This is a genomic window from Natrinema sp. LJW11 (assembly GCF_056135975.1).
Map to the genome: position 1 here is coordinate 115,344 of NZ_JBWBDM010000005.1, position 57,338 is coordinate 172,681.

Consider the following 57,338-nt stretch of genomic DNA (forward strand, 5'->3'; position numbering starts at 1 on the left):
AGAAGCGAACGCAGGAACGAGTGTGACGAGTGGAAATCGACGTTCGGGCCCTGATTTCCGCCGTTAGCGCACGAACGGGTCACTCGAAACCGAGCAGGGCGGTAGGGGCTCGATCGCTCGAGAGCCGGTCGACCCAACCGTTTCGGACGCTCACGTCCCGTACCGATACTTGATCGAGATCGAATCGATCGTCTCCTGTAACTTCTGGAGGAGCGTCCGCTGGTAGCGATCGTTCCTGATCCGCCCCGTCGGACTGACGATGCCGACGGCCCCGTCCAGTCGGTCCTCGACGAGAACGGGTGCGGCGATGACCCCCATTCCGGTGACCTGCTGGTTCCAGTCCACGGCGTACCCTCGCTTTCGAATCTCGTCCAGCTCCGACCGCAACGCCTCCTCGTCGGTGATCGTCTCGTCGGTCACCCGCGCCAACCCCCGCGTTTCGATGATCTCGTCGGTTCGCTCGTCCGGGAGGTACGCGAGAAGTACCTTCCCCGTTGCGTTCGTGTGCAGCGGCGTCGTCATTCCCGAGTAAATGCCTAACTCGAGCGAGCGGTCGCCGAACGTTTTGTGCAGAATCACCGCCTGTCCCGATTGCTCGACCACCAGCGACACGAGCTCGCCGGTCTGGTCGGCGAGATCCTTCAGGGACCCCTCGGCTGCTTGAAAGAGGCCGTTTCGATGCTTGAGCCGGGAACCGGTCGTGAGGAACCGATAGCTGAGTCGATACTCGCCACCGTCATTGATGACGTACCCCGTCTCCGCGAGCGTGCGGAGGTACACGTGGGCGGTGCTCTTCGGAATGTCCAGCCGACCGGCGATCTCGGACGGTCCCGCGCTGTCGACATCCCACAGCGTCTCGAGGACGGTGAACGCCTTGAGGACTGACGACATCGTGGACGTTCCCTCGGTCATACGCGTACGTTCGGCCGCTCGTCGATAAATCGTTCGGTTATATTGGACAGCGGTGCCTCGTCGGCACCCCCGCTCGATCAGAAGCGCGATTCGGAACGGGCATACGGAGGAATCGTCTCGGGCTCCGTCCATCGATGATGGACGATATTGTCGAAATACCGGCAGCTGCGTCAGGGTTGTTACAGATCTATGGTCGTAAATTTGATCTCCTCGAACGACGCTCCGTGGTCGTTTCGACTCGAGGAATGGGGAGACAAAGCCGCTCGTCCATAATAATTGGATAACCCAAGAAAGGGGGTCTTCGAGGCGGCATCGGCGAACGAGTGCGAATCGGAAAGCGCATCGAGAAACGTACGGCAGACGAAAGGCGGTCAAAATCGGACTCGCGCGCTACTCTTCGAGGGGCAACGAGCCGTACTCGTCGGTGAATTCGTCGCGCAGGACCTTCTTGTCGAACTTCCCGGTCGTCGTCTTTGGGATCGACTCGCAGAAGAAGATCTCGTTGGGGAGCCACCACTTCGGGAAGCGCTCGAGGAGGTGCTCGCGGAGCTCGTCGGCGGAGACCTCGTCCGCCGAGGACACGACGTAGGCGACCGGGCGCTCCTCCCACGTGGGATGTTCGACGCTGATCACCGTCGCCTCCGTGACGGCGTCGTGGGCCATGAGTTCGTTCTCGAGTTCGAGCGAGGAGATCCACTCCCCGCCGCTTTTGATGACGTCGTCGAGGCGGTCGACGACCTCGAGGTAGCCGTACTCGTCGATGGTTCCGACGTCGCCGGACTTGAACCAGCCGTCCTCCGTGAACGACGCCTCGGTCTCATCGGGGCGGGCGTAGTACTCGTCGATGAGCCACGGCGACCGGGCCTGAATCTCGCCGGTCGACTCCCCGTCGTGGGGAACCGGGTCCCCGTCGGGGTCTCGCAGCCGAATCCGGACGCCGGGGGCCGGGATCCCGGGTTTCATCTGTTGTTGGTAGCGCTCGCTCTCCGGCAGGTCCTGCACCTCGGTGGTCGTCATCGTGTTGACGAGGTGGGGCGCCGCCTCGGTCATGCCGTAGCCCTGGTGGATCGGCGCGCCGATCTCTTTGTCGAACTTCTCCATGAGCCACTCGGGCGGCGACGTACCGCCGATGAGGACGCGGGCGAGGCTCTCGAGTTCGACGTCATCGCGCTCGTCGTAGAACTCCGCCATCTCGAGCCAGACGGTCGTCACCGCCGCCGTGACAGTCACCTCCTCGCGGTCGATAAGTTCGGCGATCGACTCGGCGTCGGTTTTGGGGCCCGGCAGGATCAGCTCCGAACCGGACATCGTCGCGGAGTAGGGAAGCCCCCAGCCGTTGACGTGGTACATCGGGACCACGGGCATCACAGCGTCGTTCTCACTGATCTCGAAGACGTCGACGTGGCCGTGCGTGAGCGTGTGGAGGTAGAGGTCCCGGTGGGAGTAAGCCGCCCCCTTCGGCAGCCCCGTCGTCCCGGAGGTGTAGCAGATCCCCGCCTCGTCGTCCTCGTCGAGGTCGGGCCAGTCGTAGTCGGTGTCCTGGTCCGCCAACAGGTCCTCGTAGGCCCAGACCGGCTCGAGATCCGTTTCGGGCACCTCGTCGTCGAGGACCACGTAGTGTTCGACGGTCTCGAGGTCGTCGGCGACGGCCTCGACCGTCTCGACGAACTGCGGATCGACGAAGACGACCTCGTCTTCGGCCTCGTTGACGATCTCGATCAGGTGCTCCTCGGGGAGCATGTGGTTGGTCATGTGGATGCTTCGCCCGCTGCAGGATGGGCCGAAGTACAGCTCGTAGTGGCGGTAGTGGTTGATCGCCATCACCGACACGCGCGCGTCGGCGCCGACGCCGAGGTCGTCGAGGGCGTTGGCCAGCTGCCCGATCCGATCGTAGGCGTCGTCGTACGTGTACCGGTGGGTCGTCCCGTCGGGCAGCTCCGAGACGATCGCCTTGTGGCCGAACAGGTCGGTGGCCCGCTCGAGCATGACCCGTAGCGTGAGCTCGTAGTTCTTCACTGCGTCTCACCGTCGTTGACAGCGGTCGGCTCGAACCGATAAAAGACCCGTTCCTCGTCGGTCGGCCCGTCGATGTCGACGATTTTCAGTTCGACCGGATCGCCGATCTCGAGGTCGTCGTAGGCCGCGCCGTCGACCCTGGCCGACAGCCGCACCGGCCCGAGGTCGACGACGGCAACGACGTACGGAACGTCGTGCTCGGCCAGCCCGATCGGCAGGCCGCCGCGGACCTCCGAGAAGGCGAACAGTTCGCCCTCGTGAGGGAGGTCGACGTACTCGAGGTCGTCGCCCGTACACTCGGGACAAACGATCCGGGGCGGGTAGTGGATCGCGTCGCAGTCGGTACACCGCGTCGTCGTCAGTTGCCCGTCCCGGAGGTTGTCGTAGAACTCGTGGATCTTCGTGTGGTCGTCGGTCTGGAGCTCGTAGAAGTCGAGCAGTCGGGGGAGCTCGATCTCCGTGGGCACCGAGACGCGGTCGCGCGCTCCCTCTCCGCCGTTCGAATCGGTCTGATCGGTCATTGTGGATCCCTCGCGAGCGTCATCACGCTGTGGACCGACCCGCTGCCGCTGAGGTTGTGGATCAGGCCGGTCTCCGGGTCATCTACCTGTCTTTCGCTCGATACCGTCCCCCGGAACTGTTGGGTGACCTCGAGCGCCTGCGAGACGCCGGTCGCGCCCAGCGGGTGACCACAGCCCAGCAGGCCGCCGCGGGGGTTGACCGCGACGTCGCCGTCGAGGCGGCTGCGGCCGTCCTCGATGAACTGGCCGCCCTCGCCGCGCTCGCAGAAGCCGAGTTCCTCGTACTCGATGATCTCGCTGATCGAAAAGCAGTCGTGGATCTCCGCGATGTCGATCTCCTCGAGCGGATCTTCGATGCCGGCCTGTTCGTAGGCGTTCTGCGACGCTTTCCGAGCCTGCGGCCAGCCGGAAAACGAAGGCAGGTTGTTGATCGAGTTGCCCGCCATCGACGACTGGCCGCTGCCGGTGATCCAGGCCGCGGTGTCGGTGACTTCGCGAGCTCTCTCCTCGCTCATCAGGATCACGCCCGCGGCGCCGTCGGTAATCCCGCTGCAGTCGAAGAGATGGAGCGGCGGCGCGATCTCGGGCGATTCTTCGACGTCCTCGGGGTCGATCTCCGTTCGGTACTGGGCGAAGTCGGTCTTGGCGGCGTTGCTCTTGTTCTTCGCCGCGACAAGCGAGAGTTGCTCGCGGGTCGTTCCGTGTTCGTGCATGTGTCGCTGGGCGTACCACGCGAAAAAGGGCGGCGCGGCCAGCCCGTTGACGCCGTCGAACTCCCGGTCGAGGACGTTCGCCATCGACCCCTGCATCTCGGGCATGTACTCCCGCCCGAGGTTCATCTTCTCGACGCCGAGCACGAGCGCGGTATCGAGTTGGCCCGCGGCGATCGCCAGCCACGCGTAGCGCAAGGCGGCCTGACCGCTCGCACACGCCAGTTCCGTCCGGGCGGTCATTTCCGTGACCTCGATACCCAGCAGTTCGGCCACCATCGGGGCGACGTGGGACTGGTAGGCGAACCGTTCCGGTTGTACGGTGCCGACGAACAGCCCCTCGATATCCTCGGGGCCGACGTCGGGGACGGCGTCGAACGTCGCCTTCCCCGCCTCCTGGGCGAGATCCTTCCAGGTCGCGTCCCGTTCGCCCCAGGTCGTGGTTCCGCCGCCGACGATCGCGGCGTTTCGCGTCATCTCACTCACCCTCGAACTCCGGCGCGCGGTTCTGCCTGAACGCCGTCACGCCCTCGAGCATGTCGTCGGTCGTCGACAGCACGGCGAACGCCTGCTTCTCCATGGCGAGGGCCGCCTCGAGGCTGGCCTCGGGGCCGTCGTTGATGACCCGCTTGGCCGCCTTGAGCGCGACCGGCGGCCCCGAGACGAGGTCGTCGACGATCTCGCCGACCTGGTCCTCGAGTTCGTCGGCGTCGGAGACGGCGTAGTTGACGATACCCCACTCTTCGGCCTGGGCGGCGTCGAACTGCATCCCGCGGAACACCATCTCCTTCGTCCTGGCCTCGCCGACGAGGCGGACGAGCCGCTGGGTCGCGCCGCCGCCGGGGATCACCCCGAGGTTCGTCTCGGGCGTCCCGATCGTCGACGCCTCGGTGGCGACGCGGATGTCGCAGGCCAGCGCGAGTTCGATGCCGGCACCGAGACAGAAGCCGTCGATCTTCGCGACCGTCGGCCGGGGGAACTCGTAGACGGTCTGGAACATCTCGTCGACGTCCATGATCTCGGCGGGGTCGTCGGCGGTGAAGCCGGTGATGTCCGCACCCGAACTGAACGCGCGGTCGCCGGCGCCGGAGAAGACGACGCAGGCGACCGTATCGACGTCGATATCGTCTAAGAGCCGGTCGATCTCCATGAACATGTCGTCGGACATCGAGTTCATCCGCTCCTGACGGTCGAGTTCGACCTCGAGGACGCCGTCGTCGTCGAGTTCCCAGTTGATGTAATGGTACGGCGGGTCGACCCGGTAGTCGTAGAACCCCTTCCCGGCGTCCTCGCCCGTCCATCCGTCGTCGACGAGTTCGACGAGGTAGTCGACGGGCTCGTACCGCTGCTCGCCGTACTCCTCGTACAGGGACTCGAGTTTCTCGAGGACGACGTCCAGACCGACGCGGTCGCCGCGGCGGCACATTCCCTCGGGGAAGTTCCCACCGAGGCGACAGCCGACGTCGATCTCCTCGGGCGTCGCCACGTCGTTGCCGACGAGCCACGCCGCCTTGTTGATCATGACGGCCTCGGTCCGGAGGGCGTCGTAGCCGCCGGCGTCCGTCGGTTCGTAGTCGACACCGTCCGCTTGAGAGGACTCTCCGCCCTCGTATTCGTAGAACCCCGCGCCGCTCTTCCGGCCGAGGTTACCCTCGTCGACCAGTTCCTCGACGACCGGCGGGACCGGCTGGTCGGACTCGGCGCGGAAGTGGTAGCCGATGTCGATGCCGCCGAAGTCGTTGAGTTCGAACGGTCCCATCGGAAAGCCGCGGTCGTATACCATCGTGGCGTCAGCCTCCCGGATCGTCGTCTCGTCGTTCGACAACATCCACGCCGCTTCCTCCATGTACGGGACGAGGACGGTGTTCACGACGAAGCCGTGGACGTCCTTGCGGACGTAGATCGGCGTCTTGTCGATCGACTCGGCCCACTCGTAGGCGGTCTCGGCCGTCTCGTCGCTCGTCTCGTCTCCGTAGGTGACCTCTACGAGATCCATCTTCACCGGCGGGTTGAAGAAGTGGAGACCGACGACTTGATCGGGACGATCCGTCGCCTCGGCGATCTCCGAGATGGAGAGGCTCGAGGTGTTCGTCGCCAAGATCGCGTGCTCCGGCGCGTGCTCGTCGACCGACGAGAACGTGTCGTGCTTAATATTCATTTGCTCGGGGACCGCCTCGATTACGAGGTCGGCGTCGTCGACGGCCTCGGCGAGATCGGTCGTCGTGTCGACGCGCGAGAGCACGGCGTCGCTCGACTCGTCGAGTCGTCCCTTCTCCTCGAGTTTCTCGAGACTCCACTCGATGTTCTCGTAACCCTCGGTCACGATCTCCTCGTCGATGTCCCTGATGGTCACGTCGTACCCACCGAGCGCGGCGAGTTCCGCGATACCGTGTCCCATGCTACCGGCACCCAGCACTGCTACGCGCTCTACAGTGTCATTTGCCATCACAAATCCGTGCGTGATTGAATACTATATATCTTTGGAGAACCGGCGATTTCGCCCTCGCCGTCGGATCGCGACTCGAGGCGCGATTGCGGGTCGACTCGAGGGTCGATGACGGGTTCCCCGGGGATCAGTAGAGGAGATCGAACAGGCCGAACTGGAGGGGGAGCAACAGGAGGATCGTCGCGACGGAGCAGGCGACCGTCGTCCGGATCACTTCCCGGGTCTCGACCTCGCCCTCCGCGAGGATGACGATGAGCACCGCCGACTGGTACGGGAAGAAGTACGAACTCAGGGCCATCGCCTCGGCCATCAGGACCGGCGTGAACGGGAGGCCCGCCGCCTCCGCGTAGGGAATCAGGATCGGCGTGAGGACGCTCGCGACGGCCAGCCCCTCCATCAGGAACGCCAGCGCGAACGTGACGAAGAAGACGCACGCGAGGATCACCGCGAGCGACGCGTCGGTCGGGATGAGGTCGAGGAGGTACGTGGCCGCCTCGTCCGTGAACCCGGTCTCGGTGAGCCCGTCGCCGATCGCGAACACGGCCGCGATGAAAAAGAGGATGGAGAAGTCCACCTCGCCCCCGATCTCGTCGAAGTCGACGACGCCGATTCCAGGCAGGAACGCGAGGACGACGACGGCGACGGCGCCGATCACCGGATGGAAACCGTGGGCGAAGTCGGTCGCCCAGATCAACGCTCCGACGAGCAGGAATCCCAGCATTCGTCGCTCGACGCTGCCGATCCCGGCGCCGTCCGTCTCGGGCAGGTCGACGCTCGAGTCAGGCGACGGCCGAAAGAGGAGAGAGACGACGGCCACGACGAGCAGGACGCGAGTGATGCCCATGATCGGGTACATGTGGACCCACCAGTCGGACCACGAGATGGTGTGCCCGGCCAGCGACTCCCCGAATCCGGTGATGATGATGTTCGGGAGATCGGCGGTCAGGATGCCCGCGGAGCCGTAGAAGGTCGCGAACAGCGGTCCAAGGTAGATCCCGGTGCGGGCGTCCCGGGAGTCGAAAAGCGATCCGGTCTCCCGGAGGATCGGTGCCACCACGAGGATGCGCACGAGCGCGGAGGGGACGAACAACGCGAGGGCGTGGGCGCCGAGCGAGAGCGCGAGGAGCAACCGACGGTACGTCCGGACGGGATCGGAACGAACCGACTCCGAGACGCTCCTGACCGCGATCCACCGACCCGCCGCGGTCGCGAGTCCGCTGCGTCGGGTCGCCTCGCCCATCAGCAACCCGAAGCCGATGAGCCACGTCGCCGGCTTTTGGAAGCCCGAGAGCGCCAGGTCCGTCGAGGTCGAGATGGCGATCAGCCCGATGGCGATCAGCCCCGTATACGAGGGCGGGACGGGCGTCAGAATCCAGAGGACGACACAGAAAAGCGTGATAGCGAGGATGGGCGCCGCCGCGGTCGATCCCGAGCCCAGCGCCCACGTCGCGAGGCCGACGATCGCCGCCAAAGAGAACGCCAACGGCGGCGATCTGAGTGTCTCGATCGCGTCCGAACGAGTCATTGCCGTACGCCTCTCAGTACAGCGGTAAAACTGTCTAGGTGTCGGGCCCGCGGCGGCTACTCCACCCCAGAGATCGGGACAGTCGTTCGCCGCGGTTTTTATAATCCTCGGCCGGGTCCCTACGGGACGAAGCATGAGCTTCACGCACGTATGGACCGTCCGCTTTTCGGACACGGACCCGTTCGGCATCGCTCACTACCCCCGAATGATCGACGCGGTCCACGAGACGTCGGACGTGTTCATGGAAGATATCGGCGTCCCCTACTGGGAGTTGACCGAGGAACACGGCCTGGGTCTGCCACTCGTTTCGATGGACTTCGACTTCGCGGGACAGGTTCGCGGCGGCGACCAGGTCGCGATCGAACTGAATCCGGAGGTCGGAGAGTCGAGCGTCCGGTTCGGCTACGTCGCGACCCACGACGGGGAAGTCGTCTTCGAGGGGACGGAGTACCGAGTCTGCGTCCCCGTCGACGGCGACGGTAGCGTTCCCGTTCCCGACGACCTCAGAACGGCCCTCGAGAGCACCGCCGAGTAAGGGAAGTCGCGGCGCGTGGCGAACCGGGCCGGTGACGGGGGCGCGAGTCCGTCAGTCGCCCGCGGCGGCCCCGGTCGCGTCGTGATCCCGATCGGCTGACGTCCCGAGGTACGCCTCGATAACGCGCTGATCGTTCTGGATCACCTCGGGCGTCCCCCGCGCGATGAGCTGCCCGTTGTCGAGCACGAACACCCGATCGCTCACGGACATCAGCGCTCGCATCACGTGGTCGATGAGGAAGATCGTCTTGCCGCTCTCCTTGATGTCGCCGATGAGGTCGACGATCGCCTCCGTCTCGTCGGTGTCCAGACCGCCCGCAACCTCGTCGAACAGCAGCACGTCCGGATCCGTCGCGAGCACGCGCGCGATCTCGAGTCGTTTGAGCGCGCCGACGCTCAGTTCGTCGGGTTTCGTGTTCGCCAGGTGGTCGAGGCCGACGAACTCGAGGGATTCGTAGGCTTTCTCTCGCGGATCGTCGACGTCTCGGCCGCCGAACTCTGCGCCGACGGTCGCGTTCTCGAGCAGGGTCATGTGTTCGAACGGACGGACGATCTGGTGGGTCTTGACGAGCCCCCGGTGACAGATATCGTGCGAATCAGTGCCCGTGATCTCGTCGCCGTCGAGGAAGACGTGCCCCTCCGTGGGTTCGTGGACGCCGGTGATCAGGCGAAACAGCGTGGACTTGCCGGCTCCGTTCGGACCGATCAGCCCGACCGCCTCTCCGCGGTCGATCGAGAACGAGACGTCGTCGACGGCGAGGACTCCCCCGAAACTCTTCGTCAAATTCTCTCCTTCGAGTAGCGCCATTGCGGCAGGTGTTGACTACCCACTCGCATAAACCTACCCCTCGTCCGTCGGTCGTCCGAACTCGGATTCGGCTGCGGCGGTCGACCCGCCGAGATCGGTGCGCCACGGGAACGTGAGTTCCGAGCCAGAACGAAGCGATTCGCGGCCGGTCGACGCCGTCGCCGGAACAGTCGTCTCAGCGCGCTCGTGTCATGATACATCCATATGATTTAATATGCTCGTGTTTGATTGGCAAACCACGCCATGGGGAATCCTAGCAGCAATAGAACTAGGCGTTCGTATTTAAAAACGACCGGTGCGATCGCAGGAGCAGCCACGTTGGCCGGCTGTACACTGTTGGGTAGCGACGAAAGCAGCGCTGACATCACGATCGCGACGACGATCCCGCAGGACGGCGCGTTCTCGTCGATGGCCGAGGAGATCGAACAGGGGTACGAGCTCGGCGTCGCACACATCGAAGAGACGCTCGACCAGGAGGTGGAGCTACTGGTCGAGAACGACGAGAGCGACCCGAGCGTCGTCATCGAGAGCCTCCGGAAGATGGCCGGTGACGCCGACGTGATCTGGGGGAGCTTCTCGAGCGAACTCGTGACCGCGGGCAGTAGCGTCGCGGAGAGCGAAGGGGTCCCGTTCGTCGCCGCCTATTTCGCACAGGAGGCGCCACACCGAAACGAGGAGTACGAGTGGACCTACGCAGCGTTCCCGAAGTCGAGGGACGTCGCGCGGTCGACGCAGGGCCTGTTAGAGACCATCCCCGAGGGCGAGCGGCCGACCAACGTCGGCATCTGGGAGCCCAACTCCGACTGGGGCGAAGAGCAGTCGGACTCCTGGGAGGAGACCCTCAGCGATGCGGGCTACGACATCGTCCTCAGGGAGCCATACGAGTACGGCGCGAGCGATTTCTCGACGATGATCTCCCGGTCGGACAACCAGAACGTCGAGGTTCTCCTGTCGGTGCCGACACCGCCGGACGGAATCACGATGATCGAGCAGATAGAGGAACGCAACTTCTCGCCGACCCTCACCAAGTTCGTCCGCGCCGCCGACCCGCAGGACTGGTGGAACGCGCTCGGCGAGAGCGGCCAGTACGTCTGCATGTGTCCGGGCTGGGTGCCCGGCATGACGGGGAACGGGAACGAGGAGATGTGGAACGCGTACGTGGACGAGTACGGACTCGAGGAGGGCGAGTTTATCCGCACGGCGGTCGGCGGCGGCTACAACGTCGCGCAGGTAACCGCCCAGGCGATCGACGCCGCGGGCTCGACCGATCCGTCGGACGTCCAGGGGACGCTTCAGTCGGAGACCTTCGAGACGGTCATCGGCTCGTTCAGCTTCGAGGAGAACGGCCTGCCGACCGAAGGCGAGTTGACGGCCCCGACTGGCCAGTGGCTGGACGGCAACCAGCACACCGTCTACCCGGAGGTCGACGACGAGCGAGCCGCCGAACTCGAGTATCCGATTCCGTCTTGGAGCGAGCGATAACACTCGATCTGCAACCCACGCTCACCACTATTCATGGTTTCACCAGAACTCGCGTTTGAATCGCTGTTAAACGGACTCCTCATCGGAGGGATCTACGCCGTCGCCGCGCTCGGCCTCTCGCTCGTGTTCGGTATCATGGACGTCGTCAACCTCGCCCACGGGCACATGCTCATGGTCGGCGCGTACGTCGGCATCCTCCTGTTTGCCGCCACCGGGATCACCCCGCTCATAGGCATGCTGCTCGCGGCCGTCCTGCTGTTCGGGTTCGGCGTGTTCCTCCAACGCGTGCTGTTAGAGCGCGTCGTCGACGAGGGGATGGAACAGCCGATCATCGTCCTCTTCGGGCTCGCGCTCGTCCTCGAGAGCGTCGGCCGAATCGTTCTCGGCAGCGAGCCACAGCGAGCCAGCATCGGCATTCCAGGCTCGAGCATCCCCGTCGGACCCGCCGTCCTGTCGTTCCCGCGGGTCGTCACGTTCGTCGTCTCGGTCGCCCTGATCGTCGCGGTCTGGGCGTTCCTCAAGTACACGACGACGGGCCTCGCGATCCGGGCGACCGCACAGAACACCGACGCGGCCCAGTACATGGGCATCGACACCGGGAAGATCTACATCATCACGCTCGGCCTCGGGACGGCGCTGGCGGGCGCGGCCGGCGCGTTGCTGTCGATCCTCTTTCCCTTCACGCCGTACGCGGGCTGGTCGTACCTGCTGAAGGCGTTCGCCGTGGTCGTCCTCGGCGGCGTGGGGAGCGTCATCGGGACGCTGGTCGGCGGGTTACTCCTCGGCGTCTCGGAGAACGTCGGCGTGCTCGTCATCGGCGGCGGCTACCGGGACTTGATCAGCTATAGCATCTTCCTCCTCGTCCTCCTGGTGCGACCTCAGGGGCTGTTCGGTAGCTCGGGAGGTGAGGAGTGATGGTGGGCTCCGAACGCGAACGCGGAAGCTTCATCCGGGAACTGCTCGGTAACCGCCGTCGAGTAGCGATCGCGGTCTTCGTCGTGCTGGCGTTCGCGACGATACCGTTCGTCACCGAGCGGTGGCTCACTCAGGTCTTCTTCACCGTGCTCGTCTTCGTCATCCTCGGCGTCTCCTGGGACATCATCGGCGGCTACGCCGGCCAGATCTCCTTGGGGCACGTCGCCTTCTTCGGATTCGGCGCGTACGTCTCCGCCTGGCTGACGACGCCGACTCGAGCCGGCTTCCCCGAGTCGATCCAGTCACCGGTGATCGTCGCCGTCCTCGGCGGCGCGCTCCTCGCGGGCCTCCTCGCACTCGTCATCGGACCGGTCATCTTCCGCCTGAGCGGGCACTACTTCGCGATCGGAACGCTCGCGCTCGCCGCGATCATCGAGTTGATCCTGTCGAACGAGCGCAGCATCTCCGGGGGCTCGAGCGGCTACTTCGTCGACTCGGGCGGCGCCGAGTACCAACAGCTGTTCCTCCTGACGCTGGTCATGGCGGTGGGTACAGTGATCGTCTCCTACTACGTGGTCACGAGTCGGTGGGGCCTGGCGATGCGAGCGATCCACGACGACGAGACGGCGGCCAGCAGTCTCGGGATCAACCCGCTCAAGTACAAGCTGCTCGCGTTCGGCATCGCGTCGGGGATGGCCGGGATGGCGGGCGGACTCTACGCCCAGTACACGGGATACCTCAATCCCGCGGACGTGCTCGGCCTCCACTGGATGGTCGAAGCGCTCGTGGTCGTCGTCCTCGGTGGAATGGGGACCATCACCGGGCCGATCCTCGGAGCCGGGCTGTTCGTCGGGCTCGATTGGGTCCTCGGCGAGGTGGCGAGTGGCTACTCGACGGCGATCGAGGGCCTTCTCATCATCCTCTTCATGCTCTACATGCCGAAGGGGATCTACGGGCTCATCACTAGCCGAACCGGCGATACGTCGGAGGGGGATCCGCCGAGCGAGACCGTCCCGACCCCCGACGAATCGGCGACCGACTGACGCCCGCCCCGTCGAACCGTTCACCCGTTTCTTCTCCGGTCGATCCACCTCGAGACGCGCCCCGAACGACGAGCGAGACGCTGTCGGAGCGGCGCTCGAGATCGGTGTGAGGGAGCGAAAAAGAGCCGACGCCGGCGATTACCCGCCGAGGTACGTCGCCGTGACCTCGTCGTTCGACGCGAGTTCCTCGCTGTCGCCCGACATCGAGATCCGGCCCGACTCGAGAACGTACCCCCTGTCAGCGACCCGAAGCGCGTTGTTGACGTCCTGCTCGACGATGAGGACGGTCGTTCCCTGGTTCGTGATCTCCTCGATCGCCTCGAACACGTCGTCGACGAGCACCGGCGCGAGGCCGAGACTCGCCTCGTCGAGCAAGATCAGGTCCGGGTCGCTCATCAGACCCCGACCGATCGCCAGCATCTGCTGCTCGCCGCCCGAGAGGGTCCCCGCTCGCTGGTCCTTTCGCTCCTCGAGTCGGGGGAAGATGTCGTAGACGAACGAGAACCGCTCGTCCTTCCCGTCGGGGTTCGTGTACGCGCCAAGGCGGAGATTCTCCTCGACGGAGCTCGTCGTGAAGATCTCGCGGCCCTCGGGAACGTTGACGATCCCTTTCGGAACGACCTCGTCCTGATCCAGGTCGCCGATCGACTCGCCGTCGTAGCGTACCTCGCCCGACCGGGGCGTCAGCGGACCGCAGATCGTCTTCAGAATCGTGGTCTTTCCCGCACCGTTCGCGCCGAGTAGCGCGACCGTTTCCCCCTTCGCCACGTCGAAGCTCACGTCCCAGATCACCTGAACGTTGCCGTACGCGACGTCGATCGAGTCGATTTCGAGCAGCGTCATTGTGTGCCGTGATTCTCTCAGTACAGGGATAAAAAGGTGCCCCCGGCCCGCAGCGTCGGGTTCCCGGAGGCGGACGCCGAACGTCGACCCGGTAGCCGCCGGATCGATCGCGCGACTGCAACCGGTGAACGAACGAATCCGGACGAAATCGGCCTCCAGCGGATGATAACTTCTATGAGAACTACTGCATTGTCACGGCCATGAGCGGAGAAACGACGGAGTCACCGGTACTGATAGCCGGCATCGGTCGGAATGACGGCAGCACTCGCACTGAACGCCCGCGGGGTAGAGACCACCATCCTCGAAGCCGAACCTGCGGACCGCGACCGGTCGGGGAGTCGCGCCATCTACGTCCACGGCTCGACGCTGCGGACGCTCGAGCGACTCCACCCGGGCCTGGGGACCGACCTCGTCGACGAGGGGCTCATCTGGCCGACGCGACGCACCTCTTTCGCGGGAAGGAGGTCTTCAACCGGACGTACGACTCGCCCGGCGGCAGGGGCGACATCCCCCACTTCACGAACGTTCCGCAGGTCGTTACGGAGCGATACATGCTCGAGGCGCTCGAGGAGGCCGGGATCGAGATCCACTGGGAGTCGGCGGTCGAAACCGTCGACTCCTCGTCGGAGGGCGTCCGCGTCGAGACCGCGGACGGCCGCGAGCGGACGTGCGAGTACCTCGTCGGCGCCGACGGCGGCGGGTCGACTGTCCGCAGCGAGATCGGCGTCGACTTCGAGGGTGACCAGTCGGCGAACCACTTCATCATCGCCGACGTCGAGGACGAGGAGATCGACGACGACCACCCCGACCTCGAGCGGGTGTTCCACTACGACGCGCCCGAAGCCGACGGACGGAACGTGTTGCTCGTTCCGTTCACCGGCGGCTGGCGCCTCGACATCCAGTGTTGCGAGGACGACGACCCCGACGAACTCCTCGGCGACGATCGGATGCGCGAGTTCGTCCGCGACGTCATGGGCGAGCGCTACGAGGACAACGTGACGTGGGCGTCGTCCTACCGGTTCCTCCAGGTGAAGGCCGTCGTCTCGGCGACGAACTCGTCCCACTCGCCGTGGGGAATCGTCTCGAGGTCGGCGGCGGAATCGGCCTTGCTGGGGCTTGCCGCGACCATCTCGTCGAACGAGTCGAACTCGGTGTGTTCGCGCACGAAGGCGTCGTCGAACAGTAGAATCGCCGCCCCCGTCGGCTCGAGCATCGATGCGAGGATCCCGGGGCTATCGCGGAACGGAAGTTGCACGTTCGCGAGTCCCCGCTTCTGGCTCGCAAGCATCGTCTCGACTGCAGTCGTTCCCGTGAGGGCGAGCGTCGCGATGCGTCGGTCCGGGACGCGTTCGTTCAGCGCGTTCGCGAGCCGGGTCGTTCGGTCGTCTAGTTCGCCGTACGTCATCGACCGCCCGTCGTCGGTTACGAGCGCCGTCTTCGACGAGTGACACCTGACGGTTCGCTCGAACGTATCAATGTACTTAATCGGTTTGGTCGCGTATGTGTTGCACCACTGATCCGACGGCGACTCGCGTTCGAACCGCGGGCTACCCGTACACCAGGCGGAGTTCGATGTCGTCGACCGCCTCGAGCAGCGGTTCGGAGAGCTCCGCTTCGATGCGCTCCTCCGTGAGCCGGTTCGCGGCGCCGGCGATCGCGACCGCCGCGATCGGCCGCCCGTCGCGGATCACCGGCGCCGCCAGGGCGTGCAGTCCGCGCAGGTCCTCTTGGTAGTTTACCGCGTACCCGCGCTCGCGGACGCGCTCGATCTCCTCGAACAGCGCGTCCCGGTCGGTGATCGTGTTCTCGGTCCGGGAGGGCAGCCCGTGTCGATCGATGGTCTCCAGAACCTCGCGTTCCGGCAGGTGTGCCAGAATCGCTTTGCCCGCCGAGTTAGCGTGGAGCGGAACCCATTTCCCGATCGTCGAATCGAACGAGAACGACTCGCTCCGCGGGGCCCCGTAGAGGAACATTCCCATGCCGTTCTCCGGAACGATGAGCCACACCGTCTCGTCGACATCGAAGGCCAACTGATCGATTCGCTCCTTCGCCGCGTGGTAGACCTCGAACTGGTTCCGAACGGAGACGCCGACGTTGAAAAATTGCAGGCCGAGGCGGTAGCGGCCGTCCTCGTTGACGACGTACCCGTGGCGCTCGAGGCCAACGAGATGTTTGTGCACCGTGCTCTTGGCCAGATCGAGCTTATCTGCCAGTTCGGTCACTCCGGCGGTCTCGTTCTCTCGAAGCGATTCGACAATAGCGAACAGGGTTTCGTTCGATTTAATTGATCGTCCATCGTTTTCGTCCCCTTTCATACGCATCTACTACGGACACCGGATATATAACCCGTCCCCTATGATTCGGTGGCGGTCCGCGAGGAAGAAGAGGTAGTGTTCGCTGATATGAAACAGTCTGTCGGACGACGGAGCTGTATCCGGTGCAACCGTTTGACCCAAAATAGACATTCGTATGTCTGTAAACCACCGCTTACAGATGCGATTCTTTCCCGCGTTGCTATCAGCCGTTGTGAACGATAGTGTTTCTTAACAGCGAACAGATTGTGCGAACGAATCCCAAGCTCATTTCGGTTCGTCTCGTCGCGAACACGAATGCCCGAAGACGTTCGCGCGCATCGATCCAACGGCAGGTCGCCGTCCCGGATCGTACCATGTTCCCCACGTTAGTCATTCCCATGTATGGTATCTACTTCTCCCGCGTCGAATGCGTAATCATCTCTCCGAGCCCCCGATGCTCGGCTTGATCGCTGTAATTCACGGGCAGGTTGAGATGCTTGTTCAGAGACGGTCTGAAAACCGAGGTGGTCAACGTTCTCGTTGTCCGGACCCGAATTCGGCTACCTCATCGGTCCTCTAGTAGCGTCTTTCAATTGAATTGTCTCGATCTCGAAGTGTCACCGTGCACGCTGATACGATGGAATAGCTAGTTCTAGCTCTCCGTATCATCATTTTTAAATATTGTATCTGTATCAGACATAATCAGTGTCGAACAGGTATATTGTAGGACTCTCTCGAAGCGAACAATCGGGCGTGGAAACGAACGGCGAACGTCCTGACGGGCGTCATCGTCCGTTCCCGCTCCCGACATTAATCAAATTCCGTCTCGTCGCTCTCGCTGAGCAGTTCCGTCAACAGTATCCCCAGACGGCTTTACGAACGGCTCACTTATCGCATTGACCTCACTGGACGGTGATTATGATTGGTCGGTGTCTTTTTTATTATCCTGTCAATTCGACATATATCTTCCGGTCAGATAGTCAGAGGTCAGAAATACGGTTCCATCAACTGCGTCTACCGCGTGGAAACCACTTTCATTCGGGACGGAGATTAGACCGTTAGCTATTGCTGTCGTTCCAGCTGTCGATCCCGGTATTTCAGTGGACCATAGCTCGGTCCCATCGGCGGCATCTAACGCACGAAGACCGTATTCGTCCGCTACGAAGACAGTTTCATCGGTTACTATTGGAGGGTGAATCCTTCGGTCGGATAGTTTTGTAGACCGTTGTTCAGTTCCGTCCTCGGCACGTATGGCGTCGAAGTATCCGCTTCGATCGTCACCGCAAACTGTACGCTCAAAAGATTCGATGCGACACGCTCAGCCTTGGGGAATTAGTTCGAACCTGTAATCGATCATAATGGTGGCCGAAACCATCACTACCAATACCTCACCCGACAAACACTCGGTCTACTGATGGTTCCTGGCGTCCTTCTCACGGTAGGCTTTCTCGTCTGTGGAACGTTCACTGTCGTACTGGGTCTCGTTCACTTCGCGATGCCGTGGTTGCTAGATTTCGACGGCGCCATACCGATCGACGGGGACCCGTTGCGGCCGCTCGATCTGCTCGTCGTCACGTACCAGACGAAGCGGTCCGATCTCCGCGGCATCGCCCAGATCATGAACCACGCTGTCAGCTACACGCTGGTCACGATCGGTGTGATCGATCTGCTTGCATCGCGATGGCTCTCAGCGTGGTTCGCGCCGTCCCTGCTGACGTGGATCGCCGGCTGGTGGTTTCTCCGCGCGGCAACCCAGCGGCATATGGGGTCCCGAACGGGCGACCGACTGGTCGCGGCAGGGTTTACACTCCTCGGACTGTTCCACCTCGCGGTCGCCTTGGCTTAGGACAACAACCGACAAAAGCCCAGTCGTGACGTTTTGGAGGAACGATCCTGATCCGATGGAACACGTCGCAACACCGTGTGGCTGTCGAGTAGCCTCACCGAGACTCCGAGAGAAACTCGGTTCTCTACGCGAGTGAGCCATCGACGCCGTATTTTTCGAACCGTGTTCCGTCCGGCGGGGAGTCGGGTCGGGGTAGTTCACACGAGGAGTTGAATGTCGGATTCGGCCATGTGTTGCAACGCGGTGGCCGCGCCGACGCCCGTGGTGACGCCGTCGTAGAAGTCGTCCTCGTCGTAGTCCATGAGCTCGATCGTCATCTGGCAGGCCTGCAGATCGACGCCGCTCTCGAGCGAGAGGTCGATCAGTTCCTCGATGGTGGCGGTCCCGTTCTCGTCGATTTTCTTCTGCATCATCTTCGTGGCCATCGCGTCCATGCCGGGGAGCGCAGCGACGGCGTTCGGGACGGGCATGTTGGGATTGCCGACGGCGCTCAGCTTGAGGTTCGTCGACTTCTCCTCGTGGAGAATGTCGAGTCCCCAGAACGTGTGGAAGACGACGACCTCCCAGCCGAAGGCGGCCGCGGTGCTCGCGAGGATCAGCGGCGGATACGCCATGTCGAAGCTCCCCTGGGTCGCGACGATGGTCATCTTCTTCTGATCGTCGCCCGCGTCCACCTCCGCGAGTGATTCCTCTAACTCCTCGACGCGCTCGCGCAGCGCCTGCAGTTCGGCGGCGTCGAACTCGGATTCGGCGTCCGGTTCGTCGACCGATGTCGGTTGGTTGTCCGTGCTCATTATTCCGTCTTCTTCACGTAGTGGGTGTAGAGATCGCCGTCCTCGACCTGCTCGAGGAGGTCGACGCCGTCGGTGCCGTCGGCCCACCCCTGAATGTCGCTCATGCTGCCCGAGTCAGTCGCGATCACTTCGAGGACGTCGCCGGCCTCGAGGTCGTCGATCGCTTGCTTGGTCTTCACGATGGGCATCGGGCAGGACTGTCCTTTCACGTCGAGCGTCTCCGCGGTCTGGTATTCCGAACTCATTGTTTTCTGTGCCCCGTATTGGAGCTATTGCACAATATTGACTGCTCCCTCATAAGGGCATCGGTTATTGTACAATACACAAACACCCCACTCGACGACCGAAACGTGGCGCGAACCGTTGCAGTTGCGCTTTATCGCCCATACGCGCCTAAACAACATATTCAACTTCGGTCTCCCTCGCCATCCTTCGCTTATTGTATTGCAGGTATTGTGAAATACTATGCAAACCCTTAAGTGCCAGTAGCCGATACTGGAACCTGTACAACATGGACGACATGGACTTTCCAACGCCGGACGTCGAGATCGAATCGGTCAGCCCCAAGCAGCTGAAGGGGCGAATCGACGCGGGAGAGGACGTTACGCTCCTCGACACCCGCATGGAGTCGGACTTCGAAGAGTGGAGCATCGACGGCGAGAACGTCGAGTCGATCAACGTCCCCTACTTCGAGTTCCTCGACGAGGAGATCGACGACGACGTGCTTGCACGGATCCCCGATGATCGTGAAATAACGGTCCTCTGTGCGAAGGGAGGCTCGAGCGAGTACGTCGCCGGGACGCTGAAAGAGCGCGGCTACGACGTCGACCACCTCGAGGACGGGATGAACGGCTGGGCGCGCATCTACGAGCGCGTCGAGGTCGAGCGCTACGACGGCGCGGGGACGCTCTACCAGTACCAGCGTCCCTCGAGCGGCTGTCTCGGCTACCTCCTCGTCGACGGCGACGAGGCGGCCGTGATCGATCCGCTGCGCGCGTTCACGGATCGGTACCTCGAGGATGCGGACGAGCTGGGGGTCGATCTGCAGTACGCGATCGACACGCACATCCACGCGGACCACATCTCGGGCGTCCGCTCACTCGACGCGGTCGGCGTCGAAGGCGTCATCCCCGAGGCGGCGGTCGACCGCGGCGTCACCTACGTCGACGAGATGACGCTGGCCGCGGACGGCGACGAGTTCGAGGTCGGTTCGGCGACGATCGAGACGGTCTACACGCCCGGTCACACCTCCGGGATGACCTCGTACCTGATCGACGACTCGCTGCTCGCGACCGGCGACGGGCTGTTCGTCGAGAGCGTCGCCCGCCCCGACCTCGAGGAGGGCGACGAAGGTGCGGAAGACGCTGCCAAGCAGCTCTACGAGTCGCTGCAGGAGCGCGTGCTGCCCCTGCCCGACGACACGCTGATCGGCGGCGCGCACTTCAGCGACGCGGCCGAGCCCGCCGACGACGGCACCTACACGGCACCGGTCGGCCAGCTCACGGAAGAGATGGACGCCCTGACGATGGACGAAGACGCGTTCGTCGAGCTGATCCTCTCGGACATGCCGCCCCGTCCGGCCAACTACGAGGACATCATCCCCACCAATCTCGGACAGCAGGAGGCCGACGACGAGGAGGCGTTCGAGCTCGAGCTCGGCCCGAACAACTGCGCGGCCAGCCAGGAATCGCTGGCGGGTGACTGATCACCGTGCTCGAGATCGCACTGCTCGCCGAACTCGCCGCCCCGGGTCAGGTCGTGCCCGCCGAGCCGTTTCCCAACGGCGTCTCCCGGTACGCGATCGGGGGTCTGCTCGTCGGCCTCGGCGCGGTCGTCATCTACCTCGGGACGGGGATCGCCGCGGGCGCGAGCACGTTCCTCGAGTCGACGCTGTCGTACGTCTCGGATCGGTCGCGGTTCCAGCGGTACCGCACCTCCCGGGACTGGCGCGTCGTGTTCACCCTCGGGATCGTCCTGGGGGCGGCGGTCTACGCCGTCTTCTGGCAGGGCGGGGCGTGGACGACCGACGTCGAGCCCTGGCGGCTGCTGGTCGGCGGCGTCCTCGTCGGGATCGGCACGCGCATCGGCAAGGGCTGTACGTCGGGCCACGGCGTCTGCGGCGTCGGCTCGGCCTCGAGGACATCGATCGTCGGCGTGATCACGTTCCTGACGGTCGCGATCGTGACGGCCCAGCTCGTGCAGGCCATGGGGGTGAGTCCGTAAGATGAGTTGCGAGACGCTCGCGTCTCGAGACGACGAACGGGGAGGTGACGACCCGTGAGTAGAAATCGTCATCCCCTGTTCATGCCGCTGATCCTCGTCGGCGGCCTGATCTTCGGGTTCGGACTGGCGTACAGCCACATGGCCCGCCCGGAAGTCGTACTGGACTTCCTCCAGTTCGACGACTTCGGACTACTGTTCGTCATGTTCGGCGCAGCGATCGTCTCCGGGATCGCCTTCGCGGTCGTGCCCCGAATACGCGATACCGCACCGCTGACGGGCGACGTGTACGGTCGGCGACTGAAGTCGTTCGACCGAAACGTCCTCATCGGCGGCGGGATCTTCGGCGTCGGCTGGGGGCTCTCGGGGATCTGCCCCGGCGCGGCCTACGCCAGCCTCGGGATCGGAAACCTGACGATCCTGTGGGCGCTCGCCGGCATGTTCGCCGGCGCCTACCTGCAGGGCGTCTGGCGCAGCAAGCGTGCCGCGGCCGAGGCCGCCCCGGCGGGTGCCGACTAACGCCGTTCGAATTTCGTGTTTAAAAAACTGAGACGGTGGGGTTTCGCACACTAATGGATCCAGGAACGATACTACTGTTCGTCACCGCGGCCGTCGCGAGCCTGTTCATGGCCTGGGTGATCGGCGCCGGTTCGAGCGGCGCGACGCCCTTCGCACCGGCCGTCGGCGCGAACGCGATTCCGACGATGCGCGCGGCGTTTCTCGTCGGTATCCTCGGGTTCGCCGGCGCGGTGACGCAGGGAGGGAGCGTTTCCGAAGCCGTCGGAACCGGCCTCGTCGAGGGGGTCAGCCTCCCGGTCAGCGGCGTCATCGTCGTCTTGCTGATCGGCGCCGGACTGATGGCGATCGGTATCTACACCGGGTATCCGATCGCGACTGCGTTCACCGTGACCGGGTCGGTCATCGGCGTCGGCTTCGCGCTCGGCGGCGATCCGGCCTGGGGAAAGTACGCCGAAATCGGCGCGGTCTGGGTCCTCACGCCGTTCGTGGGCGGGGGCATCGCCTACGGTATCGCGAGCGTTCTTCCGCGCCCGGACGTTCCCGAGGACGTTAGCGTTCCGCTCCTCGCCGGACTCGTCGGGACGGTCGTCGCGAACCTCGAGTTCGCGTTCCTCGCGTCGGCCGGCGGGACGCTCGCCGCCGCCGGCGCCACGCTGGTTCCCGTCGACGGCCCTGCCACCACGGTCGCAATCTCGCTCGGCCTCGGAGCTATCGCCGCGGTCGTCGTCCGCTGGGACGTCGGGCGCGACCAGGCCGGGGGTCTGCGCCGGTTCCTGCTCTCGCTGGGCGCGCTCGTGGCGTTCTCGGCGGGCGCGAGTCAGGTCGGGCTCGCCGTCGGACCGCTGTTCCCGCTGCTCGAGGAGCTGCCAACCGTGTCGCCGATCGCGGTGTTGCTCGGCGGCGGCGTCGGGATCCTGGTCGGCTCCTGGACGAGTGCGCCCCGGATGATCAAGTCGATCTCGCAGGAGTACGCGTCGCTGGGCCCGCGCCGGTCGATCGCGACGCTCGTCCCCTCGTTTCTCATCGCACAGAGCGCGGTCCTGCTCGGGGTGCCGGTCTCGTTCAACGAGATCATCGTGAGCGCGATCGTCGGCAGCGGACTCGCGGTCGCCGGTGGAGACGGCGTCAGCCCCCGAAAGCTGGGACTCACCGTCGCCGCCTGGGTCGGGTCGTTCGTGCTCGCGTTCGGGCTCGGCTACGGATCGATGCGGTTCCTGGGACTCTGAGGCTACAGGCGGAGGCGTTCGGCCCCTCGAGTCACCGTCCGATTTCGATCGGATCCCGATCGGAGTGACAGGTTGCCGACGTGCTCGTGTGGAGCTACGGAAGCAGTCGCCCGATCACCGGTCGATCGCCGCGCAGCGGTCCGCGAACAGCGCCGCGCGAGTATAGACCCTGCAGTGGTCGTCGGAGATGACCGCCGGCGGGGTCGGCTCCCCAGAAAGTGGTGTGTAACGTCCCCATCCGGCCACCCAAGACAGGATTGTGGATTGGATTCAACGGGTGTGGTTCCTCCGGCGTAGTCCGACCGGCTTCCTCCTGATCGTGAACGCATTTTCCTGGCGATCGTCGGCGTTCTGCCAGCGACTCTCGAGAGCGTCTCTCAGCAATTGAACCGGTACTTCTTCCGCTCGTTTTCGTCGGATGAGGGGAGATGTCGTGCGGTATCGGGATCCGTCTAGATCTCAGACATCTGAACCGCGTTCGCCAGCGGCAGCCGGGCTCTCTCGACGAGTCTCAGTCGACAGGCAAGAGTACGGAATAACGCAGCCCGCAGACTGTAAACGGCTTTGAACGCAGTACCCCGAGGTGTGTACGACGCTTTTCCGTCGAGTCCGGAAGTCACACTCGAGGTGACGATGTCTGCGTCCGGACTGACCACCACTATTCGACGATCTGCAGCAGATAGTACCCCCAGAGTGCGAGGAGGATTGTGAATCCCGAGCCGTGCAGTAGCGCCGACCACGACTGGTCCTGATAGAAGAAGCCGATCCCGGCGGCGAGGACCGCGAGGTTCCAGGCGAGGACGGACTTCGGTCCGACGGCCGATGGGAGACGCTTCGCGGGGACGAGTCCGTCGGTACGGCCTTCGACACCGTCGTCGAGTGCGGTTCCGGGGGACCACTCGAGGGAGCGGGCGACGAGCAGCGAGCCCGCGAGCGCGATCGGAAGCGCCCAGCCGAGGAAGAAGAAGTGCAAGGCCCCGGTCTCGATCCACGGGTCGGGGATGCCGAGTGGCACGCCGAACAGGATGAACGGCGCGAAGCCGGCCGGACCGAGGATCCACAGCTGCGCGACGAGCACCGAGAGCGCCGTCCCGCTCGGCGTACCGGCCCGGTAGGTTCGAGCGAGCGTGTAGATATAGAGGACGTAGCCGGCGGCGTACAGCACCAGTCCGATCGCGGTCACCGTCTTCCCCATGCCGAGCACCGGTCCGACGACGAGCGGGACGATACCGAGTGCGAAGAGCGGAAGTGAGCGGCGTTTCAGGCGTTCGCTGTACAAGTCTGCGTCCACGAGCCGCGGAAAGAGATCGTACAGCGTGCCGATCGCCGCGAGGCCCAGAAACCCCCACGCGTTGGCGTGGACGTGTGCCTCCCGGAGTCCGTACCAGCCGCCGGGGACGTCCCAGCCGTGGCTGTACAGTCCGAAGGCGAACGCGAGCCCGATCAGGTAGACGAACGGCGAGAGGAGGTAGAAGCCGATGGTCGGGTCGCGCGCTCGCTCGCCGTCGCTTCTGCGTACCATCAGGAGAACGACGGCGAACAGCCAACCCGTAAGCAGCCAGATCGTCCCGAGACCGACGTCGAACCACAGCGGCTCGCTAAAGGCACGACCGTACCAGGCGAGTAGTATGGCGCCGTTCAATCCGAGGAAGGCGGCTTTGATAGCCGTTGCTGACGGCCCCGGTTGCTCGAGTTTCCGCGCCGTCAGCTGTGGCAACGTGCCGAAGAGTAACTGCGTGAACGCGCCGATCGTAACGAAGTGGATGTGCGTCCACGTGATCCACGACACCTGCGAAACGAGTTCGAACGCTTGAAGGCCCTGATAGCAAGCGAGCGCGAAACCGGCAAACAGGAAAGCGATGCCAGCAACGTGAAACGGTGTCAGAGTGAGTGGCGGTCCATCAGCCGCCCACCGAGTGGATCGGTGTTCGGAGTCGCTTGGACGTGGGGCGCACGGATCCGTATTAGCCATACACGTTCGTTTGGTCGGCCGTTGTGTATCCGTTGTCGCGAATATTGCAGGGTGCTTCGAACATGTTCGAAGCGTATGCTACGGTGTTCGACTGCCGACCATCAATACTGATGCCACGGGCGAAACTCACCGTCCAACTCCCCGAATCGCTCTGGATTCACGAGATTTCGACGGCCTATCCCGACACGACGTTTCGAGTCAGTTCAGTGCTGCCGGGATCGGACGTCGCGATCGGTGTCATCGAACTGGCGGCGTCGAATCCGGTCCCGATACTCGCCGCGATCGCCGAGCGGAGCGATATCCGGGACCTCGAGTTGCTCTGGAAGCACGACGAGACCGCACTTCTGCAGGTCGAGACGTCAAATCCGTCACTGCTCGTTCCCATGCAGCAGGCCGGCGTTCCAATGGAGACGCCGTTTGCGGTCGAAGACGGCGTGGTGACTTGGGAACTGACGACGAGTGCGGACCGGTTATCGATGCTCGGCGACGCGTTCGATGAGAGTGGCATCGAATACCACATCGAGTACGTACACGCCGTCGCCGCGAGCGACGCAGAGAATCTGTTGACGGATCGGCAGCTCGAGGTCTTCCGCACCGCTCTCGAGGCGGGGTACTACGAGGTTCCCCGCGAGGCGACGCTGACGGATGTCTCGTCGGCGCTCGGCGTGACCAAGTCGACCTGTAGCGATATCCTGCATCGCGCGGAGAGCGCGATCGCACACTGGTTTGCCGACGAACGCGTCGACTCCATCTCTCACGACCGGTGAACCGGTTCACGCTCGAGTGAGCACGGTTCGCCCTCGTGTTACGCCGTTCGATCCGGCGGAACGAGCATAACGTTGCTATCCGCCCGCGCGACGATATCTTCGGAGACGCTCCCGAGCAAGAGCCTGCGGAGCCTGCTGTGACCGCGCGAGCCGACGAGGATCGTCGTCGGTTCGGACTCGTCCTCAGCGGCGAGGATCTCGTCGGCGGGATCGCCTTGCCGAACTTCGGTTCGCGTCTCGATTCCCCACTCCTCGAGTTGCGTCGCCAGTTCCGCCAGTCGGGCTTCGGGGTCGGCGTCCTTCGGAAGTTCCGGATCCTTCGGCGTTTCGACGTGGACCAGCGTGGCCTCCCGCGTCGCGTGACGGAGGTACGAGAACGCCTCGAACGCCCGCTCGGCGTTCTCCGAGAAGTCGGTCGCGTACAGCGTCCGCCGGAACAGGTGTTCGCGGACGACGGCCGGCTCATCCGCCCCGCGTTCGATTCGGTTGACCAGCAGCGGCACGACTGTCGTCCGCGCGAGATTGCGCGCGGTCGATCCGATGACGCGGTTCTCGAGCGGGCTCTTTCCCCGCGAGCCGACGACCGTGAGGCTGGCGCCGACCGCCTCTGCGATCCCGTTGATGCGTCGATGGGGCGTCCCGCGAACGACGTGTGCCTCGACGTCGAACCCCGCGTCTTCGATGACGCTGCGATAGCGTTCGAGCGCTCGCTCGCGTCGCGCTGCAAAGTCGATACCGGGCATCCCCGTGTGGACGTTCGACGGGATCACGGTCACGAGGTGGATCTCCTCGACGCCGATTCGTCCGAGACACTCGAGGCAGGTCTCGCTCTCGATCGTCGCCTCGCTAGCGGCAGAGAGGTCGGTCGCACAGATCGCTATCATATCGGTCGTAGGCTTCGGACGCATAATATTGTTTGTGGACATCAACACCAAATTCGGGCTATCGGCTGCGGCCGCTGTAGACGGTGGTCCGGTCATCGGCAACTATCAGTCAGTAACACTCTGCTGATCTGAACGGTGGAACCGCTCGACGCAGTCGATTCGACTGCGCCCGAACTGTAGAGGCCGGTCGCCGAACGACCTGTATGTCTGCATAAGTTATCTGAATATATCCGTAGGTTAGCCGTGAGATTGATCGAGATAATATTGTGCACAAATCCCAAAAGCGTTATACTCCTCCTCCGGGTAGTCGATACCGAGTAGAAAACCATGATACGTACACAACCGAACGGTGGTGGTCGATCCCAATGATCGACCTCGCCGCGTATTCGCCAGCAGTACAGGCAGGCGCGCTCGTCGGTGCCGTCCTCCTCGAAGCGTTCGTCCTCTATGTGGGATATGGCGCGCTCGAGCGAGTCGCAATGCCAGTCGTCGAGCGGATCAAACACGCATAATGGAGCTATTCGGAATCGCACTGGCGACGCTCGCACTGTTCGTCAGTTTCGGCTTCATGGTCGGCGTGTTGTTCGGCTTCTTCGGTATGGGTGGGTCGTTCCTCGTCACGCCCGCGTTACTCGTGATGGGGTACCCCGCTCGAGTCGCCGTCGGAAGCGGGATGGCGTTCGTCTTCGGGACGGCCGTAATCGCGACGCTGAAACATCACGACCTCGGACAAGTCGATTACAAACTCGGCGGGTTGATGATCGTCGGCACGTCGATCGGCATCGAGATCGGCCGAATCGGGGTGTTCTACCTCGAGGGACTCGGCCTCGCAAGCGGCGTCATCGGTGTCACGTACGTCGTCCTACTGGGCGCGATCGGCGCGTTCGTTACGCGTAACGCGCTCACAAACGACGGCGAGGACGATAGTGGCGGCCACCACGAGGCCGCGGACGGGGAGATCGATCCGGACGCGATCCCCGACATCGCGAAGCGAATTCAGTCGTACCACGTCCCGCCGATGATGACCATCGCGGGCGGCATCCAGGTCTCGCTGTGGATGGTCCTCGGCGTCGCGTTCGCGACGGGACTGCTCTCGGGCTTTCTGGGGGTCGGCGGCGGGTTCATCCGCATGCCCGCGATGTTCTACCTCATCGGGGTGCCCGTTCCCGTCGCGGTCGGGACCGACCTGTTCGAGATCGTCTTCTCGGGCGGGATCGGGTCGTTCCTCTACGGGATGGAAGGCGGCGTCGACCTCTCGATCGTTGCGCCGCTACTCGCGGGGAGCGCGCTGGGCGCCAGAATCGGGTCGGCCGCGACTGGCATCGTCGACGAAGGCGACATCAAGATCTACTTTGGGCTGATGCTTCTGGGTGGATCGATCGCCGTGGCCTTCCAGCAGGCCGGCGACTACCTCGGGATCGAGGTCTTCAACACGGTCGGCTTCGCCCTGATCCTGCTCTCGGCGTTCACGGTCAGCGGGGCCGTAGTCTACAGCACGATCACGACGATGCGCGGTCAGACGACTGCGTCCGTAACGTCCGCGGACTGACGACTGACTTCTCCCCGCCCTGGACTGGGGTTTCGCGTCGTGGCCTCGACAAACGCCGTTTACCCCGTTCTGTTCCCGGCTCATTGAGATTGCACAATATTCACAAAGCCCTTTTACCGACGCGTTCCCTACCGGGTAGTACAATGGCTAATTCGATGGCGGAACAACTGCAACAGGACATGGAGTGCGAAGGGCTACTCGAGTGCATCCACGGGCTCAAGCAACTCGACAAGGACTGCTTCCGCGCGCTCGTCGAGAGCGAGGAAGCGCTGACGATCGACGAGGTCGCCGACCGGGTCGACCGCGAGCGCTCCACTGCGTACCGATCGATTCAGCGACTGCTCCAGAGCGGGTTCATCCAGAAAGAGCAGATCAACTACGAGCAGGGCGGCTACTACCACGTCTACTACCCGACGGACCCGACCCAGATCGCAAACGACATGCAGCGGATGCTGAACGACTGGTACGCGAAGATGGGGCAGCTCATCCAGGAGTTCGAGGACAAGTACGAACACGCAGAGGCTGACACCGAGATCCCCGCCCAGAGCTAATCGTCAAACGACTACTACTCGCTTTCATTCTCACTCTCCTCAAGCGCTCTCACGTCGTTTTGCTGATGGCGTCTCCCGACGAGCCTACCGCTTCACAGAAGGGAGGAAAATCGAGCTGTCTCGTATTTTCCCGACGAAGACATTCGATCTCTCGAGTCTACCGTGGCCGTGTTCTTACTCACAACGGGACGTATCGTTTCCAGCCAAGACACCGATTCCAATCTTACTCGAGCGGTGCGATTAACATGAACGTCTCCGGTCGGACGGCCTCGTGTTCGATGCTGAACCCGGCCTCGCGGAGCGCATCCGCCGCCTCATCGGCGCTGTAACGCTCGTCGACCGGCGGCCCGTTCTCGCCGGTTCCGGTGGCCGTCCAGTCCACGACGACGAGCCGACCGGCGGGCGCAAGGACCCGCCGGATCTCGGCCAGCGACTCCTCGCTTGCGAACTCGTGATAGGTCATCGTCGAGAACGCGGCGTCGACGCCGCCGTCGTCGAACGGCAGGTCGCTCACGTCGCTAGTCACGAGGTCGACGTTCTCCGGGACGCCCTTGGACCGGTAGTACTCGTGCATCTCCTCCTGGACGTCGACCGCGTAGACCTCGCCGGCGGACGGAGCGACGTCGTCGGTGAAGAAACCGGTACCGCTTCCGAGGTCGGCGACGGTGTCGTCCGGTGAAAGCGAGAGCGCCCACAGCAGTTCCTCGGCGGAGAGGAAGCGATATCGCTTCCCGGCCGCCTCTAACTTGTCAGCCCGCGACGCATCGAACGTGTGGTATCCCATGGCTACAGGTTCTCGAACGCAGTGTCGACCAGTTCGCCCGTCTCAGCCACGATGTCCGCCATCTCGTCGTCGGCCGGTGCCATTCCGACGAGTCGCGCGATCCGCATGATCGAAACGTGGTAGACGCGCTGTCGACCGGGTTCTTCCTCCCAGACGACGACGTTACACGGGAAGAGCGCGCCGAGTTTTCCGTCGGTCGCCTCGAGCGCTCGGTCGGCGACCGCCGGGTTACACGCGCCGAGGACGTAGTAGGGGTCGCGATCGGCATCGACCTTCTCGTTGAGCAGTTCCGACGGGGAGAATTCGACGGGGACGCCGAACCCCGCGTCGGAGAACACCTCGCGGACGTGTTCGATGGCGTCTTCGTGGTCCATCTCGAGGGTCGTCTGTTTCGCACCGATGTCGTCCGGATCGATTTGAGTGGGGTCGATTGGTAGCGTCATTCGTGTATAGTATTGGGCCCACCACAAAAATCAGTTCTGGATTCCGCCGGCGACCGAGACGGGACTGGCACCGTCGCGTCAACCACCGATTCTGCAGAAGTGGAATTGAATTACGGCACAAACGCCGGTTGCGACGGATTTTATCCGCGCTCTGTGAGTCGAGAGACCAGACGGTCATCGGAGAGCACGTTAGCCGGTTGCGGTTCGACGCGGCGACGGTCGATACCGCTGACGACAAGCGATGCCGAATCCGCGACTGCGGACGGTCGTCGTGGACACGAGGGCGGTGGTCAGTCTGGCCGTGCCCCGCACCGACGCAGCGTGCGATACTGAAACCGTCCCGGCTCCCCTGCAGTATCTGCCCACCTCGTGTGACGCGTTCGTGCCGCTAGAGATGGTCACAGAGCTCCGATACCGTATCCAGTAGCAGGATATCCACGGTGCCACAGCGACGAACGTCCTCACGGCTCGCGATTACACCATCATGTCCCTATGAACGGGGGGAGATTCCGGATTCGGGACCGACGTTCGGCCTCCACGACGGCGAGACCGATGGGATCGTCCTCGCGAACGTACTCAACGTGGACGGGTTTCTAACCGATGAGTTCGGCGGGACGAATTTTGCGTCGATCCGCGCGGTGTTGCAGGGGCCGCGGATCGTCCCGACGCCACGGCTTATCTGTGACCACGCTCGAAACAGTCACACGACCCACAAGGACGCGCGAACGCTGTTGGCGACGATCAGTCCACCCGGAAGTGGGGAAACAGCACCTGCGTTGTCCAACTGCGAGACCTCCTCGAGGAAGATTCCTGCCGAATTGCCAGCCGTATCCGCGCGAGACGCGACGGCTGTGCAACTACGATCAGCTAGACGAATAGATGAACAGCACTACGGACTACGATGCCGACGGCGTGGGTCGTGTTTAGTTCATAGCATTCTGCCGGACGGCAAAAGCTTGGATCCACGCGTCTACAGTTGACTATGTGACGTGTATGAAAACAGTTTGGAAACAAAGGGGTACATCATTTTATCTTCTCAACTATATGTTTGACAGCGTTCCGATTTCCATGTTTTTCGTATCGAAATCGGCGTCTGCGTCGACGGAGTGGGTCTGGAGATGCTGTGTACCATCGACGAGAAACACAGCATCTTCAACATCGTGTTTCTCGGTTTGTTCTCGCAAAAAACGTTTAGGAAATACCGTTTTAATCGTTGAAATCAGCCCTATACGGAGAACTATGTCCGTTTCAGGATCAACTGCAGTGTACAGCCAATACTGCTTGGCGTCGATATGAACCACAGTTTCGTCGAGCACAACATGAGTTGGAATCGCGTCAATTGCGGGCTGTCGATCCGCTTTCTGTACCCAATCATGAACAGCCTTGCACGACCGATTGACACCGAATTTGTCGATTTCCAAATTGTATTCGAAATCGATAATTCGGCAAGCTGGAGTCAAATACCGAACTTCATCAGGCGTCGCGGTGTCCGCTCTCGCTCTACGAAACTTAAATCGATCCAGTCACGACAACCGTCGAAGCGTTCGGTTTTTGCCATAGACTAGCACAGAATCGTGCCGCCTCACTTTTCACGCGTAACGAAACAGCACCGAGTTCGAAGATGACTTGATTATTGTGTTGGATAGAGCGGGAGAGTATATCTACGGATGGCCGGTTACGGATCCTCAATTGGTGTTGTGTGTCGGCCAACATCGTTGTTTGGAAATGCGCACCAGTAACTAGTAGAACGAGCCATCGATAACTAACTTAGGGTGTTATTAGCTAAAGATTGCTCTCTCATACAGTTATAGACGATGGTTACAAACTAGTTCGAGGAGGTGTCCGATATCTCAGGCGTGCCGGCTCCTAACTTCCCTGACGGCTGGCGACGCCGAACGACCGCACAATGAGGTTGCGGTCGGGAACGGCACTCGATCTACCGGCGACAACTAACGAGAAGGGGCCCATCGACGCGTATACGGCTTATATTCGATCGTCTTCGATGAGGTCAAGCATGTCTTCTATCAGCCCGGGAACGATATATTGGAACCACGCGTCCCGAACGTCGTCGCTATCACCATCGTGGAATCGCCGAGCACCGCCCACACCGCCGTTCATCATCCGGAACGCACTGAATACACGCCAGTAGCGAATCCGATCACGGTCGATAGTTCGACCGGTTCGTGCCTCATATTCGTCGTAGTACCATTCCCGCTCGAGCAGCGAGCCGGCGAGTTCCGGTCTCTCGGTCGGCTCGACGAGCTTTCCGGCGAAATACTGTAGCGACGAATACGCGAGGTCGAACATCGGGTCGCCGATCTGCGAGAGCTCCCAGTCCAGCACCGCCGAAATCGAGTCCTCGTGGAACAACATGTTCCCGACCCGGAAATCACCGTGAACCAGCGTCGTTTCCGGAACGTGGGGCTTGTTTTCGTGGAGCCAGTTGAGAATCTCGTTTACTGCGGGTTCATCGACGAGTTTCATCTCCTCGTAGTTGAACGCCTGTTGTTTGAGGTTCGCATCGATCACCTTGTCGGGGCTTCGTGACTCGAGACAGGGGACGTCGTCGGCATCGAGTTCGTGAATGTTCGCGACGATGTCGACGAACTGGTTGGGTAACGGTTTGCCGTCGCGGTCCCACGACTCGTATAGCGACTGCCGATCCCTGGGGTTCCACGTGACCGGTGCGGACCCTGGACAATGCCCGACGAGGAAGAACGATCCACCGAGGACCGACGTGTCGGATTCGAACCAGTACGGTTCGGGTACGGGAACGTCGACGTCGGCTTCGTGGACGCTTTCGATCGTTTCGAATTCCGTACTGATATCGTTCCGGTAGTCGAGCGGCCGGTCGTCCTCTTGATCGGGATCGACGCGGGCGACGAGTCGTTCCGACCGATCCACTCCCGATTCGGCCCAGCTAGCGGTAAACGACATCGTTTGTCGCGACCAGCCTTCCGTGTGGCGTTCGAGGTCCGTTACCGAAACGTCTCCGTTACTCAACCGTCCTGAGAGATACGACTCTAACTGCCCTGAAATATCGTCAATATCGAGTGTCATTGGAACGTTTTGCACCCGGTTTGATGGTTCGACGAGAAACGTCTCCCGGTGCGCGGCGGACGGCTCGCGCGTCCGTTACTATCGGGTGCCGGCGTATCCCCGACGCAGGCGTCCGTGCTCGCCGAAATCACCGTCTCTCACCCACCGATAGTCCGAATGCCATTCGATAGCACCATTAAGACGGAACGCAAAAGGTGTTTCGCTCGCCCCCGAAACGATTGTTCGACGGCGACACCGTCACCCTACTAGTCTTCCGAAGACCGACTCCTTCTCGAGGCAGCGTGGGAGTTTCGGACGGTTTGGGGCAACACTGCGATCCGCACGAGTCCCGTCTCCGTTCGGAGGTCCCGCCTTCCGTCCGGTATCTATCACCCCGTGCTCGAGAGCGAAAACCGGATCCGGCCGGCGACATCGGCGTTTCAATCGGTAGTTTCACATTAGATCGTGTCGAATGCCGACACTACACATGGAACGGCAAGACTTCTACGGGAGCGGCACCGAAAACGTCGGGACACTTCACGACATCACGGCCGAGGAATACGGGGATACGCCGGCGATTACGATGGGCGATCGGACCATTACACACGCCGAATTGCGCGATCGTTCGGCGGCATTTGCAGGAGGGCTCGCGGAGCGGGGGATCGAGCCGGACGATAGACTACTGGTATACGTCCCTAACTGTCCGGAGTTCGTCATCGCGCTGTTCGGCGCACTGAAGGCGGGAGCACCGTTTTCTCCTGCGAACCCGCAGTACCAGTCGCGCGAATTGACCCACCAGCTCACCGACTCCGGCGCGGAGGCGATCATCACCCACGAGTCACTTCGAGACACCGTCGCGGACGCGCTCGAGGAGACCGGACTCGACCCCCTCGTGATTACGGTCGGTGGTGGGCGCGAGGACGACGTTCCGTTCGACGCGGTCGACGGCGAACCGCTCTGTGTCGAGCGGGACGCCGACGACGTCGCTACCCAGTTATACACGAGCGGGACGACCGGCAAACCGAAGGGCGTTCTCTCGACGCACGGCAACCTACGCGCGCAGGCGTTTTCCGGTCTCGATACGGGCGTCGAAGATCCCGACGACCAGCGGACTCTGGTGTTCCTGCCGCTGTATCACACGACGGGAGTCTATCACTGCACCTGGCAACCGCTGATAAAAGGCGGCCGCATGTTCCTTCGAAACCCCGACAATTGGGATCCCGCCGACGCGATGGCCGCGATGGAAGAGCACGAAATAACGTCGTTCAACGGGGTCACTGCGATGTACGTCGATATGGTGAACGACGAGTCGTTCGGCGAGTACGACCTCTCGAGCCTGGAATCGGTCGGCGAAGGAGGGGCCAAGATGTCCGAACCCGTTCAGGAGGAGTTCGAATCGGTTGCCGGAGTCGATATGTACGAGGGGTACGGTCTGACCGAGACCAGCGGTGCGACGCACGCCGGCCACGAATCCACGTTCGGGCCGCGACTGGGGTCTATCGGCCAACCCTTCCGAATGACGGACTGCAAAATCGTCGACGAGGAGGGGAACGAAGTCGAGACCGGCGAAGAGGGCGAGTTGCTGATTCGGGGCCCACACGTGATGAAAGCGTATCACGAACTGCCCGAAAAGACCGAGCAGGCCTTCGACGAACTGGGCTATTTCCGGACCGGCGATCTGGCTCGACGGGACGAGGACAACTACTACGAAATCGTCGACCGGGCCAAGGACGTCATCGTTACGTCCGGGTACAATATCTATCCGAGCGAGGTCGAAGACCTGCTACGCGAACACGAGGCAGTGATCGACGTCGCCGTGGTCGGCGTACCGGACGAGCGACGAAACGAAGTTCCCAAGGCGTTCGTCGTAACGGCAGCGGACGTCACTCCCGGATCCGACGTGACTGAAGAGGAAATCAAAGAGTTCGCTCTCGATAACCTCGCGGCGTACAAGCACCCCAGGGAAATCGAGTTTGTCGACGAACTGCCACGGACTGCGAGCGGAAAGGTGCGAAAAATAGAGCTCGAATAGCGACGATCCGCTCGGTTGGATTCCGGGACGAAACGCTCGGTGTAACGCCTTTCGAAACGTTTCGGTAGGAGATGCGTACCGGCGTAACAGTGGTGGCGCTACCGTCGCGTATATCACGCGGCGTTCATTCCGGTCCGGCAACGGGGAGACGACACCGGCTCGTGTATGACTTTCCTGAGCGACGTCGACGATATTTCCGTCCTTACCGCCCTTCGAACTCGGGCGATCGATCGTTCAGGAAGGCCTGTACGCCCTCCTCGTGATCGTCGGTTTCGAAGATAATTCCCTGGGCGACCGCCTCGTCGATCATCGCCCGGTCGAGCGACTTGTTGTTCCCCTCGTCGATGAGACGCTTGGCGTGCTTCAGGGCGACCGTCGGGCCCGACGCGATCGAGTCGATGATTTCGTCGGCCTTCTCGTCGAACTCCCCTGCGGGAAACACGTGATTGAACAGACCGAGGTCGGCTGCTTCCTCCGCGCCGACTATCCGTCCGGTGAAGACGAGTTCCTTGGCGACGTTTTCACCGACGAGTCGCGGCAAGCGATACGACGTTCCCGTATCTACCCCGAGGCCGACCTGGCGGAAGACGAAGCCGATCGCCGCGCGATCGCTCGCGATCTGTATGTCACACAGTATCGCCATGTTTCCGCCCGCTCCGACGGCCGGCCCATCGACTTTCGCGATCGTCGGGAGCGAGAACTCGCCCAATCGCCGCATGACGTCGTTTGTCGACTCCAGTAGTCCGTCGACGCGGTCGTCGATCGGGACGTCGTTCTCTATCGCTTCGACCATGCTACTGATGTCGCCGCCCGCGGAGAAGGCGTCACCCGCTCCTTCGATGACGAGACACCGTGCGTCGCTTTGTTCCACTTCCTCGAGGACCGTTCGTAATCCGTTCGCGAGTTCTTCCGATAGCGCGTTTCTCCGGTCGGGATCGTTAAGCGTCGCAGTCGCGACGCCGTCTTCGATACGAAGCTTGACTATGTCATCGCTCATCGCGGCTGCTTGTTCCTCGTCAACAATGGTAATAGTTTCTATGGCGGAACCCGCAGGTGGGGTTGCCAGTACCACGCGTGACATTGGCATGGTATAATTTATATAATCCGACGCCTTCTATACGGGGAGGAGGCCCGTCACGGAACTCATGGACTTTAGTTACACTGACGCCCAGGAATCGTTCCGCGAGGAACTGCGAGTATGGTTAGAGGAGAACTTGCCGGACGGATGGCTCGACGGCGAGCGAGAACTCCCGTCGGACGACGACGAACGGCTCGCCTTCTTGAAGGACTGGCAACGGACACTGGCAGACGGCGACTGGGCGGGCATTCACTGGCCCGAAGCGTACGGCGGTCGTGGGGCGTCGCTGGTCGAACAGACGATCTATCGGGAGGAAATGGCGCGTGTCAACGCTCCTCCACAGGTCAACGTCATCGGCATCAACCTCGTCGGTCCGACGCTGATCGAAGCCGGAACGGAAGAACAGAAAAGCCGATTCGTACCGAATATTCTCAGCGGCGAGGAAATCTGGTGTCAGGGGTACTCCGAGCCGGAAGCCGGCTCCGACGTGGCGAGCCTGACGACCCGTGCGGAACGGGACGGCGACGAGTGGGTCATCAACGGCCAGAAAATCTGGACGAGCTATGCGCACAACGCTGACTGGTGTCTCCTGGTAACCCGCACCGACTTCTCGAGCGAAAAACACGAGGGACTTACCGTCCTCCTCGTCGACATGAACCAGGAAGGGGTGAAAACCGAACCCATCCATCAGGCGAACGACGATCGGAGTTTCAACCAGGTGTATTTCGACGATGCGACCACCACCGACGACATGGTGCTCGGCGAGGTCGACGAGGGATGGGACATCGTCATGACGCTTTCGGCGTACGAACACGCCATGACCTCGATCTATACGATCGAACAGAGCTACCTCGACCTGCTCGAGTATTGCAAAACCGAGACGCGCGGCGGGACGCCGTTGATCGAGAAGCCGGAGATACGTCAGCGGCTGGCCGACTTCGACGCGCGGATCCAGGCCGCGAAGGTCAGCCACTATCGGAACGTGAGCAAGCAGATCGAAACGGGTCGACCCGGCCCCGAAGGGTCGATGGACCTCGTCGTCAGCGACGAACTCAGAATCGATCTCCTGAACTTCGCCGTCGACGTGCAGGGACCTGCCGCCTCGTTGTGGGCGAACGGTGACGCCGCCTTCGACGAGACGACTGGCTACCTTCGTTCGTACGGGTCGTGGATCGCAGCCGGCACCGGCGACATCCAGCGAAACATCATCGGTGAGCGAGTGCTCGGGCTCCCGAAAGATACCAAAAGCAAAACGAGCCACAGGAGTGACTGATTATGGATGCGAGACTGACCGACGAACACCAACGAGTACAGGAGACCGCACGAGAGTTCATCGAATCGGAAGGCGGCATGGAACTCGCTAGGCGACAGCTGAACGGCGAGGACGTCGTCGACCACTTGTGGGACGAGCTCTCGGAGCTCGATTACACTGCGATCACGGTCCCGCTCGAGCACGGCGGGTTCGGAGAGGGAATGGTGTATCTCTCGGCGCTTCTCGAAGCCACGGGGAGGTACGCGCTCCCCGGCCCGCTTCCGGAGACGGCCGCGTTCGCGGTCCCGCTCATTTCCGATCTCGGAAGCGAAGAACAGAAATCGGCGTATCTGTCCACGATCGCCGACGGGAACTGCAAGGTAAGCGTCGCAGTCTACGACGACGAATCGGAACCGCTCCCCGAGAGCGTCCAGTTGCGCGCGACGCCGGTCGAGACGGACGACGGATCCGGCTACCGACTCGACGGAACGAAAACGCTCGTGCCGTACGGCGGCGACGCGGACGCGGTGATCGTCGCGGCCCGAACCCATGACAGTCAGGGATACGACGGGATTTCGCTGTTCCTCGTCGATACCGATCACGAGGCCGTCGACGCCGAGCAGTTAGACAGCCTCGACTGGGCGCGGCCGATGTACGAACTGACGTTCGATGACCTCACAGTCGGTTCCGATGCGCTCCTCGGCCCGCTTCACGGCGGTGGCGGCCCTCTCGTCGACGCGGTCGATAGATACTCGGTCGCGGCAGTAGCGATGCTTACGGGTGCCGCCGACCGCGCGGTCGAACTCTCCTCGGAATACGGGAACGAACGGGAACAGTACGGGCAACCGATCGGTATGTTCCAGGCCGTCAAGCATCGGGCGGCGGACATGTGGATCGACATGCAGAGCGCCCGATCGCTGGTCTACTACGCCTCGTGGGCCCTCGATAACGACGAGCCGGATGCGGGCCGAGCCGTTGCGGCGACGAAATCGTATGCGGCCGACCGCCTCCACCGGGTGTTCGCCGATGATATGAAAAATCACGGCGGAATGGGCTTTACGTGGGACCACGACGCACACATTTACCTCAAACAGGCCAAAAGCTGGCGGAACTTCCTCGGCTCACCCGAAGCGTACCGCGATCGACTCATCGAGTCGCGACTCGCCGCCGAATCGGAGTAGACCGACGCCGAAGCGAACGGATGGACGGTATCCGTGGTCGCCTATATTTCGCTGTCGCCCGGACGATCGACGTGTAGCACCCGCCCACCACGATACGTCTCGGACCGTCTCCCGCGGGTTTCCCGTTTCCAGACCCGCGCTCGGCATGTTTTTCTGGGCCGGCTCGCGGAGTCCCGTGTTGCCGATGGCACCGAACAGTACCAGGGGGTTCGGCCGATTTCGCAGGCGGTGTGGGGCAGGTGTCACGGGGCCTGACCCCGAGGCAGTCCCCGTGGTCGACGGCTGAGCAGCAGCGGCCAAGTAACCCGGCGAACGATCCGTTCGCCCCCAGTATCACTCACCTTTATGTAGTTAAGTAATGACATCTTATGCCATGGATTTCAGCGAACCCGAGGAAGCGACGCAACTCAAAACCGAACTTGCGACGTTCATCGACGACGAAATCGAACCGCTCGAGGAAGAACACGCGCGGTTTCTCGGTCCTGACGCGGAACGACACATCTTCGACGATTCGTTCGAGCAGGTTCCCGAGTATCTCGAGTTGAAGCGAACGATCCGGAAGCGGGCAGCCGAAGCCGGCTTCTGGGGAATGAACATGCCAGAGGAGGTCGGTGGGCGGGGAATCGACACGCTCACTGACGCGATCATCGTCGAGTTCCTCGAGAACCGTCCCCCCGGCCTGCACACGTACGCCGTACGGGGCGCCGGTGGCGGACCGACGCCGATCCTGCTGGCCTGCGACGAACGACAGCGTGATCGGTATCTCGACCCCCTGATGGCCGGGGAGAAAACGACGTGTTTCGCGCTCACGGAACCGAACCACGGAAGCGATCCGAACCTGCTCGAAACGACCGCGGAGAAGGACGGCGATGAGTGGGTTATCAACGGACGGAAGTCGTGGATCAGTAACGGCCCGTACGCCGATTTCGCCATGGTCTTCGCACGAACGAGCGGTCAGTCCGGCCGGATCGACGGTATCTCGTGCTTCCTCGTCGACGCCGATACGCCGGGGTTCGAGGTCGGCGACATTCACCGGCCCATGGGACACGCATGGGTCGCGCCGTCGGAACTCGAGTTCGACGACTGCCGGGTAGGTGAGGACGCGCTCCTCGGCGAGGAAGGGAAGGGGTTCTACCGGGCGATGGACTGGATCGGCAGCGCGCGATTGGGCGTCGCCGCCGGATGCGTCGGCTCGGCCCGATTCCTCGTCGAGAAAGCCGTCGACTACGCCGAAGAGCGCGAGACGTTCGGCGAGCCCTTGATCGATCGGCAGGGAATTTCGTTTCCGCTAGCGGAGGTCGCGGTCGACATCGAGCGAACGCGGCAGCTCTATCGCTATGCGGCGTGGAAGGTCGATACCGGCCGCGATGCGCGCAAGGAAACCGCGATGGCGAAACTCTCGGCGGCGAACCTCGAGAACGACGCAGCAGACGTCGCGATGCAAGTCCACGGCGGGAAGGGCTATTCGCGGCGTGAGCCCATCGAGGAGCGGTATCGGTCCTCCCGCGGGAAACGACTTACCGAAGGAACCGACGAAATGCAAAAGCGAACCATCGTCCGAGAGCTTCGTGACTGAACGCGTTTCGGCCACGTGGGCGGCTATCGAAATCGAGACGGGGAGTGCGGTCGTGCAAAGAATCCGCTCAATCGAGCCTCGGAGATGGGTGAGCGAAACGCCGTCCGTGGTATCATCGGCAATCGCTTCACTGTGGCCGGCTCTGGCGATTCGTCGAGAGAAGTGACGAAATACGATCTGAACGATCACGACGCAATACGGCGGGGGCGTGTACGGTCGACCTCGAGTGCCGGCCGTCCGTGACCCGCTGTGACGTACGGTTCGGCGGTTCGGAACCGACTACGAGTCCCACCCGACCGTGACGCCGTCTTCGTCGGCCAGGGAACTTTTCAGGACTTTTCCAGTCGGGTTCCGTGGGAGCGATTCCAGGAAGACGAACTCTCTGGGCTTCTTGTAGTCGGCCAGGCGCTCACCGACGTAGTTCTGGAGGTCCTCCGCCGAAAATTCCTCGTCGTCGACGGGAACGACCGCGGCTTTGATTCGTTCGCCCCATTTCTCGTCCGGCGCGCCGACGATAGCGACCTCGTCGATGGCCGGATGCTCGTGCAGTATCTCCTCGATCTCCGCCGGGTAGACGTTTTCGCCCCCCGAAATGATCATATTGTCGGATCGCCCGATGAACTCGATGAACCCGTCTTCGTCCTGCCGGATCAGATCGCCGGAAATGAAGAAGCCATCGTCGTCGAACGCCTCTTCGGTCCGTTCGGGCATCTGGTAGTACCCCGAAAACATCGTGGGTCCTCTGTAGCAGGCCTGGCCGATTTCGCCCGGTTCGACCTCCTCGTGAGTCGCCGGATCGATGATTTTGAACATAACGTTCATGACTGGTCGACCGACGCTGTCGGGATGGTCGAGCGCCTGACTCGGCTGGAGCAGCGACACGACCGGTGACATCTCGGTCTGACCGAACGCCTCCTGTAACTCGGCGTCGAACGCCTCCGATATCGTCTGTTTGAGCTCTTTTCCGGAGGGCGCGGCGCCGATTCCGAATTCTTCGAACGCGGAGAGATCGTACTCGGCGAAGTCGTCGACGGCGAGCAGCGCGCGGGCCATCGTCGGCACGAAAAATCCGTTCGTAACCGATTCGGACTCGAGGACTTCCATCACCCGGTTCGGTTCGAACCCGTCCATGAGGATGGTCGTTGCCGAGGCGTAGTAGTTGTTGATGAACATGCCGAAGGCGGAGATGTGGAACAGCGGCGTCACGATGATTCCACGTCCGTCGATGCGGACGTTTCGGCCTTCGAACGCCTTCTCTACGATCCCGTTGACGGTCATCTGGATGACGTTATCGTGTGTGAGGATGCATCCCTTCGGCTTGCCAGTCGTCCCCGACGTGTACATGAGCATCGCCTGGTCCGTCCGCGACGAAACGATCTCGACGGACTCGGCCGATGCCGCGTCTCGGAACTCGCCGTAATCGGCCGCGTATTCGGGCGTCGAGTCCCCCGAGAAAAGCATCTCGTCCGGCGTTACCCGATCGTCGTGGATCCCATCGACGATCTCCGTCGCTTGGTCGTCGAAGAAGAGGAGTTCGGCCCCGGAGTCCTCGAGGACGTACTTGACCTCGTCCGCTTTGAACCGGTGGTTGATCGGCACGGGAATCGCACCGATTCGCATCGCACCCAGGAACATCTCGAGCATCGGAATCGAGTTCGCGGTGTAGACGGCCACTTTGTCGTGACGTTCGATACCGCGTTCCCTGAGCGCGTTCCCGACCCGATCGATCCGCTCGTTAAAAGTGTCGTTCGTAATCGCCGTCCGTCCCCCCTCGACTGGCGTCATCACGATCGCTTCTTTTTCGGGGAATTTGTACGCGTTACGCTCTGCCAACCAGCTGATGGTCATCCCGTTCATGTCACTCACATTTATTCCAACCCATATAAATTATGGTGTCGGATGATTGAACGGCTGCGATACGGTCGACGCCGTTCGCGCTCGCCGTTTCACTCCGGCCCCGGCAGGGTCCGATTCGTCCGAATCGACTGAATACGAGGATATTTATATCGGTCCGCGAGAAAGGCGACGTATGTCAGACACCAAAACGGAAGTGCACGATCTGATCAGAGATTCCGTCCGTGACCTGTCGGCAAACTACGACGCAGACTACTGGCGCGAACACATCGACGAGAAGCGCTTCCCGGAATCGTACTGGCAGGACCTCGCGGACAACGGGTGGCTCGGTGTGGCCATCGACAAGGAGTACGGCGGCGAAGGCATGGGGATGGAGGAGATGGCGATCGTCATCGAGGAACTGTCACGCGCCGGTGGTCAGGGTGGGATCATTTTCATTCTGACGCCCGTGTTCGGCGGGATCAGCATTCAGCGCCACGGGACACCGGAACAGAAACAGGAGTTCCTCCCGCGTATCGTCAACGGCGACCTTCGCTTCTGTATGGGCCTGACCGAACCCAACGCGGGGACGAACACGCTCGCAATCGATACGTCCGCTCGGCGTGACGGGGACGAATTCGTGATCGACGGCGAGAAGACCTTTATCAGCAGCGTCGAGAACGCGGACAAGATGTTACTCGTCGCCCGAACGTCGCCGTTCGACCCCGAGAACCCGTCCCACGGAGGGACGCTCTTTCTCGTCTCCGACCCGTCGTCCCGCGATGGAATCTCCCTCTCGAAACTCGATACGGCGGTCCCCTGGTTCGAACATCAGTATCAGGTCAACATCGACGGGTTGCGCGTTCACGAGGACGACATTCTCGGCGCCGAGGACCAAGGGTTCAGGCTCATGTTCGACACGCTCAACACCGAACGAATCGCCGGTGCAGCAAGCGCGCTCGGCGACGGTCTCAGAGCGGTTGACCTCGCCGTCGACTACGCGAACGACCGTAACGTGTTCGGGGACCCGATCGGGTCACACCAGGCGATTCAGCACCCGCTGGCGGAGAGCTACGCGAAATTACTCGCGGCCCGCGAGATCACGTACAGCGCTGCGTCCAAGTGGGACGACGGCCGAGACTGCAGCATGGAAACGAACGCGGCGAAACTCCTCACGAGTACGTTTAGCACCGAAGCGGCGTCGCGAGCGATCCAGACTCACGGCGGAAACGGGTTTACCGAGGAGTACGAAGTATTCGAACTCTGGCAGAACGCCCGCGTAACCGAGACGGTTCCCGTTTCCAACGAAATGGCCAAGAACTACATCGCCGAACACCATCTCGGACTTCCCCGTTCGTACTGACGGATCGCTCTCCGGCGCTCGTTTTGGCGGACCGGAACCGTCAACCATCTAATCATGACCTAGGGAATCTTATAGTATAATCGTGTAAGAGCCAGTATATGACATACGAGAGTGTGTACGAAGCGGTGTTCGACCAGTACGAGAAAGAGCGGAGCTGGGACGAGAACGTCCACGTCGGTGATAAATCGTCGCTCAATATCGCGGACGAGGCGCTGGGTCGCCACGCCGATTCGGACGAAACGGGGCTGCGAATTCGGGACTTCGGCACCGGCGAGACCGAACGCTACACCTTCGCCGAACTCGACGCCGCGGCGAACCGAGTGAGCAACTACCTCGAGTCACAGACCGATCGCGGAGATCGGATCGGCGCGATGCTCCCGACGCGGTTCGAACTGTATGCCGTCGTCTTCGGGACGATCAAAGCCGGCCGGATCTACCTCCCGCTTGCGCCCATGTTCGGTCCGGACGCGCTCAACTACCGCCTCAAAGACTCCGGAGCTGCGGTCCTGTTTACCACGACCGACGGCTGCGAGGATCTCGACGGAACGATCTCGACGCTCGAGCGAGTCGTCACCGTCGACGGCGGGGGCGACGGTGCGGTCGACGGCGAAACGACGGTGGACGGATACGACGCAGTCGCCGACCACTCCGACGCGTTCGACAGCGTCGAGACCCACCCCAACGATCCGTACACGTTGACGTACACGTCCGGCACGACCGGTGCACCGAAAGGCGTGTTGAGTAGCCATCGAGGGGTGGTCGAACTCCACGCGTACGCGGAGTACGTGGCCGACGTTCGCCCCGACGACGTCTATCTGGTCGCCGCCTCTCCGTCCTGGTCGTACGGGCTCAATATGGGGACGGTCATGTCCGGCGTTCGCGGAACGGCGATCGGGTGCTATCGCGGTCAGTTCGATCCGCACACCTTCTTCGAGACGCTCGAGGAGTGGGACGTCGACAACGCGATGATTCCGCCGACGGCCCTTCGTCAGGCCCGCGCGGGCGGTATCGATCTCGAGTCGTACGACATCGATCTCCGCGTGTTGATCTCCGCGGGCGAGTCGCTCGACGAGGAGACGGTCGCCTGGTGTGAAAACGGACTCGGCGCACCGCCTCAGGACGCGTACGGCCTGACCGAAGGCGGGATGATCGTTTGCAATTACGCCTTCGAGGACTGGGAGGTGAAGCCGGGGAGCATGGGGAAACCCCTCCCCGGAACGGAGGTGGCCCTGCTGGACGACGACGGCGACGAGGTCGACCAAGGCGAGGTCGGTGAGGTCGCGGTCAAACGCGACGAAACCGCCCAGGGTTCCTACTGGGGTCGGCCCGAGGCGACGCTCGACACCTTCACCGGGCCGTGGCTTCGGACGGGCGATCTGGCCAGGGAAGACGAGGACGGCTACTACTGGTACGTCAGCCGAGCGGACAACGTCATCATCTCGGCCGGATACCGTATCGGCCCCGGCGAGGTCGAAGACACGTTGCTCAACCACCCCGCGGTCGAGGAGGCGGCCGTCGTTGGCGCTGATCACGATACGCGCGGTAACGTCGTCAAAGCGTACGTTACGCTGGTCGACGAGTACAGTCCCGACGACGAACTCGGCGAGGAGATTCAGGAGTTCGCTCGCTCCGAACTGTCGAAACACGAGTATCCCCGCGAAATAGCGTTTATCGAAGAGTTACCGAAGACGGCGAGCGGGAAAATAAAGCGGGCCGCCCTCGAAGACTGACATCGCGGGTACCCGACCCGGTGCCGATACGGGGACGCGACCCCGCGACGGTGAAGCGTTTGCGCAGTCGGCTGCGGGTGAACCGAGCGCTCTCTGCCGGCCCCACACCGCAGGGCCCGGTGACCTCACTGGGGACTCGAGTTCGAGGTGTCATTGCGCTTCTTGGCAGTCGGACTGTTCTCACGTCGGAGACCGATCGTCGGAACGGGTATCGGACGCTCTCGCTGTCAGGGGCGTATACCTTCCGCGTGATCCGGCCATGGAAGCGGACGTGTCCCGGTTGGATCGAGCGTAATCGACGGGAAACGCGTTTCATTCAGTCCTCGCCGGACCGGATTGTGCGACACGAACGCAACTGGTTGTTAATCAGTACCACGATCTTTCGTCGAATTCTGTTATAACGGACTTAGTGTGTTATGTGACGTTCGATACTCTCGTTCTCGTCCAGTTCCGTTCGTGTTGTGGCTCCGAGGGGTTCTGTAGACAGTAGTGACGGGAGTTCGCCTGCGGCCCCGTATATCGACTCGAGATCAGCTAGCATGCCCCTCTGGATCCCGATTCCGCTATCGTCGCGGCGCTATCCGACCGGCATCGAGTGTCGACATCCGAACTGTATTCCTTCGGGAGAAGTTATTTGAGTTGGAACTGTGACTATATACCATGGACACTCGTCCACCCGAAGACGTAGCGGCCTTGCTCGATGAACTCGATGAGTTTATCGAAACGGAAATCGAACCCCTCGAGGAAGAGCACATCCAGTATTTCGACAAGCGTCGGGAATACGCCCGGACGAACTGGGAGGAAGACGGTGTGCCGGAGGCGGAGTGGGAGGCGGTGCTCGAGGAGATGCGAGCTCGAGCCGACGAGGCGGGATATTATCGCTATGCGCTTCCCGAGAGGATGGGTGGAATGGACGGATCGAACCTCGGCATGGCGATCATTCGCGAACATCTCGCTCACAAGGGGCCGGGGCTCCACAACGTTTTGCAGACCGAAGCGTCGGTCGTCGGCAATCACCAGTTCCCACAGATCCTCGATCGGTTCGGGACCGACGAACAACAGGAGATGATCGAGGACGTGATCGCCGGTGAAACGAGGGTCGCGTTCGGTCTCACCGAGCCCGACCACGGATCCGATGCGACCTGGATGGACACCACGGCCGAGAAGGACGGTGACGAATGGGTGATCGACGGCGCGAAACGCTGGAACAGCGGGATGCACGCGGCGGATTACGATCTCGTATTCGCCCGGACCAGCGGTGAGGACGGCGACGGCGACGGCATCACGGCGTTTCTGACCCCGACGGACGCGGACGGGTTCGAAGTTGACTACTACTGGTGGACGTTCAACATGCCGACGGACCACGCGGAAGTGTCGATCGACGACGTCCGCGTCCCGGATTCGGCAATCATCGGTGAAGAAGGGAAAGGCCTCCACGTGGCGCAGCGCTTCGTTCACGAGAGCCGTATCCGGCAGGCGGCCGCCAGTCTCGGTGCGGCGCAGTTCTGTATCGACGAGGCAGTCGAGTACGCCAAGGAGCGGAAGACGTGGGGTGAACCCCTGGCGAACCGTCAGGCGATCCAGTTCCCGCTCGCCGAGTTACACACCGAGGCTGAAATGTTGCGAAACACGGTTCGAAAAACGGCAGCGGCACTCGACGACGAAGGCGAGATGATTACCGAATCCGGCTCCTCGATCAGTCAGTTGGTCGCCATGTGTAACTACACGGCGAATAACCTCGTTTGCCGGGCAGCCGATCAAGCGATGCAAGTCCACGGCGGTGTCGGGTACAGCAGACACAAACCGTTCGAACATATCTACCGCCATCACCGCCGGTACCGCATAACGGAAGGCGCCGAAGAGATCCAGAAGCGTCGGGTCGCCGGCCACCTCTTCGACATCATATAGCTCGGTCGGCGCGTTCGACTCGCCGCTTCTCTCCGTCGGCGTTCGACACGGCTCGAGTGGACGCGACGGCTGAAGTTGGCGGGGCCACTCGGATGAACGGTAGATATATGCTGCCGGCGTTCAAGCAAACCGTCATGCGCACTGCAGCGATCACTGGATTCGGTGGTCCGGAACGCGTGGCGATCGAGTCTGCTCCCGACCCGGAACCGGGCCCCGCAGAGGCCGTCATCGAGGTCGAGGCGTGTTCGATAAATCACCACGACCTGTGGGTCCTCCAGGGGGACCACTGGGTCGGTGAAGAGGACTTACCGTACGTTGCGGGAATCGACGTCGCGGGCACCGTGTCTTCGGTCGGCGGTCAGGTCGAAGCCGTCGCGCCCGGGGACCGCGTTCTCCTCTGTCCCAACCGAACTTGTGGCTCCTGTCGGTACTGTCGCGACGGACCTGAAAGTTACTGCGAAGCGTTCGGCCTCTATCACGGTGGGCTCGCGGAGTACGCTGCAGTGCAGGCCGATCGGCTACTACCGCTGCCGGAGGCGGTCGCGACGACGGCGGCCGCGGCGCTACCCACAGCCTACATGACGGCGTTCCGAATGCTCACGGAGGCAAACGTCGGGCCGGGTGATACGGTCTTCGTCCCCGGAGCGACCGGCGGCGTCGGCGTCGCGTCGATCCAACTCGCGGACATACTGGGCGCTCGTACGATCGCGACCTCGACGTCGCGGGAGAAACTCGACCGTGTGGACGCGCTCGGCGCTGACCGGCTCATCGAGTCCGGCGATCCGGATGCGATTCGGGAAACGGTGCTCGAGACGGGCCGGGTCGACGTAACGGTCAATCACCTCGGTGGCGCGTATTCGGCGGTCGGTCTCAACGTCTTACGTCGCGGGGGCCGAATGGCGATCTGCGGCCAGACGGCAGGTCCCACGTCGACGTTCGAGTTAGGGGATCTCTTTCTCAATCAGAAGCGGGTCATCGGGAGCACCATGGGAACTCAAACGGATCTCGAACGGCTCGTCACCCTCGTTGCCGACGGCCGACTCGAACCGGAGATCTACCGACGTTACCCGCTCGAGGACACGGATCAAGCGTTCGCCGACATGGTCGACCGGGACGCCGTCGGCAAACTCGTCGTCGACCCGTCTACGTGAACACCCCGTCTTTTTCCGCCCGCCCTAAATCTGTTCTACCGCGCCGTCCGTAGGGCTTCTCTCATCGTGCCGAGGACTGATACGACGGGTCAGGACGACGTTTCGTGGCCGTTCGGCGGTCCGATTCGTCGGTCGCGGTAGAAATAACCACGGTCGATGAATCGGAAATCCGTCGTGAGAGGGAGTCGGCGGAGTCCGGAGTCATCCCAATCGATCGCCGATGACGCTGACGACGATCATCACGGCGACGAGCGTCGTTGCGAGGGCACTGACCTCCGGACTGAGTCCCGTCTGAATCTGATTGAAGATAATGATCGGGACCGTCGTCGTCTGTGGAGTGATGAGAAACTGCGTCGCAGTGAACTCTCCGAACGAGATGACGAACCCCATCAGCATGCCGGCTAACAGCGCGGGACCGATGACGGGAAGGGTGACGTTGACCGTCGTCTCCCATTTATTGGCCCCCAGGATCATCGATGCGTCCTCGAGCCGCTCATCGAACGTTAGTAAGCGGGACCGAACGATGAGGAAAACGAACGGGAGCGCGAGAACCGAGTGCGCGATCACGATCCGAGGGAACCCGCGAGGGATCGAGAGGTGGCTGCTGAACCGCAGGAACGCGACCCCGGTGATTACCGGCGAAATCATGAGCGGAAGTAGCATGATCGTCGCGAGCGTCTCTTTGGCTCGGATGTCGCTTCGGACGAATCCGAACGCCGTGATCGTTCCGATAGTGCCGGAGAGGATAGCCGTCGCCGTCGCGACGATCACGCTGACGACCATCGCGTTTCGAAGTCGGAAGTTCTGGAAGAGAGTGTTGTACCACTCCAGCGTGACGCCGTTAGTCGGCAGCGTGGGGGACGACTGAACGGTAAACGAGGTCGCGATGACGACGACAACCGGAACTAACAGTATCGCATAGACGACCAGTAAGAACGGATAGAACGACAGCCGTCTCAGTCGGTTCATCATAGGTCGCTGAGCACCTCCGAGATATTGGCGTAATGGTTGAACAGGCCGATCAGAATAAGAAGCGTAACGGTGAACACCACAGACATCGTCGCGGCGAGGTCGAGGTCGTACGTGAACGTTTGCTCGATCACGTTCGCCATCATGAAGTCGGATGGCCCTCCGAGCAGTGCCGGCGCCAAATACGATCCGGCCGCGAGAATGTACACGAACAGCGCAGCGGCGACGACACCGGAGAGACTGAGCGGAATGATAACCGTCCGTAGCGTATACAACGGTGTCGCACCGAGAACCTCCGAGGCGTAAATCAATTCGTCGTCGATCGACTGTATCGAATTGTACATCGGCAAGATTGCGAATGGCAGTAATGCGCTAACCAGACCGATGACGACGCCTTGCGTACTGAACAACACTCCGAAATCGGTCCCGAATAGCTGCTGGACTGGACCCGTCGGGAGGAAAAACAGTGAGACGCCGAAGTATCGAATAATAATCGCAATCCACAGCGGCAACAGCACTAACGCGAGCATGGCGAACTGACGCTTCGCTTTGAACGCGATGTAGTACGCTATCGTGTAGCCGAGGACCAGACACACGACCGTCGTGATCAGCGCGTAGTAGAGCGTCCGGATGAGCGTTTCTAAATAGACGCCGCTCAGAGCGTCTCTGTAATTGACGAAGAGGTCGCCGCCGAAGTTGAGACTCTCGACGAATAGCACGATCACCGGTGCGATAAAGAACAGCGTGAGCCAGCCGAGTCCGAGCCCGACGAGGAGTTTCGGGGACGATCGACCGCGAACCCATTCAGGGGTGGAGAAGTCCGGAAGTGTCACAATTCCGAATCTCATACGACGGTCACCCCCTCCGGATCGAACTGGATCGCGATGTCGTCACCGACCGCGTACTCTTCCGTTGCGTTGCCGAAGGCAGTGACGGTCGTTTCGTCGTCCAGCGTCACCTCGAGTTCGGCCCGATGGCCGAGGTACTCGACGTGGGAGACTGTCCCCACGAACGTGTTGCTGGTTCCGTTTGCCTTCTCGGCCGCACTGAGATTGATTTTTTCCGGCCGTACGTACAATGACACCGAATCGCCGTCGAGGCTGTCCGCGTCGACGTCGGCGGCGAGTTGGATTTCCTGGTTCGAAGCCCGGACCGTGGGCGGGTCGTTCGTGGCGACCGTCCCTTCGAATTTCGTCGACTGACCGAGGAATTCGGCGACGAACTGAGTCTCCGGCTCTTCGTACAACTGCTGGGGCGTGCCGGCCTGTTCTTTCCGCCCTTCGTTCATCACGATAACTTTGTCCGACATCGACAGCGCTTCGGACTGATCGTGCGTGACCGAGAGGGTCGTGACATCGACCTCTTGTTGAATCTCCCGGATTTCGTTTCGCATCTCCTCGCGAAGGACTCGGTCGAGGCCGGTAAGCGGTTCGTCGAGCAACAGGATATCCGGTTCGTACACGAGCGCTCGTGCAAACGATATCCGGCGCTGTTGCCCGCCACTGAGTTCGCCTGGCTTGTGGTCCGCGTGGTCCGTCATCTGTACCATCTCGAGGTGCTTGGCGATCTGATCGTCGTGATCGCCGTCGAACCCCTGCATCTTGAGCCCGTATCGGAGGTTTTCCTCGACGGTCATATGGGGGAACAACGCCGAGTGCTGAAACACGAGCCCGATATTCCGGTTGTACGGTTCCGTATCTGATACGTCGCTCCCGCGTAGGTGTACTGTTCCCGAGGTAGCTTCGATAAGCCCCGCGATCATGTGGAGCGTCGTACTTTTCCCACAGCCGCTCGGTCCGAGCAGCGTGGCAAATTCACCCTCCTCGATTCGGAAGGACACGTCGTCGACTGCGAGCAGATCGCCGTAGTACTTTGTTAGATTTTTTACTTCTAGCATGGGTCTTGGAGTGTGCGTACGCTTTCTACGCCGGTCGCAGTTGCCGTTCCTTTCGTCGTCTCCGTTCGACTACCCGTCTTCACCGTCCGACCGCTCCCGTCTTTCCTTTCTGTGTGGGGTGTTATCGTGGTTGTCATCCACATGGCCCCCTATAGTTCATCCCCTCTATTAATCATTGTGTATGTTATTCTACCCGAGTCCCGGATCGCGCGATTCGATATTCGGTCTGGCAGAATCGACGGGTCTCGCGCGGGTATCGTCCGCTTCGACGGCTCGTCCCACCGACTGGCGACACGTCGATCGCGGTCGGCGCTCATGCGTGTAATTCGTGTATTTCCCGCTCGTCCCGGACGCTCGATTCGGCTCACTGCCCTTCGAACGAAGGGTCGCGTTTCTCCTTAAACGCCGTTACCCCTTCGACGTAATCAGCCGTCTTCGACGCGTTCGCGATTTGTTCCGTTTCCTCGGCCAGTTGATCGGGTAACTGGCGTGCATACGATTCCTCCAGCATTCGAGAGATTTTGCCGAGCGCTTTCGTCGGACCGGCAGCGATCGTTTCGCCGAGTTCCGTGAGTCGCTCTTCGAATTCGTCGTCGGTAGCGACCTCCGTGACGAGACCGATGTCCGCTGCTTCCGCTGGAGAGATCTTCTGGTTGAGTAACGCGATTCGTTTCGCCTCCTGCAGACCAACGTGGTGTGGGAGGTAAAACGTCGCGGAACCGTCACCGGTCAGACCGATTCTGGAATAGCCGAACTGTAAATACGCGTCCTCGTGCATCAACGTGATGTCGCCCAGCAGCGCGATACTGAATCCGGCTCCGACGGCTGGCCCGTCGATTCCGGTTATCAGCGGTGTTTCACCGCGTTTCAACTGGACGGCGACGTCGTTTATCATGGAGGCGCCGCGTCGAAGTCTCCCGGCAGCGCTCGAGTCCTCCTCAAAGGACGAAATGTTTCCGCCAGCACAGAAGACGCCGTCGGATCCCCGGAGGACGAGACACCGAATCGAGTCGTCTTCGTCGAGTTCGGTCGCGAGCCACAGTAACTCTTCAGTCATCCCGTCGCTAAGGGAGTTCATCGCCGATTGACTATCGATCGCGAGTGTAGCGATTCCGTCGTCCGTTACGTCGACGTTGAAATTATCGAAATCTCTCATAGATTCGTGTTACCATTATCCATGAATCGTCTTATGGTTTCGCATCCACAGACACTACGGCGGTCGGTCGCTCCCGTCGAGCGTCTGCGAAAGCAACCGGTGGTATCCACGCGGACCCTTACTGACGGGTCGACGGGGCCAAGCAGATCAGGTTGCTCAGGTCACGGCCCCGCCGGGACACGGACGCCCTCGAGACTGGTACGAAAGCGATGTGTTCGAGCCAGAGCCGCGGCTCTGGTAACCGTTGCAAATCATCATAGACCGCAATACGATCACAGACGGTGTGGCGATCTGCGTATAAATCGTTTCAGTGGTAACTGCACTCCTCTCAGCGTCGAAGTCGTCGGTTACGACTCGTCGAGCGCATCGATCCGACGATCCTCGTCGAACCGAAGCACGTTCTCCATCTCTTCCGTTTTGATATCGTCGAACGCGACGCGGGCGATGGATCGTCGATGTACCTCGTCCGGGCCGTCGACGATACGGAACGGCCGAACGTTCTCGTAGAAGTGTGCCAGCGGCAGATCCTTCCCGATCCCGTTCCCGCCACAACACTGGACGGCGAGGTCGATTATATCGTTCGTCACGTTCGCCGTGAAGTTCTTTGACATCGCGACTTCCGTCCGCGCCTCGCTCCGGTCGAGTTCCCGCGCCGCATGTCGAACCATCGTTCTCGCGGCGTGAAGCCGCGTCTCGGCGTCCGCGATTCGATGCCGGAGCGACTGCTTCTCCGAGAGGTCGGAGCCAAACGCCGCCCGCTCGCTAATGTAGGCCTTTGCGATGTCCAGGGATCGCTCGGCCATTCCGGAGTACCGCATACAGTGTGTGAGCCTTCCACCACCGAGACGCATCTGCGCTACTTTGAAGCCCCCTCCCTCGTTTCCGACCGTGTTTTCGACCGGAACGCGGACGTTTTCGTACTTGACCTCCGCGTGTCCGCCCGCCAGTTCGGTTATCCCGTGCCCGCCGAGGTGGCCGACGTTTCGGACGATGTTGACGCCGTCTACGTCGGTGGGAACCAGAATGATCGACGTCCCTTCGTACGGATGCGCGTCCAGATCCGTCCGTGCCATCACGAGCAAGAAGTCAGCGTCCACGCCGTCCGACGTCCACCATTTGTGCCCGTTTATCACCCACTCGTCACCGTCTTTTTGCGCGGTCGTCTGGAGCATCTTCGGGTCCGATCCCCCTCCTTGCATGGGCTCAGTCATCGAAAATGCCGACGAGAGCTCACCCTGTACCAGCGGTCGCAGCCATTCCTCTTTCTGTTGCTCGGTCCCGACCATCTCCAGGGTGTGCATGTTCCCCTCGTGTGGCGCGTTCGCCCGAATCGAGCGCGCACCGATGAGCGATCGGCCGACCTGCTCGAACGACGGCAGCATGTCCTGGAAGTCCAGTCCTTGCCCGCCGTATTTTTCCGGCATTTGCGGGGCGAACAGGTCCCGCTCCTTCGCCATCTCCCACAGTTCCTCGATCTCGTCTCTCGTGATGTCTTCGCCGGTCCGTAGCGCTTCCCGTTCGCGGGGAATAACGACTTCGTCCATAAACGATTCGACCCGATCGGCTACTTCCATCGCTGTGTCGGAGTCGTGATACTCCATACCATGGGATTCGGGCATATCAATGTAAAACTATGGCTCATTCTCTCTTCGGTGTCGTCTCCCTCGAGACGAGCGGCCGGGGCCCATCGAGGGCACGAGGCGTCCCAACTCTCGCTCGATATCGCACCGCAGCGGGCCGCGACCGTCGTGTCCTGAGCGGTCCGCTCGCCCTTTCGACGGGGAACGCCCGGTCCCGTACTATCGAGACGTGCGTCTCCCGCCTCGTTTCTCTCGAGGGCCGGTATCGCCGTCACCCGGCGGGGGTCAAGGCCCGGACGCGATTCCGATCCCTCCTCGGCGCAAAACCCTATTTTGAAGTGCTGGTACATACATCTCGTACTATGCGACTCGACGGCGTCCGAATACTCGATTTGACTCGACTGCTACCCGGTCCGTATGCGACGCAACTACTCGCGGACTCCGGTGCCGAGGTGATCAAAGTCGAAGACACCGGTGCTGGCGACTACGCTCGGCACAGCGAACCGCGTTCGGAACGGGACGTCGGTGCCATTTTCGAGATGGTAAACCGGGGCAAGAAGAGCGTCTCGCTCGATCTCAAGTCGGAGGAGGGAACCGAGGCCTTCTATCAACTGGTCGAAACCGCCGACGTCGTGTTCGAACAGTTCAGACCCGGCGTGGTCGAGCGGCTGGGGATCGATTACGAGACGCTTCGATCGTACAACGACGAACTGATCTACTGTTCGCTGACGGGTTACGGACAGGAGGGACCCTGGGCCGACCGCGCGGGCCACGACCTCAACTACGTCGCACTGGCCGGGTTACTCGACATGACCCGCGAGTCGCCGTCCGACAAGCCACAGATGCCCGGCTACCCGATCGGTGACATGAGCGGCGGGCTGTTTTCCGCGTTCGCGATCACCGAAGCCCTGTTATCGCGAGAGCTCGGGAATACCGGCGGAGAGTACATCGACGTCGCGATGAGCGATGTCGTCGCGTCGTTCTCCCAGTCGATCGCGTATCAGGCGCTGACCGGCGACCCCGAAGAACCGCGGCCGGGAAACACCCATCTGTCGGGCCAGTTCCCGTGGTACGACAGCTACGAAACGGCCGACGGCGAATGGGTCACCATCGCAGCGCTCGAGCCGAAGTTCTGGCGAGCGTTCTGTGAGGCAGTCGGAAAGGAGCACCTCATCGATGCCCAGGATGAACACGATCCCGATTCGTTCGCGACGGTCAGGGCCGAACTGGAAGCGCTGTTCGCGGAACGGACGCGTGCCGAATGGGAGGACGCGCTCGGGGACGTGGACGCGGCAGTCGGCGGCGTTTACAGTCCCGCGGAGATGGTCGACCACCCGCAGTTCGACGCGCGCGATATGATCGAACGCCCCGACGATGCCCCACCGCGGATCGGCTTCCCCGCTCGCTCGACCGAGATGGCGGCGGGAGCGGGCGAAGCCCTTGCGGACCAAGGGGAACACACGGAATCCCTGCTATCGGCCGTCGGATACACCGCCGAGAAACTCGAGGAACTGCGGCAAGCGGGGGTCGTTCGGTACTAACCGTCCCCACGCTCGATACGGGTTCAACGTATTCGTTCGTTCCGTCCCGTGACCAGTCGGTTTCGATCGCCTCTCGGTCTCGGGCGGAAAGCGCCGCTCGAGTCGCTATTGCGCCGAAAGAAGTCGCTCCGATGCGGCCCTACTCTTCGAGACGGGGAGCCCCCTTTATCGTTACCGTTTCGCCGATGATGTAGGACGACGCCGGACTCGCCAAGAACTGCGCGAGATCGGCGACTTCTTCCGGTCGACCGATCGACCGGTCCGCCGATTCGCGGTCGATGGCGTTCGCGTCACCGTCGATTCCCATCTGGGAACGGACGCCCGCCGTCGCGACCAGACCGGGAGCGATGCAGTTCACCCGGACATCGTCTTGACACCAGTCCGAGGCGACGGACGTGGTGTAGTTGATGACGGCCGCTTTGGCCGCGCCGTAATGGCTCATGCGCCTCGAGCCGCGCTGGCCAGCGACGCTCGCGATGTTGATAATGCGACCGCCGTCGTCCTGCATGTGTTCGTAGGCGACCTGGGAGCAGTGGAACGTTCCGTGCAGGTTTATATCGACGATCGTTTTCCATCCGTTTTCGCTGATATCCGCCGGATCGGCCTGAAAGCTCGCACCGGCGTTGTTGACGAGGACGTCGAGGCCGCCGAATTCGTCCACCGTCGTTTCCACGAGCGCCTCGACCGAAGCACGGTCTCGAACGTCGCACTCCACTGCGATAGCCCGGCCGTCCGAATCGCTCTCGTTGATCTCGTCCGCGACCGGCTCGACGTTGTCTAACTCCCGGGACGTAACGACCACGTTCGCCCCGTCGTCCGCGAACCGTTCGACGATCGATCTCCCGATTCCGCTCGAGGACCCGGTCACGATGGCCGTTCTGTCGTCGACGCTGAACTGCGACGTCGTCATTTCGATCGCTCCGAACGGTTCCGCCCGTGTCTCTTCGTGTGAATTGCAGTCACACCGGTGGGATTATCTCCCATGTTTTATAAAATTATTCCTCATCGTTGCTTCCCTCTCATTGTGCCGCGCCCATCGAACGGGCTCCGGCTGTTCAGCGTCGGCGAATACCACAACTGTGTGCGTCGTTCGTCTGGCCCGGAAACCGGACAGATTGGATCACCCGTACCCGAAGTTACGTGCGTAAATCACGTTTCGTGCCGATCTCGTCGTTTCAACGAGGAGAGTCAGATTCGAGCCGGCAGCGTCCCCAACGCAGTTTAGGCTCTCGCTCCCTCCTCGAAATCTGCGACTTGACCGAAAATAATATGCATGGGAGTCTCTATTGGGTTGGTATGCGGGAGCATGCTAGGCATTCACCAACACGTCGTCGTGTACTTCAGACCGGTATCGTCGCTACGGGTCTCGGAATCGCCGGCTGTCTGGGAACCAGTGGCGATACCCTGCAGTACTTGGGACGAGGCGGCGTAACGCAGGAGGCGTTCAGGAACGTTATCAGTGACTGGGAGGACGAAAACGACGTCACGGTCCAACACACGTCCGTCGCGGACGACACGGAAATGGTAAACGTCGTGTCGGAGAATCCGGGCGGAATCGACCTCTGCAACCCCTCGTCGGGCGGGTTCATCCGATTCCGAGGACAGGATGAAAAACTGCTCGCCGACCTGGATTACGGGGAAATTCCGAACTACGATAACCTGCCCGAAGCGTGGCACAACGTTCCGTTCCTCGAGGGGCACAGTGACGGTCTGTTCCGATACATCTCGTCTCAGGGGTTGGCATACAACACTGAGCTGGTAGACGAGTTCAGTTCGTGGGACGAGATCGAGCAAAGCGAATACGAGGACTCGATTTCGCTACACGCGACCCCATCGGTGCGGTTCGCGAACGCCGCTGCAGCTGCGGGCGAAGATGTCAACCAGATCGGAGACGATGCCGTCTTCGATGCGATCGCCGGAAAAGTCGAGGACCAACACCAGAACGTGTTCCAGTACTGGACGTCGGGCGACCAGCAGATGCAGTTCCTCCGCGAAGAACAGGCACACATCTCCTCGGCGTGGGGTGGCCGCGTCGCCTCGTTACAGGCCGACGACGTTCCGATCGAGTACTTCATCCCGGAGGAAGGGGCCGTCACCCACAGCGAGGGGTACGCCATTCCCGAGGCCAGCGAGAACAAAGAGATGGTACACGATCTTCTGGATTGGGTGTACCAACGGGAAAACCTCGTCGACCTCTCGGTTCAGATCGATTATCCGGTACCGATATCGGATCCGCCCGAGGAGGTCACGTCCTTGCCCGATTACACCGATCACCCTGACAACCTCGTCTGGATCGATTGGTCTCAGGTCCTGCCACACAACGATAAGATATCACAGGCGTTCAACGAGATCCGCGGATCGTAAATCGCATCGCGTGCGGTACGGCGGTGAAAGCCGTCGCGTCACCTCTCATTCGGGGGCGTTCGTTCACCCTTAGAACTACACGGT

At 62.0% G+C, this 57,338-nt stretch carries 48 protein-coding genes and 5 pseudogenes; 25 read left to right on the forward strand and 28 right to left on the reverse strand.

The features are described 5' to 3' along the window. Positions 1–150: 150 nt before the first annotated feature. The 6 genes from AC0QDI_RS14760 to AC0QDI_RS14785 all read right to left on the reverse strand — a co-directional run bounded on the left by AC0QDI_RS14760 (position 151) and on the right by AC0QDI_RS14785 (position 8,130). Complete coding sequence (locus tag AC0QDI_RS14760) at positions 151–912, reverse strand: IclR family transcriptional regulator (RefSeq protein WP_474669445.1); 762 nt, start codon at positions 910–912, stop codon at positions 151–153. Between the two features lie 390 nt (positions 913–1,302). Further along, positions 1,303–2,928, reverse strand: a complete 1,626-nt coding sequence (locus tag AC0QDI_RS14765) for a long-chain-fatty-acid--CoA ligase (protein ID WP_474669447.1) — start codon at positions 2,926–2,928, stop codon at positions 1,303–1,305. Next, positions 2,925–3,449 (reverse strand): Zn-ribbon domain-containing OB-fold protein, encoded by a 525-nt coding sequence (locus tag AC0QDI_RS14770; RefSeq protein WP_474669449.1) that lies wholly within the window; start codon positions 3,447–3,449, stop codon positions 2,925–2,927. The genes AC0QDI_RS14765 and AC0QDI_RS14770 overlap by 4 nt, the downstream gene beginning before the upstream one ends. After that, on the reverse strand, positions 3,446–4,636 hold the full coding sequence (locus AC0QDI_RS14775; RefSeq protein ID WP_474669451.1) for a thiolase family protein: 1,191 nt from the start codon (positions 4,634–4,636) through the stop codon (positions 3,446–3,448). Before AC0QDI_RS14775 ends, AC0QDI_RS14770 begins: the two co-directional genes overlap by 4 nt. Before the next feature lies 1 nt (position 4,637). Further along, positions 4,638–6,605, reverse strand: coding sequence for a 3-hydroxyacyl-CoA dehydrogenase/enoyl-CoA hydratase family protein (locus AC0QDI_RS14780; RefSeq protein ID WP_474669453.1), 1,968 nt, complete (start codon positions 6,603–6,605; stop codon positions 4,638–4,640). 127 nt (positions 6,606–6,732) lie between these two features. Further along, positions 6,733–8,130, reverse strand: a complete 1,398-nt coding sequence (locus AC0QDI_RS14785) for an SLC13 family permease (protein WP_474669455.1) — start codon at positions 8,128–8,130, stop codon at positions 6,733–6,735. Positions 8,131–8,263: 133 nt separating this feature from the next. Here AC0QDI_RS14785 and AC0QDI_RS14790 point away from each other — a divergent pair, with 133 nt between their 5' ends. After that, positions 8,264–8,665 carry an acyl-CoA thioesterase gene (locus AC0QDI_RS14790; protein ID WP_474669457.1) on the forward strand — a complete coding sequence of 134 codons (402 nt, stop codon included), beginning with the start codon at positions 8,264–8,266 and terminating at the stop codon, positions 8,663–8,665. A 51-nt stretch (positions 8,666–8,716) separates the two neighbouring features. Here the strand turns inward: AC0QDI_RS14790 and AC0QDI_RS14795 are convergent, their stop codons facing one another. Continuing rightward, positions 8,717–9,472: an ABC transporter ATP-binding protein gene (locus AC0QDI_RS14795; RefSeq protein WP_474669459.1), complete on the reverse strand. Its 756-nt coding sequence runs from the start codon at positions 9,470–9,472 to the stop codon at positions 8,717–8,719. A 336-nt stretch (positions 9,473–9,808) separates the two neighbouring features. Between AC0QDI_RS14795 and AC0QDI_RS14800 the strand changes: the two genes are divergently transcribed. From AC0QDI_RS14800 to AC0QDI_RS14810, 3 genes are read left to right on the forward strand one after another with little or no spacing between them, the layout of a single operon-like run. Continuing rightward, a complete protein-coding gene (locus tag AC0QDI_RS14800; protein WP_474669461.1) occupies positions 9,809–10,954 on the forward strand; it encodes an ABC transporter substrate-binding protein in 1,146 nt (381 codons plus the stop codon). Between the two features lie 33 nt (positions 10,955–10,987). Further along, positions 10,988–11,869 (forward strand): branched-chain amino acid ABC transporter permease, encoded by an 882-nt coding sequence (locus AC0QDI_RS14805; RefSeq protein WP_474669463.1) that lies wholly within the window; start codon positions 10,988–10,990, stop codon positions 11,867–11,869. Beyond that, positions 11,869–12,912, forward strand: coding sequence for a branched-chain amino acid ABC transporter permease (locus tag AC0QDI_RS14810; protein WP_474669465.1), 1,044 nt, complete (start codon positions 11,869–11,871; stop codon positions 12,910–12,912). Before AC0QDI_RS14805 ends, AC0QDI_RS14810 begins: the two co-directional genes overlap by 1 nt. 138 nt (positions 12,913–13,050) lie before the next feature. Here the strand turns inward: AC0QDI_RS14810 and AC0QDI_RS14815 are convergent, their stop codons facing one another. Next, on the reverse strand, positions 13,051–13,755 hold the full coding sequence (locus tag AC0QDI_RS14815; protein WP_474669467.1) for an ABC transporter ATP-binding protein: 705 nt from the start codon (positions 13,753–13,755) through the stop codon (positions 13,051–13,053). Positions 13,756–14,306: 551 nt separating this feature from the next. On the opposite strand from AC0QDI_RS14815, the pseudogene AC0QDI_RS14820 reads away from it, so the two are divergent. Then, a pseudogene (locus tag AC0QDI_RS14820) lies at positions 14,307–14,624 on the forward strand (FAD-dependent oxidoreductase); the annotation flags it as partial. Between the two features lie 344 nt (positions 14,625–14,968). Here AC0QDI_RS14820 and AC0QDI_RS14825 read toward each other — a convergent pair. The 4 genes and pseudogenes from AC0QDI_RS14825 to AC0QDI_RS14840 all read right to left on the reverse strand — a co-directional run. After that, positions 14,969–15,241: pseudogene (locus AC0QDI_RS14825) on the reverse strand (AMP-binding protein); the annotation flags it as partial. Positions 15,242–15,302: 61 nt separating this feature from the next. Further along, positions 15,303–16,070: an IclR family transcriptional regulator gene (locus tag AC0QDI_RS14830; RefSeq protein WP_474669469.1), complete on the reverse strand. Its 768-nt coding sequence runs from the start codon at positions 16,068–16,070 to the stop codon at positions 15,303–15,305. A gap of 698 nt (positions 16,071–16,768) precedes the next feature. Continuing rightward, a pseudogene (locus tag AC0QDI_RS14835) lies at positions 16,769–16,907 on the reverse strand (IS6 family transposase); the annotation flags it as partial. Between the two features lie 91 nt (positions 16,908–16,998). Beyond that, positions 16,999–17,358 carry an outer membrane protein assembly factor BamB family protein gene (locus AC0QDI_RS14840; RefSeq protein ID WP_474669897.1) on the reverse strand — a complete coding sequence of 120 codons (360 nt, stop codon included), beginning with the start codon at positions 17,356–17,358 and terminating at the stop codon, positions 16,999–17,001. A gap of 105 nt (positions 17,359–17,463) precedes the next feature. On the opposite strand from AC0QDI_RS14840, the gene AC0QDI_RS14845 reads away from it, so the two are divergent. Then, positions 17,464–17,895, forward strand: a complete 432-nt coding sequence (locus AC0QDI_RS14845; protein ID WP_474669471.1) for a hypothetical protein — start codon at positions 17,464–17,466, stop codon at positions 17,893–17,895. A 197-nt stretch (positions 17,896–18,092) separates the two neighbouring features. On the opposite strand, the gene AC0QDI_RS14850 is transcribed toward AC0QDI_RS14845, so the two are convergent. Continuing rightward, positions 18,093–18,689: a DsrE/DsrF/DrsH-like family protein gene (locus tag AC0QDI_RS14850; RefSeq protein ID WP_474669473.1), complete on the reverse strand. Its 597-nt coding sequence runs from the start codon at positions 18,687–18,689 to the stop codon at positions 18,093–18,095. Then, positions 18,689–18,934: a sulfurtransferase TusA family protein gene (locus tag AC0QDI_RS14855; protein ID WP_474669475.1), complete on the reverse strand. Its 246-nt coding sequence runs from the start codon at positions 18,932–18,934 to the stop codon at positions 18,689–18,691. Before AC0QDI_RS14855 ends, AC0QDI_RS14850 begins: the two co-directional genes overlap by 1 nt. Positions 18,935–19,200: 266 nt before the next feature. Here AC0QDI_RS14855 and AC0QDI_RS14860 point away from each other — a divergent pair, with 266 nt between their 5' ends. From AC0QDI_RS14860 to AC0QDI_RS14875, 4 genes are all read left to right on the forward strand, one after another. Next, positions 19,201–20,394 (forward strand): MBL fold metallo-hydrolase, encoded by a 1,194-nt coding sequence (locus AC0QDI_RS14860; protein WP_474669477.1) that lies wholly within the window; start codon positions 19,201–19,203, stop codon positions 20,392–20,394. 5 nt (positions 20,395–20,399) lie between these two features. Further along, a complete protein-coding gene (locus tag AC0QDI_RS14865) occupies positions 20,400–20,912 on the forward strand; it encodes a YeeE/YedE family protein (protein WP_474669479.1) in 513 nt (170 codons plus the stop codon). An 81-nt stretch (positions 20,913–20,993) separates the two neighbouring features. Next, positions 20,994–21,428 (forward strand): DUF6691 family protein, encoded by a 435-nt coding sequence (locus AC0QDI_RS14870; RefSeq protein WP_474669899.1) that lies wholly within the window; start codon positions 20,994–20,996, stop codon positions 21,426–21,428. Between the two features lie 53 nt (positions 21,429–21,481). After that, a complete protein-coding gene (locus AC0QDI_RS14875; RefSeq protein WP_474669481.1) occupies positions 21,482–22,654 on the forward strand; it encodes an inorganic phosphate transporter in 1,173 nt (390 codons plus the stop codon). 658 nt (positions 22,655–23,312) lie between these two features. Here AC0QDI_RS14875 and AC0QDI_RS14880 read toward each other — a convergent pair. Next, a complete protein-coding gene (locus tag AC0QDI_RS14880; protein WP_474669483.1) occupies positions 23,313–24,443 on the reverse strand; it encodes a hypothetical protein in 1,131 nt (376 codons plus the stop codon). Positions 24,444–24,736: 293 nt separating this feature from the next. Here AC0QDI_RS14880 and AC0QDI_RS14885 point away from each other — a divergent pair, with 293 nt between their 5' ends. Further along, positions 24,737–25,393, forward strand: coding sequence for a helix-turn-helix domain-containing protein (locus AC0QDI_RS14885; protein ID WP_474669485.1), 657 nt, complete (start codon positions 24,737–24,739; stop codon positions 25,391–25,393). Between the two features lie 38 nt (positions 25,394–25,431). Here the strand turns inward: AC0QDI_RS14885 and AC0QDI_RS14890 are convergent, their stop codons facing one another. Beyond that, entirely contained in the window at positions 25,432–26,277 is an 846-nt protein-coding gene (locus tag AC0QDI_RS14890; protein WP_474669487.1) for a universal stress protein, read from the reverse strand. A 365-nt stretch (positions 26,278–26,642) separates the two neighbouring features. Between AC0QDI_RS14890 and AC0QDI_RS14895 the strand changes: the two genes are divergently transcribed. From AC0QDI_RS14895 to AC0QDI_RS14905, 3 genes are all read left to right on the forward strand, one after another. Further along, positions 26,643–26,789, forward strand: a complete 147-nt coding sequence (locus tag AC0QDI_RS14895) for a DUF7512 family protein (RefSeq protein WP_176548335.1) — start codon at positions 26,643–26,645, stop codon at positions 26,787–26,789. Next, a complete protein-coding gene (locus AC0QDI_RS14900; RefSeq protein WP_474669490.1) occupies positions 26,789–27,826 on the forward strand; it encodes a sulfite exporter TauE/SafE family protein in 1,038 nt (345 codons plus the stop codon). Before AC0QDI_RS14895 ends, AC0QDI_RS14900 begins: the two co-directional genes overlap by 1 nt. Before the next feature lie 143 nt (positions 27,827–27,969). Then, positions 27,970–28,377: a helix-turn-helix domain-containing protein gene (locus AC0QDI_RS14905; protein ID WP_474669492.1), complete on the forward strand. Its 408-nt coding sequence runs from the start codon at positions 27,970–27,972 to the stop codon at positions 28,375–28,377. 223 nt (positions 28,378–28,600) lie between these two features. On the opposite strand, the gene AC0QDI_RS14910 is transcribed toward AC0QDI_RS14905, so the two are convergent. Beyond that, on the reverse strand, positions 28,601–29,161 hold the full coding sequence (locus AC0QDI_RS14910; protein ID WP_474669494.1) for a class I SAM-dependent methyltransferase: 561 nt from the start codon (positions 29,159–29,161) through the stop codon (positions 28,601–28,603). 2 nt (positions 29,162–29,163) lie between these two features. Beyond that, positions 29,164–29,604, reverse strand: a complete 441-nt coding sequence (locus AC0QDI_RS14915; RefSeq protein ID WP_474669496.1) for a DUF302 domain-containing protein — start codon at positions 29,602–29,604, stop codon at positions 29,164–29,166. A gap of 241 nt (positions 29,605–29,845) precedes the next feature. Here AC0QDI_RS14915 and AC0QDI_RS14920 point away from each other — a divergent pair. Then, a pseudogene (locus tag AC0QDI_RS14920) lies at positions 29,846–30,475 on the forward strand (hypothetical protein). A gap of 52 nt (positions 30,476–30,527) precedes the next feature. On the opposite strand, the pseudogene AC0QDI_RS14925 reads toward AC0QDI_RS14920, so the two are convergent. Beyond that, positions 30,528–31,162 (reverse strand): annotated as a pseudogene (locus AC0QDI_RS14925) (IS6 family transposase). A 425-nt stretch (positions 31,163–31,587) separates the two neighbouring features. Beyond that, positions 31,588–32,541 (reverse strand): phosphotransferase family protein, encoded by a 954-nt coding sequence (locus tag AC0QDI_RS14930; protein WP_474669498.1) that lies wholly within the window; start codon positions 32,539–32,541, stop codon positions 31,588–31,590. Between the two features lie 589 nt (positions 32,542–33,130). Between AC0QDI_RS14930 and AC0QDI_RS14935 the strand changes: the two genes are divergently transcribed. Beyond that, the gene (locus AC0QDI_RS14935) at positions 33,131–34,675 is read left to right on the forward strand and encodes a class I adenylate-forming enzyme family protein (RefSeq protein ID WP_474669500.1); all 1,545 of its coding nucleotides are present in this window, start codon (positions 33,131–33,133) and stop codon (positions 34,673–34,675) included. A 202-nt stretch (positions 34,676–34,877) separates the two neighbouring features. Here AC0QDI_RS14935 and AC0QDI_RS14940 read toward each other — a convergent pair whose 3' ends face one another. Next, positions 34,878–35,672 carry an enoyl-CoA hydratase/isomerase family protein gene (locus tag AC0QDI_RS14940; RefSeq protein WP_474669502.1) on the reverse strand — a complete coding sequence of 265 codons (795 nt, stop codon included), beginning with the start codon at positions 35,670–35,672 and terminating at the stop codon, positions 34,878–34,880. Positions 35,673–35,820: 148 nt separating this feature from the next. On the opposite strand from AC0QDI_RS14940, the gene AC0QDI_RS14945 reads away from it, so the two are divergent. From AC0QDI_RS14945 to AC0QDI_RS14955, 3 genes are all read left to right on the forward strand, one after another. Then, positions 35,821–37,026, forward strand: coding sequence for an acyl-CoA dehydrogenase family protein (locus AC0QDI_RS14945; RefSeq protein WP_474669504.1), 1,206 nt, complete (start codon positions 35,821–35,823; stop codon positions 37,024–37,026). 2 nt (positions 37,027–37,028) lie between these two features. Further along, entirely contained in the window at positions 37,029–38,186 is a 1,158-nt protein-coding gene (locus tag AC0QDI_RS14950; protein ID WP_474669506.1) for an acyl-CoA dehydrogenase family protein, read from the forward strand. Between the two features lie 373 nt (positions 38,187–38,559). Beyond that, positions 38,560–39,762: an acyl-CoA dehydrogenase family protein gene (locus AC0QDI_RS14955; protein WP_474669508.1), complete on the forward strand. Its 1,203-nt coding sequence runs from the start codon at positions 38,560–38,562 to the stop codon at positions 39,760–39,762. A gap of 279 nt (positions 39,763–40,041) precedes the next feature. Here AC0QDI_RS14955 and AC0QDI_RS14960 read toward each other — a convergent pair whose 3' ends face one another. Beyond that, on the reverse strand, positions 40,042–41,619 hold the full coding sequence (locus tag AC0QDI_RS14960) for a class I adenylate-forming enzyme family protein (protein ID WP_474669510.1): 1,578 nt from the start codon (positions 41,617–41,619) through the stop codon (positions 40,042–40,044). A gap of 172 nt (positions 41,620–41,791) precedes the next feature. Between AC0QDI_RS14960 and AC0QDI_RS14965 the strand changes: the two genes are divergently transcribed. The 4 genes from AC0QDI_RS14965 (at position 41,792) to AC0QDI_RS14980 (ending at position 47,747) form a co-directional block, all read left to right on the forward strand. Then, the gene (locus tag AC0QDI_RS14965) at positions 41,792–42,958 is read left to right on the forward strand and encodes an acyl-CoA dehydrogenase family protein (protein ID WP_474669512.1); all 1,167 of its coding nucleotides are present in this window, start codon (positions 41,792–41,794) and stop codon (positions 42,956–42,958) included. A gap of 98 nt (positions 42,959–43,056) precedes the next feature. Continuing rightward, the gene (locus AC0QDI_RS14970) at positions 43,057–44,688 is read left to right on the forward strand and encodes an acetate--CoA ligase (protein ID WP_474669514.1); all 1,632 of its coding nucleotides are present in this window, start codon (positions 43,057–43,059) and stop codon (positions 44,686–44,688) included. A 660-nt stretch (positions 44,689–45,348) separates the two neighbouring features. After that, complete coding sequence (locus tag AC0QDI_RS14975; RefSeq protein ID WP_474669516.1) at positions 45,349–46,596, forward strand: acyl-CoA dehydrogenase family protein; 1,248 nt, start codon at positions 45,349–45,351, stop codon at positions 46,594–46,596. 134 nt (positions 46,597–46,730) lie between these two features. Continuing rightward, entirely contained in the window at positions 46,731–47,747 is a 1,017-nt protein-coding gene (locus AC0QDI_RS14980; RefSeq protein WP_474669518.1) for an alcohol dehydrogenase catalytic domain-containing protein, read from the forward strand. Between the two features lie 201 nt (positions 47,748–47,948). Here AC0QDI_RS14980 and AC0QDI_RS14985 read toward each other — a convergent pair whose 3' ends face one another. The 5 genes from AC0QDI_RS14985 to AC0QDI_RS15005 all read right to left on the reverse strand — a co-directional run bounded on the left by AC0QDI_RS14985 (position 47,949) and on the right by AC0QDI_RS15005 (position 53,370). Continuing rightward, the gene (locus AC0QDI_RS14985) at positions 47,949–48,719 is read right to left on the reverse strand and encodes an ABC transporter permease (protein WP_474669520.1); all 771 of its coding nucleotides are present in this window, start codon (positions 48,717–48,719) and stop codon (positions 47,949–47,951) included. Further along, positions 48,716–49,435, reverse strand: coding sequence for an ABC transporter permease (locus AC0QDI_RS14990; protein WP_474669522.1), 720 nt, complete (start codon positions 49,433–49,435; stop codon positions 48,716–48,718). Before AC0QDI_RS14990 ends, AC0QDI_RS14985 begins: the two co-directional genes overlap by 4 nt. Positions 49,436–49,560: 125 nt before the next feature. Beyond that, positions 49,561–50,613 carry an ABC transporter ATP-binding protein gene (locus AC0QDI_RS14995; RefSeq protein ID WP_474669524.1) on the reverse strand — a complete coding sequence of 351 codons (1,053 nt, stop codon included), beginning with the start codon at positions 50,611–50,613 and terminating at the stop codon, positions 49,561–49,563. A 364-nt stretch (positions 50,614–50,977) separates the two neighbouring features. Beyond that, positions 50,978–51,769 (reverse strand): enoyl-CoA hydratase/isomerase family protein, encoded by a 792-nt coding sequence (locus AC0QDI_RS15000; protein WP_474669526.1) that lies wholly within the window; start codon positions 51,767–51,769, stop codon positions 50,978–50,980. A 347-nt stretch (positions 51,770–52,116) separates the two neighbouring features. Then, a complete protein-coding gene (locus tag AC0QDI_RS15005; RefSeq protein ID WP_474669527.1) occupies positions 52,117–53,370 on the reverse strand; it encodes an acyl-CoA dehydrogenase family protein in 1,254 nt (417 codons plus the stop codon). A gap of 341 nt (positions 53,371–53,711) precedes the next feature. Here AC0QDI_RS15005 and AC0QDI_RS15010 point away from each other — a divergent pair, with 341 nt between their 5' ends. Next, complete coding sequence (locus AC0QDI_RS15010) at positions 53,712–54,890, forward strand: CaiB/BaiF CoA transferase family protein (RefSeq protein WP_474669528.1); 1,179 nt, start codon at positions 53,712–53,714, stop codon at positions 54,888–54,890. Positions 54,891–55,029: 139 nt separating this feature from the next. Here the strand turns inward: AC0QDI_RS15010 and AC0QDI_RS15015 are convergent, their stop codons facing one another. After that, positions 55,030–55,800 (reverse strand): SDR family NAD(P)-dependent oxidoreductase, encoded by a 771-nt coding sequence (locus AC0QDI_RS15015; RefSeq protein WP_474669529.1) that lies wholly within the window; start codon positions 55,798–55,800, stop codon positions 55,030–55,032. 503 nt (positions 55,801–56,303) lie between these two features. Here AC0QDI_RS15015 and AC0QDI_RS15020 point away from each other — a divergent pair. Further along, positions 56,304–57,254, forward strand: coding sequence for an ABC transporter substrate-binding protein (locus AC0QDI_RS15020; RefSeq protein WP_474669531.1), 951 nt, complete (start codon positions 56,304–56,306; stop codon positions 57,252–57,254). Positions 57,255–57,338: the final 84 nt, after the last annotated feature.

Bases quoted from the DNA above. Each gene is read 5' to 3' on its own strand.
- AC0QDI_RS14760 (WP_474669445.1), bottom strand. From the start codon at position 912: ATGACCGAGGGAACGTCCACGATGTCGTCAGTCCTCAAGGCGTTCACC.
- AC0QDI_RS14770 (WP_474669449.1), bottom strand. From the start codon at position 3,449: ATGACCGATCAGACCGATTCGAACGGCGGAGAGGGAGCGCGCGACCGC.
- AC0QDI_RS14775 (WP_474669451.1), bottom strand. From the start codon at position 4,636: ATGACGCGAAACGCCGCGATCGTCGGCGGCGGAACCACGACCTGGGGC.
- AC0QDI_RS14780 (WP_474669453.1), bottom strand. From the start codon at position 6,605: ATGGCAAATGACACTGTAGAGCGCGTAGCAGTGCTGGGTGCCGGTAGC.
- AC0QDI_RS14785 (WP_474669455.1), bottom strand. From the start codon at position 8,130: ATGACTCGTTCGGACGCGATCGAGACACTCAGATCGCCGCCGTTGGCG.
- AC0QDI_RS14790 (WP_474669457.1), top strand. From the start codon at position 8,264: ATGAGCTTCACGCACGTATGGACCGTCCGCTTTTCGGACACGGACCCG.
- AC0QDI_RS14795 (WP_474669459.1), bottom strand. From the start codon at position 9,472: ATGGCGCTACTCGAAGGAGAGAATTTGACGAAGAGTTTCGGGGGAGTC.
- AC0QDI_RS14805 (WP_474669463.1), top strand. From the start codon at position 10,988: ATGGTTTCACCAGAACTCGCGTTTGAATCGCTGTTAAACGGACTCCTC.
- AC0QDI_RS14810 (WP_474669465.1), top strand. From the start codon at position 11,869: ATGGTGGGCTCCGAACGCGAACGCGGAAGCTTCATCCGGGAACTGCTC.
- AC0QDI_RS14815 (WP_474669467.1), bottom strand. From the start codon at position 13,755: ATGACGCTGCTCGAAATCGACTCGATCGACGTCGCGTACGGCAACGTT.
- AC0QDI_RS14830 (WP_474669469.1), bottom strand. From the start codon at position 16,070: ATGAAAGGGGACGAAAACGATGGACGATCAATTAAATCGAACGAAACC.
- AC0QDI_RS14845 (WP_474669471.1), top strand. From the start codon at position 17,464: ATGGTTCCTGGCGTCCTTCTCACGGTAGGCTTTCTCGTCTGTGGAACG.
- AC0QDI_RS14850 (WP_474669473.1), bottom strand. From the start codon at position 18,689: ATGAGCACGGACAACCAACCGACATCGGTCGACGAACCGGACGCCGAA.
- AC0QDI_RS14855 (WP_474669475.1), bottom strand. From the start codon at position 18,934: ATGAGTTCGGAATACCAGACCGCGGAGACGCTCGACGTGAAAGGACAG.
- AC0QDI_RS14860 (WP_474669477.1), top strand. From the start codon at position 19,201: ATGGACGACATGGACTTTCCAACGCCGGACGTCGAGATCGAATCGGTC.
- AC0QDI_RS14870 (WP_474669899.1), top strand. From the start codon at position 20,994: ATGCCGCTGATCCTCGTCGGCGGCCTGATCTTCGGGTTCGGACTGGCG.
- AC0QDI_RS14875 (WP_474669481.1), top strand. From the start codon at position 21,482: ATGGATCCAGGAACGATACTACTGTTCGTCACCGCGGCCGTCGCGAGC.
- AC0QDI_RS14885 (WP_474669485.1), top strand. From the start codon at position 24,737: ATGCCACGGGCGAAACTCACCGTCCAACTCCCCGAATCGCTCTGGATT.
- AC0QDI_RS14890 (WP_474669487.1), bottom strand. From the start codon at position 26,277: ATGATAGCGATCTGTGCGACCGACCTCTCTGCCGCTAGCGAGGCGACG.
- AC0QDI_RS14895 (WP_176548335.1), top strand. From the start codon at position 26,643: ATGATCGACCTCGCCGCGTATTCGCCAGCAGTACAGGCAGGCGCGCTC.
- AC0QDI_RS14900 (WP_474669490.1), top strand. From the start codon at position 26,789: ATGGAGCTATTCGGAATCGCACTGGCGACGCTCGCACTGTTCGTCAGT.
- AC0QDI_RS14905 (WP_474669492.1), top strand. From the start codon at position 27,970: ATGGCTAATTCGATGGCGGAACAACTGCAACAGGACATGGAGTGCGAA.
- AC0QDI_RS14910 (WP_474669494.1), bottom strand. From the start codon at position 29,161: ATGGGATACCACACGTTCGATGCGTCGCGGGCTGACAAGTTAGAGGCG.
- AC0QDI_RS14915 (WP_474669496.1), bottom strand. From the start codon at position 29,604: ATGACGCTACCAATCGACCCCACTCAAATCGATCCGGACGACATCGGT.
- AC0QDI_RS14930 (WP_474669498.1), bottom strand. From the start codon at position 32,541: ATGTCGTTTACCGCTAGCTGGGCCGAATCGGGAGTGGATCGGTCGGAA.
- AC0QDI_RS14935 (WP_474669500.1), top strand. From the start codon at position 33,131: ATGGAACGGCAAGACTTCTACGGGAGCGGCACCGAAAACGTCGGGACA.
- AC0QDI_RS14940 (WP_474669502.1), bottom strand. From the start codon at position 35,672: ATGAGCGATGACATAGTCAAGCTTCGTATCGAAGACGGCGTCGCGACT.
- AC0QDI_RS14945 (WP_474669504.1), top strand. From the start codon at position 35,821: ATGGACTTTAGTTACACTGACGCCCAGGAATCGTTCCGCGAGGAACTG.
- AC0QDI_RS14950 (WP_474669506.1), top strand. From the start codon at position 37,029: ATGGATGCGAGACTGACCGACGAACACCAACGAGTACAGGAGACCGCA.
- AC0QDI_RS14955 (WP_474669508.1), top strand. From the start codon at position 38,560: ATGGATTTCAGCGAACCCGAGGAAGCGACGCAACTCAAAACCGAACTT.
- AC0QDI_RS14960 (WP_474669510.1), bottom strand. From the start codon at position 41,619: ATGAACGGGATGACCATCAGCTGGTTGGCAGAGCGTAACGCGTACAAA.
- AC0QDI_RS14965 (WP_474669512.1), top strand. From the start codon at position 41,792: ATGTCAGACACCAAAACGGAAGTGCACGATCTGATCAGAGATTCCGTC.
- AC0QDI_RS14970 (WP_474669514.1), top strand. From the start codon at position 43,057: ATGACATACGAGAGTGTGTACGAAGCGGTGTTCGACCAGTACGAGAAA.
- AC0QDI_RS14975 (WP_474669516.1), top strand. From the start codon at position 45,349: ATGGACACTCGTCCACCCGAAGACGTAGCGGCCTTGCTCGATGAACTC.
- AC0QDI_RS14980 (WP_474669518.1), top strand. From the start codon at position 46,731: ATGCGCACTGCAGCGATCACTGGATTCGGTGGTCCGGAACGCGTGGCG.
- AC0QDI_RS14985 (WP_474669520.1), bottom strand. From the start codon at position 48,719: ATGATGAACCGACTGAGACGGCTGTCGTTCTATCCGTTCTTACTGGTC.
- AC0QDI_RS14995 (WP_474669524.1), bottom strand. From the start codon at position 50,613: ATGCTAGAAGTAAAAAATCTAACAAAGTACTACGGCGATCTGCTCGCA.
- AC0QDI_RS15000 (WP_474669526.1), bottom strand. From the start codon at position 51,769: ATGAGAGATTTCGATAATTTCAACGTCGACGTAACGGACGACGGAATC.
- AC0QDI_RS15005 (WP_474669527.1), bottom strand. From the start codon at position 53,370: ATGGAGTATCACGACTCCGACACAGCGATGGAAGTAGCCGATCGGGTC.
- AC0QDI_RS15010 (WP_474669528.1), top strand. From the start codon at position 53,712: ATGCGACTCGACGGCGTCCGAATACTCGATTTGACTCGACTGCTACCC.
- AC0QDI_RS15015 (WP_474669529.1), bottom strand. From the start codon at position 55,800: ATGACGACGTCGCAGTTCAGCGTCGACGACAGAACGGCCATCGTGACC.